Source organism: Streptomyces sp. TRM70350, assembly GCF_019219825.1.
Classification (GTDB): domain Bacteria; phylum Actinomycetota; class Actinomycetes; order Streptomycetales; family Streptomycetaceae; genus Streptomyces.
The window spans coordinates 1-57,671 of record NZ_JAHUXH010000028.1 but is presented as its reverse complement, the minus strand read 5'-3'; the positions used below and the strand labels follow the sequence as shown (position 1 = coordinate 57,671).

The 57,671-nt window shown below is 71.5% G+C and carries 36 protein-coding genes (1 of these 36 running past the window's edge); 21 read left to right on the top strand and 15 right to left on the bottom strand.

The genetic code is table 11. The annotated features are described in order from the left end of the window. The 4 genes from KWI83_RS30125 to KWI83_RS30110 all read left to right on the top strand — a co-directional run. Positions 1-235, top strand: the 3' end of a protein-coding gene (locus tag KWI83_RS30125; RefSeq protein ID WP_256363004.1) for a BTAD domain-containing putative transcriptional regulator. It extends 1,973 nt beyond the left edge of the window; 235 of the gene's 2,208 nt are visible here — the last part of the coding sequence; its start codon lies off the left edge, out of view; the stop codon is at positions 233-235. Between the two features lie 163 nt (positions 236-398). Beyond that, positions 399-1,988 carry an aspartate aminotransferase family protein gene (locus KWI83_RS30120; protein ID WP_218517541.1) on the top strand — a complete coding sequence of 530 codons (1,590 nt, stop codon included), beginning with the start codon at positions 399-401 and terminating at the stop codon, positions 1,986-1,988. 215 nt (positions 1,989-2,203) lie between these two features. Further along, positions 2,204-15,931, top strand: a complete 13,728-nt coding sequence (locus KWI83_RS30115; RefSeq protein WP_218517540.1) for a type I polyketide synthase — start codon at positions 2,204-2,206, stop codon at positions 15,929-15,931. Between the two features lie 95 nt (positions 15,932-16,026). Then, positions 16,027-16,647: a TetR/AcrR family transcriptional regulator gene (locus tag KWI83_RS30110; RefSeq protein ID WP_374106407.1), complete on the top strand. Its 621-nt coding sequence runs from the start codon at positions 16,027-16,029 to the stop codon at positions 16,645-16,647. 41 nt (positions 16,648-16,688) lie between these two features. Here KWI83_RS30110 and KWI83_RS30105 read toward each other — a convergent pair whose 3' ends face one another. Beyond that, a complete protein-coding gene (locus KWI83_RS30105; protein ID WP_218517538.1) occupies positions 16,689-17,063 on the bottom strand; it encodes a helix-turn-helix domain-containing protein in 375 nt (124 codons plus the stop codon). Positions 17,064-17,187: 124 nt separating this feature from the next. Between KWI83_RS30105 and KWI83_RS30100 the strand changes: the two genes are divergently transcribed. Next, a complete protein-coding gene (locus KWI83_RS30100; protein WP_218517537.1) occupies positions 17,188-18,075 on the top strand; it encodes an NAD(P)-dependent oxidoreductase in 888 nt (295 codons plus the stop codon). A gap of 7 nt (positions 18,076-18,082) precedes the next feature. Here the strand turns inward: KWI83_RS30100 and KWI83_RS30095 are convergent, their stop codons facing one another. From KWI83_RS30095 to KWI83_RS30060, 8 genes are all read right to left on the bottom strand, one after another. Continuing rightward, entirely contained in the window at positions 18,083-19,039 is a 957-nt protein-coding gene (locus KWI83_RS30095) for a Gfo/Idh/MocA family oxidoreductase (RefSeq protein ID WP_308122262.1), read from the bottom strand. Beyond that, positions 19,036-20,412: an NDP-hexose 2,3-dehydratase family protein gene (locus tag KWI83_RS30090; RefSeq protein WP_218517536.1), complete on the bottom strand. Its 1,377-nt coding sequence runs from the start codon at positions 20,410-20,412 to the stop codon at positions 19,036-19,038. The genes KWI83_RS30095 and KWI83_RS30090 overlap by 4 nt, the downstream gene beginning before the upstream one ends. Further along, the gene (gene rfbH / locus KWI83_RS30085; RefSeq protein ID WP_218517535.1) at positions 20,409-21,713 is read right to left on the bottom strand and encodes a lipopolysaccharide biosynthesis protein RfbH; all 1,305 of its coding nucleotides are present in this window, start codon (positions 21,711-21,713) and stop codon (positions 20,409-20,411) included. Before rfbH ends, KWI83_RS30090 begins: the two co-directional genes overlap by 4 nt. After that, on the bottom strand, positions 21,706-22,701 hold the full coding sequence (rfbB, locus tag KWI83_RS30080) for a dTDP-glucose 4,6-dehydratase (RefSeq protein WP_218517534.1): 996 nt from the start codon (positions 22,699-22,701) through the stop codon (positions 21,706-21,708). Before rfbB ends, rfbH begins: the two co-directional genes overlap by 8 nt. Next, complete coding sequence (locus KWI83_RS30075) at positions 22,698-23,765, bottom strand: glucose-1-phosphate thymidylyltransferase (protein ID WP_218517533.1); 1,068 nt, start codon at positions 23,763-23,765, stop codon at positions 22,698-22,700. The genes rfbB and KWI83_RS30075 overlap by 4 nt, the downstream gene beginning before the upstream one ends. Next, entirely contained in the window at positions 23,762-24,376 is a 615-nt protein-coding gene (locus KWI83_RS30070) for a dTDP-4-dehydrorhamnose 3,5-epimerase family protein (protein ID WP_218517532.1), read from the bottom strand. The genes KWI83_RS30075 and KWI83_RS30070 overlap by 4 nt, the downstream gene beginning before the upstream one ends. Positions 24,377-24,405: 29 nt before the next feature. Beyond that, the gene (locus KWI83_RS30065) at positions 24,406-25,557 is read right to left on the bottom strand and encodes a DegT/DnrJ/EryC1/StrS aminotransferase family protein (RefSeq protein WP_218517531.1); all 1,152 of its coding nucleotides are present in this window, start codon (positions 25,555-25,557) and stop codon (positions 24,406-24,408) included. A gap of 352 nt (positions 25,558-25,909) precedes the next feature. Continuing rightward, positions 25,910-27,337, bottom strand: coding sequence for an NAD(P)/FAD-dependent oxidoreductase (locus KWI83_RS30060; protein WP_218517530.1), 1,428 nt, complete (start codon positions 27,335-27,337; stop codon positions 25,910-25,912). Positions 27,338-27,617: 280 nt separating this feature from the next. Here KWI83_RS30060 and KWI83_RS30055 point away from each other — a divergent pair, with 280 nt between their 5' ends. The 3 genes from KWI83_RS30055 to KWI83_RS30045 all read left to right on the top strand — a co-directional run bounded on the left by KWI83_RS30055 (position 27,618) and on the right by KWI83_RS30045 (position 30,525). Then, positions 27,618-28,958, top strand: coding sequence for a nucleotide disphospho-sugar-binding domain-containing protein (locus KWI83_RS30055; protein WP_218517529.1), 1,341 nt, complete (start codon positions 27,618-27,620; stop codon positions 28,956-28,958). Between the two features lie 2 nt (positions 28,959-28,960). Continuing rightward, complete coding sequence (locus tag KWI83_RS30050; protein ID WP_218517585.1) at positions 28,961-29,542, top strand: GNAT family N-acetyltransferase; 582 nt, start codon at positions 28,961-28,963, stop codon at positions 29,540-29,542. A gap of 107 nt (positions 29,543-29,649) precedes the next feature. Further along, a complete protein-coding gene (locus tag KWI83_RS30045) occupies positions 29,650-30,525 on the top strand; it encodes an NAD(P)-dependent oxidoreductase (RefSeq protein WP_218517528.1) in 876 nt (291 codons plus the stop codon). Positions 30,526-30,761: 236 nt separating this feature from the next. On the opposite strand, the gene KWI83_RS30040 is transcribed toward KWI83_RS30045, so the two are convergent. From KWI83_RS30040 to KWI83_RS30020, 5 genes are all read right to left on the bottom strand, one after another. Next, complete coding sequence (locus KWI83_RS30040) at positions 30,762-30,992, bottom strand: ferredoxin (protein ID WP_218517527.1); 231 nt, start codon at positions 30,990-30,992, stop codon at positions 30,762-30,764. A gap of 25 nt (positions 30,993-31,017) precedes the next feature. Next, positions 31,018-32,235 carry a cytochrome P450 gene (locus KWI83_RS30035; protein ID WP_218517526.1) on the bottom strand — a complete coding sequence of 406 codons (1,218 nt, stop codon included), beginning with the start codon at positions 32,233-32,235 and terminating at the stop codon, positions 31,018-31,020. 31 nt (positions 32,236-32,266) lie between these two features. Further along, entirely contained in the window at positions 32,267-33,442 is a 1,176-nt protein-coding gene (locus tag KWI83_RS30030) for an acyl-CoA dehydrogenase family protein (RefSeq protein ID WP_218517525.1), read from the bottom strand. A gap of 196 nt (positions 33,443-33,638) precedes the next feature. Continuing rightward, complete coding sequence (locus KWI83_RS30025) at positions 33,639-34,055, bottom strand: nuclear transport factor 2 family protein (RefSeq protein WP_218517524.1); 417 nt, start codon at positions 34,053-34,055, stop codon at positions 33,639-33,641. A 158-nt stretch (positions 34,056-34,213) separates the two neighbouring features. Then, the gene (locus tag KWI83_RS30020; RefSeq protein WP_218517523.1) at positions 34,214-34,591 is read right to left on the bottom strand and encodes a nuclear transport factor 2 family protein; all 378 of its coding nucleotides are present in this window, start codon (positions 34,589-34,591) and stop codon (positions 34,214-34,216) included. Positions 34,592-34,797: 206 nt separating this feature from the next. Here KWI83_RS30020 and KWI83_RS30015 point away from each other — a divergent pair, with 206 nt between their 5' ends. From KWI83_RS30015 to KWI83_RS29995, 5 genes are all read left to right on the top strand, one after another. After that, positions 34,798-40,308 (top strand): type I polyketide synthase, encoded by a 5,511-nt coding sequence (locus KWI83_RS30015; protein ID WP_374106409.1) that lies wholly within the window; start codon positions 34,798-34,800, stop codon positions 40,306-40,308. A 73-nt stretch (positions 40,309-40,381) separates the two neighbouring features. Continuing rightward, on the top strand, positions 40,382-46,978 hold the full coding sequence (locus KWI83_RS30010; RefSeq protein ID WP_374106408.1) for a thioester reductase domain-containing protein: 6,597 nt from the start codon (positions 40,382-40,384) through the stop codon (positions 46,976-46,978). Between the two features lie 96 nt (positions 46,979-47,074). After that, on the top strand, positions 47,075-47,608 hold the full coding sequence (locus KWI83_RS30005) for a flavin reductase family protein (protein ID WP_218517520.1): 534 nt from the start codon (positions 47,075-47,077) through the stop codon (positions 47,606-47,608). A gap of 16 nt (positions 47,609-47,624) precedes the next feature. Continuing rightward, positions 47,625-48,125: a hypothetical protein gene (locus KWI83_RS30000; protein WP_218517519.1), complete on the top strand. Its 501-nt coding sequence runs from the start codon at positions 47,625-47,627 to the stop codon at positions 48,123-48,125. Between the two features lie 43 nt (positions 48,126-48,168). Further along, complete coding sequence (locus tag KWI83_RS29995; RefSeq protein ID WP_218517518.1) at positions 48,169-48,933, top strand: glucose 1-dehydrogenase; 765 nt, start codon at positions 48,169-48,171, stop codon at positions 48,931-48,933. Between the two features lie 164 nt (positions 48,934-49,097). Here the strand turns inward: KWI83_RS29995 and KWI83_RS29990 are convergent, their stop codons facing one another. Then, positions 49,098-50,018, bottom strand: coding sequence for a ScbA/BarX family gamma-butyrolactone biosynthesis protein (locus tag KWI83_RS29990; protein WP_218517517.1), 921 nt, complete (start codon positions 50,016-50,018; stop codon positions 49,098-49,100). Positions 50,019-50,170: 152 nt separating this feature from the next. On the opposite strand from KWI83_RS29990, the gene KWI83_RS29985 reads away from it, so the two are divergent. From KWI83_RS29985 to KWI83_RS29955, 8 genes are all read left to right on the top strand, one after another. Then, positions 50,171-50,878, top strand: coding sequence for a ScbR family autoregulator-binding transcription factor (locus KWI83_RS29985; protein ID WP_218517516.1), 708 nt, complete (start codon positions 50,171-50,173; stop codon positions 50,876-50,878). Between the two features lie 295 nt (positions 50,879-51,173). Then, positions 51,174-52,343 carry a transposase gene (locus tag KWI83_RS29980; protein WP_256363002.1) on the top strand — a complete coding sequence of 390 codons (1,170 nt, stop codon included), beginning with the start codon at positions 51,174-51,176 and terminating at the stop codon, positions 52,341-52,343. Between the two features lie 148 nt (positions 52,344-52,491). Next, positions 52,492-53,394: an AfsR/SARP family transcriptional regulator gene (locus tag KWI83_RS29975; protein WP_218517515.1), complete on the top strand. Its 903-nt coding sequence runs from the start codon at positions 52,492-52,494 to the stop codon at positions 53,392-53,394. Positions 53,395-53,835: 441 nt separating this feature from the next. Next, a complete protein-coding gene (locus tag KWI83_RS39145) occupies positions 53,836-54,732 on the top strand; it encodes a hypothetical protein (RefSeq protein WP_256363001.1) in 897 nt (298 codons plus the stop codon). Beyond that, positions 54,732-55,376: a helix-turn-helix domain-containing protein gene (locus KWI83_RS39140; RefSeq protein WP_256363000.1), complete on the top strand. Its 645-nt coding sequence runs from the start codon at positions 54,732-54,734 to the stop codon at positions 55,374-55,376. The genes KWI83_RS39145 and KWI83_RS39140 overlap by 1 nt, the downstream gene beginning before the upstream one ends. A 38-nt stretch (positions 55,377-55,414) precedes the next feature. Continuing rightward, positions 55,415-55,945 carry a helix-turn-helix domain-containing protein gene (locus KWI83_RS29965; protein ID WP_308122259.1) on the top strand — a complete coding sequence of 177 codons (531 nt, stop codon included), beginning with the start codon at positions 55,415-55,417 and terminating at the stop codon, positions 55,943-55,945. Positions 55,946-56,036: 91 nt separating this feature from the next. Continuing rightward, a complete protein-coding gene (locus tag KWI83_RS29960; protein WP_218517513.1) occupies positions 56,037-56,756 on the top strand; it encodes a ParA family protein in 720 nt (239 codons plus the stop codon). Beyond that, on the top strand, positions 56,753-57,568 hold the full coding sequence (locus tag KWI83_RS29955) for a hypothetical protein (protein WP_218517512.1): 816 nt from the start codon (positions 56,753-56,755) through the stop codon (positions 57,566-57,568). The genes KWI83_RS29960 and KWI83_RS29955 overlap by 4 nt, the downstream gene beginning before the upstream one ends. Positions 57,569-57,671: the final 103 nt, after the last annotated feature.

The window sequence follows — 57,671 nt, the reverse complement described above, 5'->3', positions numbered from 1 at the left end:
CGAGGACGACGTGCTCGACGCCGTGGAGGAGCTCGCCGAGTCGACAAGGCCCGTGCCACTGTTCGTGGTCACGACCGCCGGACCCGAGCTCCTGCTGCGGCGTCCGGGCTGGTCCGGAGGCAAGAGCCATGCCACCACCGTCACACTGGACGGCTCGGAAACCCCCACCGAGCGCCTGGTCGAACTCCTGTTGGCATCCGCGCGCGACGAACTGTCGCACAGCGTCCGCGGATAGTCGGGGGCCGAGCCGGGAAGCCGCTGCCCGGCTCGGCCCGCTCACTGCCCTGGTGCCACCTCCGGGTAATCGGGCATCCACACCCACGCTTCCGCAGAATTACTTTGTCGTGACCGACCGCTGGGACAGGCAGGAACAGGATGGCCCGGTGACTAGGAGCAGCATGAATTCTCAGACGACTGCGGCCGAGCTCGCCGAACCCAATCTGCGCAAGCTCCTTTCGACGGCCGGCCTGGACGTGGAATACACCCGGGCCCAGGGGAACATCATCTATCGCCGAGGACAGGACGGCGGCGAGATACCGGTGCTCGACTACGCCGGCGGTTACGGGTCACTGATCTTTGGACACAACCACCCCGACATCGTGGCGTACGCGCGTGAACTCCTGGATGAGCAGACAGCCGTGCACGCGCAGTTCTCCTCCCACCCCTACGCCAATCGGCTGGCCGCCGAACTGAACCGGATCATGCACAGGGAACTCGGCACCGACGAGCCCTACTACGCGACCTTCGCGAACAGCGGCGCGGAGGCCGTCGAAGCCGCGGTCAAGCACGCCGAGATGGACCGCGTGATGCGGCTGTCGGAGGTGCTGGCGGAGATCGAGGCGAGTGTCGAGAGCGTCCGGACCGCGGTCAAGCTCGGCCTGGCGACCGTACCGGACGACGTCTACGAACGTGTGGCGCTGCCGCGTGCCGGCTCGGACGAGGAGGGCCTGGAGCTCGTCATCGCCGAGATCACCCGCCGGAACGCGGCGCAGAGCGGGAAGGCGCCGGTGTTCGTGGCGCTGGAGGCGGGCTTTCACGGAAAGCTGGTCGGCAGTGTGCAACTGACCCACAACGAGGCCTACCGCAGCCCGTTCTCCGCGCTCGGCGCGCGGACCAGGTTCGTGCCCAGGGACCGTCCGGACGTCCTGGAGGAGCTGCTCGCGGACGAGCGGGGCACTCTGCTGCGGCTCGCGCACGAGGACGGTCGAGTGCGCGTCGTGGCCCAGGACCACTACCCCTTCTGCGCCTTCCTGCTGGAGCCGATCCAGGGCGAGGGCGGCATCCATGTGCTGACCGCCGAGTTCGCCCGTGAGATCCAGGAGTTCAGCCGGGCGTCGGGCTGTCCTCTCGTCATCGACGAGATCCAGAGCGGTACGGGCCGAACCGGCGCGTTGCTGGCCGGCTCGGCCATCGGGCTGCGCGGCGACTACTACGTCCTCGCCAAGTCCCTGGGCGGTGGCATCGCGAAGATGTCGGTGATGCTGGTGCGCCAGGGCAGGTACCGGGCGGACTTCGAACTCGTGCACAGCTCGACCTTCGCCAAGGACAGCTTCTCCTGCCACATCGCCCTCAAGGTGCTGGAACTCCTGGAAGCCGACGGCGGGCGGGCCTACCGCCAGGCGGCGGAGCGGGGCGCCGCCCTGCGGGCGATGCTCGAACGGGTGTGCTCCGCCTTTCCCGACGTCGCCAAGGAAGTGCGGGGCCGAGGGCTGATGCTCGGGCTGGAGTTCCACGACCAGTCGGACGCCGAGGACCAGGTGTTCCGGGAGGCCGCGCGGTCCCACATGTTCGGTTACGTGATCGCCGGACACCTCCTGCACGGCCACCACATCCGCACGTTCCCCACCGCGAGCGCCGTGAACACCCTTCGTTTCGAGCCCTCCCTGCTGCTGACGAACGAGGAGATCGACCGCCTGGAGCGCGCTCTGACCGACGTGTGCACCATCCTGCGCGAGCACGGAGCACACCGGTTGGCCATCCCCGCCTGAGCGTACGTCGTCCGGTCCGCGCCGTGCGGACCGGACGACGGCCTCTTCTCTTTTTGCCGCGCCGAATTCCCTCCGACTCCGCGTGATTACGGCGCAGCAAGCCGATTACTGCGGCGATTACTGCCGCGTGGCCCGACATTGGAGGCCCTGCCGCCCCGCCGCGGTACGGGTTCATTGGCTCGGAGTAATCCAGTTATGAAAGGTCGCCGAAGTCCATGACGAGTGAGCGCACTCAGGCAGAAGTCGACGGTCGTATCCAGCGGGACGAGCCGGTGGCCGTCGTCGGTATCTCTTGCCGGCTTCCCGGGGCCGACGGACCCACGGCCTTCTGGAGACTGCTGAGCGACGGCGCCTGCGCCATCGCCGACGTGCCGCCCGGCCGGTGGGACGACCACGCGCCCGCGGCGGTCCGCCGCGGCGGATTCCTCGACGCCGTCGGCGACTTCGACGCCGCGTTCTTCTCCGTCTCGCCACGCGAGGCCGCGTCCATGGATCCCCAGCAGCGCCTCGTCCTGGAGCTGGCCTGGGAGGCGCTGGAGGACGCCGGCATCGTCCCGGCGTCGCTCCGGGGCAGCCGGACCGCCGTGTTCGTGGGCACCCTGCGCGACGACTACACCAGCCTGCTGTACCAGCACGGTACCGAGGCGCTCACCCAGCACACCATGACCGGTGTGAACCGCGGTGTGATCGCCAACCGCGTCTCGCACCTGCTGGGGCTGCGCGGCCCGAGCCTGACCGTGGACTCCGCCCAGTCCTCCTCGCTGGTCGCCGTTCACCTGGCCTGCGAGAGCCTGCGCCGCGGCGAGTCCACCGCGGCCATCGCCGCCGGTGTGAACCTCAACCTCCTCGCGGAGCACACCGTCACGGAGGAGCGGTTCGGCGCCCTGTCCCCCGACGGCGTGACCTACACCTTCGACGCCCGTGCCAACGGCTTCGTCCCCGGCGAAGGGGCCGGTGTCGTCGTCCTGAAGCCGCTGCGACAGGCGCACGCCGACGGGGACCGGATCTACGGCGTCATCCGTGGCAGCGCGGTGAACAACGACGGCGCCACCGACGGCCTGACCGTGCCCAGCGGGGAGGCGCAGCAGCAGGTGCTGCGGGCCGCCCGCGAGCGGGCGGGCCTGCGCCCCGAGGAGGTGCAGTACGTCGAACTGCACGGCACGGGCACGCCCGTGGGCGATCCCATCGAGGCCGCCGCGCTCGGCGACGCCCTCGGCACCAAGCGCCCGGGGGCCGAGCCGCTGCGCGTCGGATCGGTCAAGACCAACATCGGTCACCTGGAGGGCGCGGCGGGCATCGCCGGGTTGATCAAGGTGCTGCTCAGCCTGCACCACCGGCAGCTGCCGCCGAGCCTGAACTTCGCCGTGCCCCATCCCCGCATCCCGCTCGACGAGCTGGGGCTGTCCGTGCAGCGCGAGCTGACGCCATGGCCCCGCGCGGACCGGCCGCTGGTGGCGGGCGTCAGCTCGTTCGGCATGGGCGGCACCAACTGCCATGTCGTGGTCACCGAGGGCTCGCGGCCCGCCGACACCGCCCAGGAGCTCCCCGCGCCCGCGCAGGCCGTCCTGCCGTGGGTCGTCACCGGCACCGGGCAGGACGCCCTGCGGGCCCAGGCGCAGCGCCTGCACGCCCACGCGGCGGACGCGGACGCGCTGTCGCCGGTCGACGTCGGGTGGTCCCTGGCCACGACCCGCACGGTGTTCCGCCACCGCGCCGTCGTCCTGGGCACCGACGCGCCGGGACTCGTGGAGGGGGTCGGGGCACTGGCGGCCGGCCGCACCGCGCCCGGCGTGGTGACGGGCGTGGCCGGTCCCGGCAGGACGGCGTTCCTGTTCACCGGGCAGGGCGCCCAACGCGTCGGCATGGGACGGGAACTGTACGCGGCCTACCCGGCGTACGCCGCCGCGTTCGACACCGTCGCCGCCTCACTGGACCCCCACCTGGAGCGGCCCCTGGCGGAGATCATCCGCACCGGGCAGGGCCTGGACGAGACCGCGTACACCCAGCCCGCCCTGTTCGCGGTCGAGGTGGCGACGTACCGGCTGCTGGAGTCGTTCGGGCTGCGCCCCGACTTCGTCACCGGTCACTCCATCGGCGAACTGGCCGCCGCCCATGTGGCCGGGGTGCTGGACCTGAACGACGCGGCCGCGCTGGTGGCGGCCAGGGCCCGGCTGATGCAGTCCGCTCCCGCGGGCGGTGTGATGGTCGCCGTGCAGGCGGCCGAGGAGGAGGTCACGGCCGCGCTGGAAGGGCGCGCTCACGAAGTGGCCGTCGCCGCCGTCAACGCGCCGGGCGCCACGGTGATCTCCGGCGACCCCGACGCGGTCGACGCGGTCGTGGAGGAACTCGCGCGGCGGGGCCGCAGGACCCGGCGGCTGACCGTCAGCCACGCCTTCCACTCCCCGCACATGGACGGGATCCTCGACGAGTTCCGGGACGCCGCGGGCCGGCCGGCCTACCACGCGCCCGAGGTGCCCGTCGTCTCGACGCTGACCGGTCGCGTGGCCGCCGGCGACGAGCTGCGCACCGCCGGCTACTGGGCCGACCAGCTGCGCGGGACGGTCCGCTTCGCCGACGCGGTGCGGACGCTCACCGACCACGGCGTGACGACGTTCATCGAGGTGGGACCCGACAGCGTCCTCACCCCGCCGGCCCTGGAGACGGCGCAGGCACCGGGAGCGCGACAGGAGGCCGCCGCGGAGGTGTCCGCGGTGTCCGCGCTGCGCCGCGACCGCCCCGAGCCGCAGGCGGTGCTGACCGCTGTGGCCACGGCGTTCGTGCGGGGCGCCGAGGTGGACTGGGCCGCCGCCTACGCGGGCTCCGGCGCGCGGCGGGTCGCGCTGCCCACCTACGCCTTCCAGCGCAGGCGGTACTGGCTGGAGGGCCCGGTGCGCGCGCCCCGGCCCATGTCCCCGTCGCTCCCGCCGGACCCGGCGGACGTCACCGGCGGGCCGTCCTACGGCGACGGCGACGAGGCCGCCGCCGATCCGCGCGGCGAGCTCGGAGCCCGCCTGGCCGGGCTCTCCGCCCCGGCACGGCGGCGGCTGGTCACCGAACTGGTCGACGAGCACATCAGGGCCGTCCTCGCGTACGCCGGCGACGAGCGCGTCGATCCGCACCTGCCGTTCCGGGAGCTGGGCTTCAGCTCTCTGATGACCACGGAGCTGCGGACCTCCCTGGCCTCCGCCACGGGGCTGGCCCTGCCCACCGGGCTGCTGTTCGACCACCCCACGCCGCAGGCGCTGGCCGAGTTCATCGAGGCCGCGGTGCTGGGCGGTGCCGCGGCAGAGGAGGAGGGCGCCGCCCGGGCCGCCGAGGAAGGTGAGCCGATCGCCATCATCGGCATGGCCTGCCGCTACCCCGGCGGGGTCGCCACTGCCGAGGACCTCTGGCGGCTGGTGCGGGAGGAAGTCGACGCCGTGTCGGCCTTTCCCGACGACCGCGGCTGGGACGAGGGTCTGTACGACCCGGATCCCGCCCAGCAGGGCAAGAGCTCGGTGCGCCGGGGTGGATTCCTGCACGACGCGGGCGATTTCGACGCGGCGTTCTTCGGGATCTCGCCGCGTGAGGCGCTCGGCATGGACCCGCAGCAGCGGTTGCTGCTGGAGACCGCGTGGGAGGCCGTCGAGCGGGCCGGGCTGCGCCCCGACACGCTGCGCGGCAGCCGCACCGGCGTCTTCGTGGGCGCCACGTCGCTGGAGTACGGCCCGCGCCTGCAGGACGCGCCGCCGAGCGTGCAGGGCAACATGCTGACCGGCAGCACGGCCAGTGTCATGTCGGGCCGCATCGCCTACCAGCTGGGGCTGGTCGGGCCCGCCGTCACCGCCGACACGGCCTGCTCGTCCTCGCTGGTCGCGCTGCATCTGGCGATACGTTCCCTGCGTTCCGGGGAGACCAGCCTCGCACTGGCCGGCGGTGCGGCCGTGATGTCCTCGCCGGGCATGTTCGTGGAGTTCTCCCGGCAACGGGGCCTGGCGTCCGACGGGCGTTGCAAGTCGTTCGCCGCGGCGGCCGACGGCACCGGCTGGGGCGAGGGCGTGGGCATGCTGGTGGTCGAGCGGCTGTCGGACGCCCGCAGGAACGGCCACCGGGTGCTGGCGGTCGTCCGCGGCTCCGCCGTCAACCAGGACGGCGCCAGCAACGGCCTGACCGCGCCGAGCGGCCTCGCCCAGCAGCGCGTCATCCGCCAGGCCCTGGCCGACGCCCGGCTGACGACCGCGGACGTGGACGCGGTGGAGGCACACGGGACCGGCACCACACTCGGCGACCCGATCGAGGCCGAGGCGCTGCTCGCCACCTACGGCAGCGGCCGGCAGGGACGTGAGCCGGTGTACCTGGGCTCGCTGAAGTCGAACATCGGCCACGCCCAGGCTGCGGCCGGTGTCGGTGGTGTGATCAAGATGGTGCAGGCGATGCGCCACGGCGTGCTGCCCAGGACCCTGCATGTCGACGAGCCGACACCGCACGTGGACTGGTCCGCGGGTGCGGTGGAGTTGCTGACCTCGGCCCGGCCGTGGCCCGGCGACGGAACGGTCCGCCGCGCCGCCGTCTCCTCGTTCGGCATCAGCGGCACCAACGCCCATGTCGTCCTCGAGTACGACCCCGCCACGGAGGCGGAGCAGGACGGCGTCCCCCCGGCACCGGCCGCGTCGGCCATCCCGGCGCCCTGGTTGCTGTACGCCCGCGACGAGCCGGCTCTGCGCGCCCAGGCGGGCAAGCTGCGCGCGCACCTGGACGAGGGCGCCGACCCGGCGTCGGTCGGCTGGTCCCTGGCCGCCACCCGTACGGCGTTCGAGGCCCGGGCGGCCATCGTCGGGGGCAGCCTCGCGGAGCGGCTCGACGCGCTCGGCGCGCTGGCCGAGGGCACCGGCGCCGGACGTCCGAACGTGGTCGTGGGCACCGCCGCAGCGGGCCGCACCGCGTTCCTCTTCACCGGTCAGGGCGCGCAGCGCCTGGGCATGGGGCGGGAACTGTACGCGGCGCACCCGGTGTTCGCCGCGGCGCTCGACGAGGTGTTCGCCGCGTTCGACGGCCGGCTGGAGCGTCCGCTGCGCGATGTGCTGTTCGCGGAGGAGGGCAGCGCGGACGCGGCGCTGCTGGACGAGACGAGCTACACCCAGCCCGCGCTGTTCGCGGTGGAGGTGGCGCTGTTCCGGCTGCTGACGCATCACGGTGTGACGCCGGACGTGCTGGCCGGCCATTCCGTCGGCGAGCTGGCCGCGGCTCATGCCGCAGGAGTGCTCTCCCTCCGGGACGCCGCGGTCCTGGTGGCCGCACGCGCCCGCCTGATGCAGGCGGCTCCCCCCGGCGGTGCCATGGTCGCCGTCCAGGCCACCGAGGAAGAGATACTGGCCTCGCTGGCAGGCCGGGAACGGGAGATGAGCATCGCCGCGGTCAACGGCCCCCGCTCGGTGGTCGTCTCCGGTGATGCCGCCGCGGTCGAGGAGGTCGCCGCCGCCTGGCGGGCACGAGGGCGCAGGACGACCGCGCTCAAGGTGAGCCACGCCTTCCACTCACCCCACATGGACGCCGTCCTCGACGAGTTCCACGAGGTGGCCGCCGGGCTGGAGTTCCACCCGCCCCGGATACCGGTCGTCTCGACGGTGACCGGTGAGCCGGCCACGGCCGAGCAGCTCATGTCGCCCGGCTACTGGAGCGGACAGATCCGGGCGACCGTCCACTTCCTGAACGCCGCCCGGGAGCTTCTGCGCCAGGGCGTCACGGTCTTCGTCGAAACCGGCCCCGACGCCGTGCTGACCGCGTTGGCGCAGAGCGCCGCCGGGGACGCCGCGGTCACCGCCGTACCGCTGCTGCGCCCGGGCCACCCCGAAGCCCTCGGTGTGGCCCTGGGCCTCGCGCGTGCGCACGTCGCCGGTGCCCCGCTGGACGGGACGACCTTCTTCCCCGGCGCGGCCCGGGCCGACCTGCCCACGTACGCCTTCCAGCGGGAGCGGTTCTGGCTCGCCCCGCAGCCGTCCGCCGACGCCCGCAGCCTGGGCCTGGACCCGGCCGGACATCCGCTGCTGAGCACGTCCCTGGAGCCGGCGGAGCGCGAGGACGCCGTCCTGACCGGCCGTATCTCCCTGTCGGGCCAGCCCTGGCTGGCGGACCACGCCATCGCCGGCACCGTGCTGCTGCCCGCCACCGCGTTCCTCGAACTCGCCGTCGCCGCGGGCGACCATCTGGGGGCGCCGCATGTGGAGGACCTCACCCTGGAGGCGCCCTTGCCGCTGGGCCGGGTCGAGGCCACGCGCGTGCAGGTGAGCGTCGGCGCCCCGGACTCCGAGGGCCGCCGCGCCTTCACCGTGCACGCCGGCCCGGACACCCGCGAGGCAGCCGCGCGGCAGTGGACCCGGCACGCCTCCGGCGTGCTGAGCGGCCGGCAGCCCGAAACCGGCGAGGGACTGGCCCAGTGGCCGCCCGCCGACGCCGTGCCGGAACCGCTCGACGGCGTCTACGACCGCCTCGCCGCGCTCGGTTACGGCTACGGTCCGGCCTTCCAGGGGCTGACAGCGGTCTGGCGCGGCGAGCGGGACGTCTACGCCGAGGTGCGGCTGCCCGGGAACCAGGCCGACGGGGCCGACCGCTTCACCGTGCACCCCGCGCTGCTGGACGCCGTGCTGCACCCGCTGGTGCTGGACGCCGCGTCCGACGGCGACCCCGGCCGCATCCGGCTGCCCTTCGCCTGGTCCGGTGTCGCGCTGCACGCCGCCGGTGCCACGACACTGCGGGCGCGGATCCGCCCGCAGGGCACCGACACCGTCAGCCTGCTGCTCGCCGACGCCACCGGCGCGCCCGTCGCCGAGGTGGACTCCCTCACGCTGCGACCCGTCGCCACGGACCGGCTGACCGCGGCGCCGCGCGCCGTCGCCGGTTCGATGTACGCGGTCCACTGGCCGGTCGTCGAGGTGCCGGCCGACCGGCCGCGGCCGGCGTGGGCGACGGCCGGCGAAGGCCTCGCCGGGGTGGAGCCCGCCGAGGTCGTCGTCGCACGGGTGCCGGGCGGCGCGGGGCACGAGGCCGTACGGCGCACGCTGGGCCTGGTGCAGGAGTTCCTGGCCGACGAGCGGTTCGCCGAGACCCGGCTGGCCGTGGTGACGTCCGGGGCGGTGGGCGTCCTGCCCGGCGAGGACGTCACCGATCTCGCCGCGGCTCCCGTGTGGGGGCTGGTCCGCTCGGCGCAGTCCGAGCACCCGGACCGTCTGCTGCTGGTCGACCTCGACCCGGCCGGCACCGGCCCGGCCGAGGAACTGGCCGCCGCCCTCGCCTGCGGCGAGCCGCAGACCGCCGTCCGGGGCGGACAGGTCAGGGCGCCCCGGCTGACCCCGGCCACCGCCGACGGGACTCCCCGCCGCCTGGGCGGTGACGGCACGGTTCTGGTCACGGGCGGCACCGGCGGCCTCGGCGCCCTGTTCGCCCGGCATCTGGTCGCCGAGCACGGGGTGCGCCATCTGCTGCTCACCAGCCGTCGCGGCCCGGACGCGCCCGGCGCGCGGGAACTCGCCGCGGAACTGGGTGCGTCGGGCGCCTCCGTACGGATCGAGGCCACAGACGTCGCCGACCGGGCGGCGCTCGCCGCGCTGCTGGCGTCCATCCCGCCGGAGCGTCCCCTGACCGCCGTGGTGCACACCGCGGGCGTCCTGGACGACGCCACCGCCCTGTCCCTCACCCCCGAGCAGCTGGAGCACGTCCTGGCGCCGAAGGCGGACGCCGCCCGGCACCTGCACGAACTGACCGAAGGCCTGGACCTGACGGCCTTCGTGCTCTTCTCCTCGATCTCCGGGCTCACCGGCACCGCGGGACAGGCCAACTACGCGGCCGCCAACGCCTACCTGGACGCGCTGGCGCAGCACCGCCGCGCCCACGGCCTGCCCGCGACCTCGCTCGCCTGGGGCCTGTGGGACGCCCGGCACGGCATGGGCGCCACCCTCACCGAGGCCGAACGCGCCCGCTGGGAACGGGCCGGACTGCCGCCGCTCGCCCCGGAGGCGGGCCTGGCCCTCTTCGACGCCGCCCTGTCCACCGACACGCCGCTGCTCGCCCCGGTGACCCTGCGGCCGGACCGCCTCGCCGCGGGCGATCCGCCCGCCCTCTTCCGCGACCTGCTGCCCGCCCGGGCCCGCCGCACCGCGCGGACCGGCCCGGACGGGCCGGCGGGGTCGGACTGGGCGGGCCGGATGGCCGCACTGCCCGAGGACGAGCGGGAGGACGCGGTCCTCGACCTGGTCCGCGCCACGGTCGCCGCCGTCCTCGGCCACGCCGAGGCGTCCGCGGTCGCCCCCGACCGGGCCTTCAACGACCTCGGGTTCGACTCGATGGCCGGGGTCGAGCTGCGCAACCGGCTCGGCCGGGCCACCGGGCTCCGGCTGCCGACCACCCTGGTCTTCGACCATCCGGCGCCACGTGCCGTGGCCGCGTTCCTGCTCACCCGTGCCGTGGCGGCCGAGACCCCGGCGGCCGCCGGGCCGGCCCGGATCGCGGGCCCGTCCGACGAGCCGATCGCGATCGTGGGGATGGCCTGCCGTTTCCCGGGCGGGGTGTCGTCGCCGGAGGATCTGTGGCGGCTGGTCGCCGACGGGGTGGACGCGGTCAGCGAGTTCCCGGTCAACCGCGGCTGGAACCTCGACGGCCTGTACGACCCGGACCCGGAACGGCCGGGGACGAGCTACACCCGGCACGGCGGCTTCCTGCACGAAGCGGACCTGTTCGACCCCGAGTTCTTCGGCATGTCGCCCCGGGAGGCGACGGCCACCGACCCGCAGCAGCGGCTGCTGCTGGAGACCGCCTGGGAGGCGTTCGAGAGCGCCGGCATCGACCCGGCCACGGTGCGCGGCAGCGCCACGGGGGTCTTCACCGGAGCGATGTACGACGACTACGCGGCCCGCGTGGCCGCCGCGCCCGGCGAGTTCGAGGGCTTCCTGCTCGCGGGCAACCTCTCCAGCGTGCTCTCCGGCCGGGTGGCGTACACCTACGGCCTGCAGGGCCCGGCGGTGACGGTGGACACCGCGTGCTCGTCGTCCCTGGTGGCACTGCACCTGGCGGCGAACGCGCTGCGCGGCGGGGAATGCGATCTGGCGCTGGCCGGCGGGGTGACGGTGATGGCCCAGCCGACGACGTTCGTGGAGTTCTCGCGGCAGCGGGGCCTGTCCGCCGACGGCCGCTGCAAGGCGTTCGCGGCGTCGGCCGACGGCACCGGCTGGTCGGAGGGCGTCGGACTGCTGCTGGTGGAACGGCTCTCCGACGCCCGGCGCCGCGGGCACCGGGTCCTGGCCGTGGTCCGGGGCACGGCGATCAACCAGGACGGCGCCAGCAACGGGTTGACGGCACCGAACGGCCCCTCGCAGGAGCGGGTCATCCGCCAGGCCCTGGCGAGCGCCCGGCTCGGCGCCGCGGACGTGGACGTGGTGGAGGCGCACGGCACCGGCACCACGCTGGGCGACCCGATCGAGGCCCAGGCGCTGCTGAACACCTACGGGCAGGAACACACGTCCGAACGGCCGCTGTGGCTGGGGTCGTTGAAGTCGAACATCGGGCACGCCCAGGCCGCGGCCGGTGTCGGCGGCATCATCAAGATGGTGCAGGCGATGCGGCACGGTGTGCTGCCCAGGACGCTGCACGTCGACGAGCCGTCGCGGCACATCGACTGGGACTCGGGCGCGGTGGCGCTGCTCACCGAGGCCCGGCCCTGGCCGGACACCGGCCGGCCGCGCCGCGCGGGCATCTCGTCGTTCGGCATCAGCGGAACCAACGCGCACGTGGTCATCGAGCATGTGCCGGAGCCGGCCGGGGAGCGGGGCGCGTCCCGTGAACTCGACGCGCCCGGGCAGCACACCGCGGCCGCAGCCCAGGCGGTGCCGTGGATCGTCTCGGGCCGTACCGAGGACGCGGTGCGCCGCCAGGCCGCGCGCCTGTACGCCCATGTGACCGAGCACCCCGAGCTGGCACCCGCGGACGTCGGCTACTCCCTGGCCACCGAGCGCGCAGTGCTCGATCACGGCGCGGCCGTCGTCGCCTCCGGGCGGGACGCGCTCCTGGACGGACTCGGGGCGCTGGCGGACGGCGGCTCCTCCCCCGCCGTCGTGCTGGGCCGGCGGGCCCAGCCCGGCCGTACCGCCTTCCTGTTCACCGGGCAGGGCAGCCAGCGGCTCGGCATGGGACGGGAGCTGTACGCCGCCTCGCCGGTGTTCGCCCGTGCCCTGGACGACGTGTGCCACGCGCTCGACCGGTCCCTGTCCCGGCCGCTCAAGGACGTGCTCTTCGCGGCGGAGGGGTCGGCCGAGGGTGCGCTGCTGGACCAGACCGTCTTCACCCAGGCCGCGCTGTTCGCGGTGGAGGTGGCGCTGTTCCGGTGGTTCGAGCACCACGGCGTGACGCCCGACGTCCTGCTCGGCCACTCCGTCGGCGAGGTCGCCGCCGCGCACGTGGCGGGCGTCCTGGACCTGGCGGACGCGGCGGTGCTGGTCGCCGAACGCGGCCGACTGATGCAGTCCGCGCCGGCGGGCGGCGCGATGGCCGCGGTCGAGGCGAGCGAGGAGGAGGTGCGGCAGTCGCTCGACGCCCGCGACGACGACGTACTCGCCGTCGCCGCGGTCAACGGGCCGCGGTCCGTGGTGGTCTCCGGGGACGCGCCCGCGGTGGACGCGTTCACACGGGCCTGGCGGGAGCGCGGGGCCCGCGTCACCCGGCTGACGGTCAGTCACGCCTTCCACTCCCCCCACATGGACCCGGTACTGGCGGAGTTCCGGGCCGTCGCCGAAGGACTCGACTTCCGCGCGCCGCGCATCCCGATCGTCTCCAACGTCACCGGCGACCTGGCCACGGACGAGGAGCTGACGTCGCCCGACTACTGGGTGCGGCACATCCGTCAGGCCGTCCGCTTCCACGACGGCGTGCGCTGCCTGGAGGACCAGGGGGTGACGCGCTTCGTCGAGCTGGGGCCGGACCGCACCCTGACCGCGCTGGTTCGAAGCTCGCTCACCGAGGAGGCCGGCGCGCTGATCTGCGCTCTTCGCCGGAACCGGCCGGAGCCCGAGACCGCCGTGGCGGCGCTGGCCGCGCTGCGGATGGCGGGCGCCCGGCTCGACTGGGCCGCCGCCCTTCCCGGCGCCCGCAGGGTACCGCTGCCCACGTACGCCTTCGCGCGGCAACGCTACTGGCTGGACGCTCCGTCCGCGGACGCCGACGCCGCCGGGCTCGGCCTGGAGGCGGTGGAGCACCCGCTGATCGGCGCGGCCGTGGGCGTGGCGGGCCGGGACGAGTTCCTGTTCACGGGCCGGCTCTCGGTCCGCACCCAGCCGTGGCTCGCCGACCACGCCGTCGCCGGTGTCGTCCTGGTGCCCGCGACCGGGCTGCTGGAGCTGGCGGCCCGGGCGGGTGAACAGCTCGGCGCCGGGCTGGTCGAGGACCTGACCCTCGCCGCGCCCCTGGCGCTGCCCGAACACGGCGGCGTCCAGCTGCAGCTGACGGTCGGCGAGGCCGACAGCACCGGACGGCGGCCGCTGGAGATCCACGCGCGGACCGCCGGGGACGGCGCCTGGACGGTGCACGCCCACGGCGTCCTCGCCGCTGCGGACGGCGGGTTGGCGCCCGTGGACCCGGGCCTGGTGGTGTGGCCTCCGGCGGGGGCGCGGGAGATCCCGCTGGAGGGGGTGTACGAGCGGCTGGCCGGGCAGGGCTATGCGTACGGCCCGGTGTTCCGGGGGCTGCGCCGGGTCTGGCGGGGCAAGGCCGAGGGCGAGGTGTTCGCCGAGGTGGCGCTGCCCGACGGGCCGCGTGCGCAGGCGGGGCGGTACCTGCTGCATCCCGCGCTGCTCGATGCCGCGCTGCATCCGCTGCTGCCCGAGGTGGCGGAGCAGTCCGGGCCGGCGCGGCTGCCGTTCGCCTGGTCGGGGGTGCGGGCGCACGCCGTCGGGGCGTCGGCCCTGCGGGTGCGGCTGACCCTGGCCGACACCGGGGCCGACACGCTGGAGGCGTCGCTGACGGTGGCGGACGGTGCGGGCGTGCCGGTGGCGTCGGTGGAGTCCCTGGCGCTGCGGCCGTGGTCGAGGGACGCACTGCGGGCGGCGGACGCCGGGCGGGACGGGCTCTTCCCGGTGGTGTGGTCGCCGGTGCCGCCCGGGGACTTCGTGGACACGTCCGGGTGGGCGGCCCTCGGGCCGTCGCCGGTCGCCTCGGTGACGTCGTACGCGAGCCTGGAGGAGGTGGCGAGGGCCGGCGCGGACACCGTGCTGTGGTCCCTCGCCGGCGCAGGTGCCGCCGGCGTGCCGAGCGGGGAGGGCATCGCCGGTCTCGCGCGGGTCGAGCTGTCCCGGGTGCTGGAGCGGGTGCAGGCCTTCCTCGCCGACACGCGACTGGCCGACGCGCGGCTGGTGCTGGTCACCCGGGGTGCCGTGGCCACGGACCCGGACGAGGACGTCCCGGACCTCGTGCACGCCGGGGTGTGGGGCCTGATCCGGGCCGCGCAGACGGAGAACCCCGGCCGGGTCGTCCTGGTCGACCTCGACGCCGACGAGGCGGACGGGCTGCCGACCGCCGTCGCGACCGGCGAGGAGCAACTGGCCCTGCGCGACGGCACGCCGCTGGTACCGCGCCTGGCCCGGGCCCGCTTCGAGGAGCCGCACGCCGCGCCGCGCTGGGACGAGGGGACCGTGCTGGTCACGGGCGCGACCGGCACGCTGGGCGGTGTGCTGGCCCGGCATCTGGTCGCCGAGCACGGCGCGCGGCGCCTGCTGCTGCTCAGCCGCCGGGGCGAGGCCGCCCCGGGCGCCGCCGAGCTGGCGGCCGACCTGCGGCGGTCGGGGGCCGAGGTCACGTTCGCGGCCTGCGACGCGGCCGACCGCGAGGCGCTGGCCGGTGTGCTGGCGCGGGTGCCGGACGAGTTCCCGGTGACCGCCGTGGTGCACACCGCCGGAGTGCTGGACGACACCGTGTTCGCCGAGCTGACCGCGGACCGCCTGGACGCGGTGGTGCGGGCCAAGATCGACGCGGCGTGGAACCTGCACGAGCTGACCCGCGAGCTGCCGCTGTCGGCGTTCGTGCTGTACTCGTCGGTCGCCGGGCTGATCGGCACCGCGGGCCAGGCCAACTACGCGGCCGGCAACTCCTTCCTGGACGCGCTGGCGCACCATCGCCGTGCGCAGGGCCTGCCTGCGACGTCGCTGGCGTGGGGCCTGTGGGAGGAGCGGAGCACGATCAGCGGCCGGCTGAGCGAGACGGACCTGCGCCGCCTGGCCCGGCTGGGGCTGCGGCCGCTGCGTTCCGAGGAGGGGATGAGGCTGTTCGACGCGGCGCTCACCGTCGGGCAGCCGGTGCTGGCCGTGACCGGCCTGGACCGCTCGGCGCCGCGCCGCGGGTCCGCCCAGGTGCCGTCCGTCCTGCGCGACCTCGTGGCGGTCCCGCCGAGCCGCCGGACGCCCGCCGCGGCGGAGGACCGCGGGGCGTCGCCGGCGGGGCAACTGGCGGCCCTGGGTGCGGCCGAGCGCCTGACGGCCCTGGTGGAGCTGGTACGCGGCCAGACCGCGGCCGTGCTCGGACACCCCGACCCGGGTGCCGTCGACGGGGAGCGGGCCTTCCAGGACCTGGGGTTCGACTCCCTGACCGCGGTCGAGCTGCGCAACCAGCTCGGCCGGGTCACTGGACTGCGACTGCCCGGAAGCCTCGTCTTCGACTACCCCAACCCCACCGCGCTCGCCCACCACTTGGCGGAGCTGATCGAGGCCGAGCAGGGCCCGGCGGCCGATCCGGTGCTCGCCGGCCTGGACCGGGTACGGGACGGCGTCCAGGCCCTGACGGACACCGGGACGCGCGACGAGGTCGCGGGGCGGCTGCGGGAGTTGCTGCGCCTGCTGGAGGGCCCGAGCACGGGCGAGCGGGCCGCGGCGGAGACGGATCTGGAGTCGGCGAGCGACGAGGAGTTGTTCGCGTTGCTCGACGAGCTGGAGTGACGGCGTGACCGTGGGGCGGTCCGTCCGGTCTCGGACGGACCGCCCCTGCTCCGGCAAAGCTCTGGAATGAACGCTCTATCTGGTAATCTCGCCGTGTGAAGAAGACGCCGTCAAAGGATACGAAGCAGTCGCCGGACGCCTCCGAGCAGACGCTCGGCACCCGCGAGCGCATCGTGCAAGCGGCGTCTCGACTCATGCAGCGGCAAGGTTACGACGGCACGGGTCTCAAGCAGATCGCGCAGGAGGCCGAGGCCACCATGGGCTCGGTGTACCACTTCTTCCCCGGCGGGAAGCAGGAGCTGGCTCTGGCCGCGATCGACCACGGAGACCGGGAGTTCGCCGCGGGGCTGCACGCCGCCCTGGACGGCGACGGCGATCCCGGCGAGGTCATCGCCGCGTTCACCGCCGACCTCGCCGAGCGCCTCAGCGCCTCGGACTGGATCGACGGATGCCCCATCACGACCACCGCGCTGGGCACGGCCGGCCGCCTGCCGGACATCCAGTCGGCCGCGGCCGGGGCCTTCGCACGGTGGCGCGAGCTGGTCGCGGACCGGCTGCGCGCGTCGGGGATCGACGAGAAGACGGCCGAGGACCTGGCCCACACGGTGATCAGCACCCTGGAGGGAGCGGAGCTGGCGGCACAGGTGTCCAGGAGCAAGGAGCCGCTGCAGATCGCCGGCAGGCACCTGGCCCTGCTCATCTCCGCTCACCGCTAGGGCCTGTCCGCTCCGCTCACCGCTGGGCCCTGTCGTCCGGATCAGCCCGCCTTCGCGTCGTCGTCGAAGGAAACCGGGTCCGCCCCGATCCGCCGTATGCGTTCGGTGCCCCACGCCGCCAACGGGGCCAGGGCCGCGTTCAGCGAGACGCCCTGCCCGGTCAGGGAGTACTCGACCTTCGGCGGCACCTGGCGGTAGACCTCACGATGTACGAGGCCGTCCTCTTCCATCTCCCGCAGATGCTGGATCAGCATCTTCTCGCTGACCCCGGGCAGACCTCGCCGGAGCTCCGCGAACCGTCGGGTTCCGTGCTCGTGCAGCTCCCACAGGATCAGCGACTTCCACTTGCCGGCGACCACGTCCATCGCCGCGTCGATGCCGCAGAAGTAGGGACCACGTCGCGCTGACGCCGCCAACTGACACCCCCTGAGCCGTACTTACCGCCAGGTAAGTACCCCACTAATTAGTCGGTACTGGTGAACCCTAACGGCAGCCGAGAGGATCGAGGCGAAGCGTCGCTCAACACGAGGGGAACCGGACATGGCCACTCCCGACAGCGTCCACGAGAACGTCCACGTCAGCGTCCTCGGGCTGGGGGCGACGGGGAGCGCTCTCGCCGGCCTCCTGGTACAGGCCGGTCACCCGACGACGGTCTGGAACCGCTCCCCCGGCAAGGCGGCCGCCCTCGTCGCGCAGGGCGCGAGGTCCGCCCCCACGGCCGCCGACGCGGTCCGGTCCGGCCGGCTGGTGATCGCCTGCCTGCTGGACCACGCGTCGGTCCACGAGGTGCTGGACCCGCTCGCCGGTGAGCTGGCCGGACGAGCCCTGGTGAACCTCACCACGACGTCACCCGATCAGGCGCGGGAGCTGGCCGCCTGGGCGGAGCGGGCCGGATGCGCGTATCTGGACGGCGGCGTCATGGCCGTACCGGACATGATCGGCCACCCCGGGTCCTCGCTCCTGTACAGCGGGTCGGCTGAGGTCTTCCGGCAGTACGAGCCCCTGCTCGAACTGTGGGGAACCAGTGCCTACTTCGGCGAGGACCCGGGGCTGGCGTCCCTGTACGACCTCGCCCTCCTGGCGGGGATGTACGTGATGTTCGCCGGATTCCTGCACGGCGCCGCCATGGTCGCGCCGGCCGGTGTGACGGCCGGTGAGTTCGCCGCCCTGGCCACTCCCTGGATGGCCGCCATGACCAACTCCTTCGAGCAGTTCGCCACCGTCGTCGACGGCGGTGACTACACCGTCGGCGGGCAGCAGAGCCTTGAGTTCTCCGACCTCGGTGACATCCTGGCCGCCAGCTCCGCCCAGGGCATCGGCACCGAGGTGGTCGCCATGGTCCAGCGGCTCGTCCAGCGGCAGATCGACGCGGGCCACGGAGCGGAGGGCTTCGCCCGCATCATCGAGAGCATCAGGCAACCGGTCTGAGCGCCGGTCAGCGGCGGGCCGCCAGCTCGTCCAGGAGCTCCGCCTGACGCAGCCCGTCCGCACTGGGCGCCGCGCCGCCGCGTACGGCCGCGGCGAAGGCCGTGACGGCGTTCGCCACCTGGTCTTCGGGGGTGAGCCTGATCTCCTCCACCTCGCCGCCACGCTCGATCCGAAGCACGGGGGTGTGGTCCGCGGGCGGCGTGAAGGCGCGCTCCACGACGAGTCGGCCCTCGCTGCCCCAGAACTCGTAGACGTTGCGGTACCCGTGGTCCAGGCCGAAGGACAGGTGGACGGCGACACCGTCGGGCCCGGACAGCAGTGCGCTGCCGGCGGTGTCCACCTCGTCGCCCGGCCCCCGGCCGGACACGGCCCCCACGACGCGCAGTGGGTGACCGAGCATCAGCAGCGCAGCGCGGACGGGATAGACACCGGTGTCCCACAGGGCGCCGCCGCCCAGCTCGGCCTGGTAGCGGATGTCGGACCGTGGCCTGCGGGGGACGGCGAAGGCCGCCTGGAACTGATGCAGCCGGCCGACCGCGCCCGACCGCACCAGCTGCCTCGCCCTGGCGTGCTGGGAGTGGTGCAGGAACAGCACGTTCTCCATCAGGGCGAGCCCGCGGGACCGCGCCAGATCGTGCAGCTCGGCCGTCTCGTTGCGCCCGAGGGCCAGGGGCTTCTCCGCGAGGACGTGCTTGTCGGCGAGGAGCGCGGCCCGCGTCCACTCGGCGTGCAGGGCGGCGGGCAGCGCCACGTAGACGGCCTCGGTCTCGTCGTCCTCCAGGGCGGCGGCGTAACCGTGCAGCGGGCGGCAGCCGTACGCGTGGGCCAGCGATCGGGCCTTCGCCCCGTCACGGCTGGCCACGGCGGTCACCGTGGTGCGGGGACAGGCCGCGAACGCCGGCAGCATACGGCGTCTGGCGATGTCCGCGGCCCCCATCACGGCGATGCGGACGGGCTCCGTCACAGCGTCACCGCGCCGGTGTTGAGGGCGGCCAGCAGCGTACGGGCCTGCACGTTGACGTAGTGGCCGTGCTGCACCAGGGAGGCGAGCTGGCCGGGCGTGACCCAGGCGTAGCCGGCCGGCGGGACGTCCGGGTCGTCGGCCGGCTCCGTCTCCACGAACAGATAGCGGCTCTCCGCGTTCAGGAAGCGCCCGCCCTCCTCCGAGTGCACGGCCTCGTAGCGGATGCGGGAGGTGTCCGCGGACAGCACGGCATCGAGGAAGGGGGGACGGTCGCCGTTCGCGTGGTTGCCGGGTGTGCACTGCACGGTCGGTGCCAGTTCGATCGTGTCGAGGAAGCCGCCCTCCAGCTTGGCGTGGACCAGCAGATGGGGAACGTCGTCGAACCGCCGCGTCAGGAATGCCGTTACCCCGAGCCCGCACGGCTCGAACAGGGGCTGGCTCCAGCCGCGTACCTCCCGGTTGTCGGCCTCCACCGAGACGGCCACGACCCGGAAGTAGCGTCCCTTCACGTGCTCGATCGCGGTGTCGCCGCGCACCCAGTCCGCGACGTTCGCGAGCGGTATCCGCTCGATCCGCACCTCGTGGCCGGAGCGCTCAGCGGTGATCCAGGAACGCACCTGGATGTCGGAGCGCAGCGCGCCCGCCTCTTCGTAGCGGGTGGGAGCACAGGCCAGGACCGTGCGGGCATCCATGTTGACCAGGTTGTCGCGCCGCAGGAGTTCGCCGATCTGCCCGAGCGTCAGCCAGCAGAAGTCCTCGTCGAGCGGGACGTCCTCGTCCGTCTCGACGATCATGTTGCGGTTGGACTTGCGGAAGAACCAGGAGCCGTGCTCCGACTGCAGCACATCGGCCAGCACCCGGGCGCGGCCGGGCTGGACGAAGTAGTCGATGTACTTGACGTCGGCACCGCGGTGGACCTTGGTGTAGTTGCTGCGGGTGGCCTGGACCGTGGGGGACAGCTGGAGCAGATTGGCGTTCCCCGGCTCCATCTTCGCCTGCATGAGGCAGTGCAGCACTCCGTCGAACTCCCGCACCAGGATTCCGAGGATGCCGACTTCGGGTTGGTTGATGATCGGCTGCTGCCAGTGGGGGGTGGGTCCCGTCGGGGTGCTCACGGACAGGCCTTCGACGGTGAAGAACCTGCCGCTGCGGTGGGCCAGGTCTCCGGTTCCGTGCCGGAACGACCAGCCGTCGAGGTCCGCGAACGGGATGCGGTCCACCCGGAACCGGTGGGCCTCACGGCGCCGTCGCAGCCAGTCGGCGAAGTCGGCCGTGCTCAGCTGGGCCCCTGCGTCCCTGGCCCGCACGGAGCGGGCGAACCGCTCGGGGAGCCCGGCGTCCCGGCGCGGCCGCAGGGCGCTCGTCGGGCTCACCTGCGGCCTCCCACGAAGTCCTGCACGGTGGCGATCACATAGTCGAGCATCTCGTCGGTCAGGCCCGGATACACCCCGATCCAGAAGGTCTGCTCGGTGATGACGTCCGAGTTGGCCAGGTCGCCCACGACCCGGTGCGGACGGTCCAGATAGGCGGGGTGACGGGTGAGGTTGCCCGCGAACAGACGACGGGTGCCGATCTTCCGCTCCTCCAGGTGACCGACCAGTTCCGCGCGGCTGAACGGCGCCTCGGCGTCCACGGTGATCACGAATCCGAACCAGCTGGGATCGCTGCCGGCGGTGGGCTCGGGAAGCAGCAGATGGGGCACGCCGTCCAGGCCCTCGCGCAGCCGCCGCCAGTTGCGCTTGCGCGCCTCGATGAATCCGTCGAGCTTGTCCAGCTGGGTCAGACCGAGGGCGGCCTGGAGATCGGTCGCCTTCAGGTTGTAACCGACGTGGGAGAAGATGTACTTGTGGTCGTAGCCCTCGGGGAGGGTGCCCATCTGGTACTGGAAGCGCTTGAGGCACGTGTTGTTCTTGCCCGGCTCGCACCAGCAGTCCCGCCCCCAGTCGCGCAGCGACTCCACGATCCGGGCGATCTTGAGATCCGAGGTCAGCACACAACCGCCCTCCCCCATGGTGAGGTGGTGGGCGGGGTAGAAGCTGACGGTGGTGATGTCGCCGAACGTGCCGGTGAGCTGTCCCTGGTAGGTGGAGCCCACTCCGTCGCAGTTGTCCTCGACGAAGAAGAGCCCGTGCTGTTGGGCGAGTTGGGCGATCTCCGCGGCCTCGAACGGGTTGCCGAGAGCATGGGCGATCATGATCGCGCGGGTCTTCGGGCCGATGGCCTCGGCCACCCGGTCCGCGGTGGTGTTGTACGTCCCCAGCTCCACGTCGACGAAGACGGGGACCATGCCGTTCTGCACGATCGGGTTGACCGTGGTGGGAAAGCCCGCCGCCACGGTGATCACCTCGTCGCCGGGCCGCAGGCGGCGGTCCTCGAGCAGGTGCGAGGTGTAGGCGGACAGCGCCAGCAGGTTGGCGGAGGAGCCGGAGTTGGTCAGGTGCGCCTTGCGGCGGCGCAGCCGGCGGGCGAAGGCCGACTCGAATCTGCGCGAACTCGGTCCCGCCGCGATCCGCAGATCCAGGGCCGCCTCGACCAGGGCCGCCCGGTCGTCGGCGTCCAGGACGGCGCCTGAGGGCCAGATCTCGGTGACGCCGGGAAGGAATCCCTTGTCCGCCTCCAGATCCAGGTGGTACTTGCGGACCTCGTCCAGGATCAGGGACTTGTGCTCACTCATCTGTCGCTCCTTCGGCACGCGCCTGCTCCTTGGACGCCTTCCACCAGTGCACGTTGTCCCGGTACCAGGCGACGGTGTCGGCCAGTCCCTCTTCGAAGTCGATCCGGGGGGCGTATCCCAGTTCCTCGCGGATCTTGGTCTCGTCCAGCGAGTAGCGCAGATCGTGGCCCTTGCGATCCGCGACATGGCGGATGGCGGAGTGGTCCGCTCCGCACAGCTTCAGCAGCCGCTCCGTGACGGCCAGGTTGGTCTGCTCGTTGCCGCCGCCCACGTTGTAGATCTCACCGGCCCGGCCGCGGGTCAGCACGAGCTGGATCGCTCGGGAGTGGTCGTCCACGTGCAGCCATTCCCGGACGTTGGAGCCGTCCCCGTACAGCGGGACCTGCCTGCCCTCCAGCAGGTTGGTGATGAAGAGCGGGATGAGCTTCTCCGGGTGCTGGTACGGGCCGAAGTTGTTCGAGCAGCGGGTGATCGACAGGTTCAGTCCGTGGGTACGCCAGTACGCGCGGGCGATCAGATCGCTCGCCGCCTTGGACGCGGCGTAGGGCGAGTTGGGGAGCAGGGGCCACTCCTCGGTCCAGGACCCCGTCTCGATGGAGCCGTACACCTCGTCGGTGGAGACGTGCACCACGCGCGCCACCTCCGCGGCCAGACAGGCGTCCAGGAGGATCTGCGTCCCGAGGACATTGGTCCGGACGAAGGCGTCCGCCGACGCCAGAGAACGGTCCACATGGGACTCGGCGGCGAAGTGCACCACCGCGTCGTGGCCGGGCAGCAGGTCCTGCAGCAGGGCGCGGTCGCAGACGTCCCCCTGGACGAGGTCCAGACGCGGATGGCCCACCGGGATGTTGTCGCGGTTGCCGGCATAGGTCAGCTTGTCCAGCACGGTGACGCGGGCCTGCTCGTACCCCGGATAGCCGCCGGCCAGCATGGTCCTGACGTAGTGCGATCCGATGAAACCGGCCCCGCCGGTGACCAGGACCCTCACGCCGCCACCTCCACGCGGGTGTGGTCGCCGACCACGAGACGATGGTGTGCCTGCGCGTGATCGCTGGGACCGACCCGGGCCGAGCGGCCGATGAGCGAGCCGTGCAGGCCGGGCACCTGGGTGATCGACGCGCCGGTCATGACGATGGAGTCCGCCAGCTGGGTGGCGCGCAGGACACAGTCGCCGGCTATGGACACGTCCGGTCCGATCCGGCTGTCCTCCACGACGCTGCCGGCGCCGATGACCACCGGACCGACGATGCGGGAGCGCACCACCCGGGCGCCCGCCTCGACGACGACCGGGCCGATGATCTCGCTGGTGGCGTCCACCTCGCCGTCGATCCGGGCGGTCAGCTCACCCAGCAGGCGGCGGTTGCACTCCAGCACGTCGTCGGCCTGGCCGGTGTCCTTCCAGTAGCCGTCGTACTCCCCGGCCCGGACGTCGAAGCCGTGGCCGACCAGCCACTGGATCGCGTCGGTGATCTCCAGCTCACCGCGCGCGCTGGGTTCGATGGCCGCGACGGCCCGGTGGATGGCGGCGGTGAAGAAGTACACGCCGATGAGCGCGAGATCGCTGCGGGGCTGCTGGGGCTTCTCCGCGAGCGCCACCACGGAGCCGTCGGGGGCCAGTTCTGCCACCCCGAAGGCCCGGGGGTCGGGCACTTTGGAGACCACGACCTGGGCGTCCGGGCCCCGCGTCCGGAACTGCTCGGCGATCGCCGAGATGCCGCGCGGCAGCATGTTGTCACCGAGGTACATGACGAAGTCGTCGCCACCGAGGAAAGGGCGGGCCAGCGCGACGCAGTGGGCCAGGCCCAGCGGCCGTTCCTGGTGGATGTAGGTGATGCGGGCGCCGAAGCGCGAGCCGTCGCCGAGGACTTCGGCTATCTGGGGCGCCCAGTCGCCGACGATCACGGCGATCTCGGTCACGCCGAGGTCGACGATGTTCTCCAGGGCGTATTCCAGGACGGGCTTGTTGACGATCGGGATGAGTTGTTTGGGCATCGAATAGCTGAAGGGGCGCAGGCGCGTGCCCGCCCCGCCCGACAGCACCAGAGCCTTCATGACAGTGCCTTCCTTGCGGCAGTGGTGTGTGTGCCCCTGGTCGCTTCCTGCCACGTGGCCAGAATTCCCGCGGATCGCGCTTCGCGGACGCCGGGTGCTGTCGCGTCCTTGCGGGACATCAGCGGCGGCTCGGTGAAACCCCACGGCAAGGCGAGATCGGTGTCCAAAGGATCGATGTCGATCTGAGTGCCGGGCACATACTCGCTGGACAGGACATAGCAGATGCAGGTGTCGTCGGTGAGGGTGAGAAATCCGTGGCCGACGCCTTCGGGAACGTAGACGGAACGGCCCGACCCCGCTTCGAGAACATTGACCTCGTACGCGCCGAAGGCGGGCGAGCCGACCCGCAGATCCACGACGATGTCCCGCAGTGCGCCGCGGACGCAGGTGACGTATTTCGCCTGCCCCGGCGGGATGGCCACACCGTGGATTCCGCGGAGCGTATTGCCACGCGACGCGGAGTAGTTGACCTGCCGGGGCACGAAGGGACGGCCCAGGACCTCTTCCAGGAGATCGACGCGCAGGCCTTCGAAGAAACTGCCCCGCTCATCGGTGTGCTGGTCGGGGGTGACGACGAACGCCCCGGGGACCGCGGTTTCGGCGATACGCACGGACAGGGTCCTCTCCTCTTCGCCTCCGGTCAGGCCCGCGCCTGGGCCGTGCGGTGCTCGACGGCCTTGCGGAACTCGTCGGCGACCGTGCGGACCTCCGCGTCATCGAGGCCCTGGTGCAGCGGGAGCAGCAGGGTGGAGTCGGAGGCCGTGTCGGTGCCGGGGAGCACCACGCCGCCACCGCCGTACGCGGGCACCTTGTGCAGCGGCGGATAGCGGAAGGTGGTGTAGATGCCCTTCTCCAGGAGGTCCGCCGCCACGTGGTCGCGGATCGCCGGGTCCAGCTGGACCCAGTAGAAGTAGTGGGAGCTGGTGTGACCGGCCGGCAGCGCGGGCGGCAGCCGGACTCCCTCGACATCGGCGAGCAGCCGGTCGTACTGCTCGGCGATCGCCCGGCGGCGCTCGACGAACTCGGGCAGCCTGCGCAGCTGCACGCCGCCGATGGCGGCCGTGAGGTCGTTGCCGATGATCCGGCGGCCGAAGTCCCGTACGTTCAGCTCCCACCACCGGGCGGAGACCCGGGCGGCGGAGAAGCCGCTGGACTGTTCGAGACCGTGGTAGGCGAGCCGGCGTGCCGTGCGGGCCAGTTCCGCGTCCCGTACGTACAGCATGCCGCCGTCGCCCGTGACGAGGACCTTCATGGAGTCGAAGCTCCACATGGCCACGTCGCCGAAGGTGCCGCACTTCCTGCCGTTCACACCCGAGGCGACGGCGCAGGCCGCGTCCTCGATCAGCTGGACGCCCCGTGCGCGGCACAGGTCGGCGATGCCGGCGATGTCACCCGGGTAGCCGCCGTAGTGCAGCAGGAGGACGGCCTTCGTCCGTGGGGTGAGGGCCCGTTCGACATGCTCGACGGTGGGGTTGAGCGTGTGCGGGTCGACGTCGCAGAAGACCGGGCGCGCACCGGAGGCGGCCACGGCGTTGCCGGCGGCGACGAAGCTCACGGAGGGGAGCACCACGTCGTCACCGGCGCGCAGGCCGAGTAGTTCGGTGCTCAGGAACAGCCCCGCGGTGGCCGAGTTGATGAAGATCGTGTGCTCTGCGGGCACGCCCAGGTGCTCGGCGAAACGGGCCTCGAACTTCTTTGTCCGGGGACCGTGGCCGAGCCAATTGCTCTCGAACACCTCTGAGATCGCGCTGAGTTCCTCCGCTCCCAGACTGGGCTGGAAGACATTGATCATCGTGATGCTCCGATCGGGATATCCGGGGTGGGCCAGCGCGGGGCAATGACGGTACGACGAAAAATCAGGGCCCCGGGGACGAGCACGACGTATTTCCGGTCGCGCCCCGGGGGCCACCGGGACCGCACCGAGGAACCTACCGGCCCCGCCGAAAGAGCCAGTAACGCGGTGGTAATCATTCATCCCCGGGCCCGACAATCCAGAAAACGACCTTTCCTCGTGTCGGAGGCGGTGTCCTGTCGAATCAAATCGGGGCCGCCGGCAGGACGCCGGGGGGCGGCCGAAGGGTCCGGGAGAACACTTCCGGACCCTTCGGCTCCCCTTTCCGAGGCGCGGCCGTCCGGGCGGCTTGTCAGCCGAGAAGCGCGGTGACCTGGCGGGCCGCGAGCAGTCCCGACTCGATCGCGCCGTCGATGAAGGCGCCGTGCCAGCCGCTGGCGATGTCGCCGCCGGCGAAGACGACGCGCCGGTGCGGCTGCTGAACGGCGGGCAGTTGCCGCAGCAGCTGGCCGGGCCGGCGCATTCCCCACGCACCCTGCGCGTAGGGGTCGCGGCCCCAGTCCTTCGCGCGGTAGTCCACCAGCTGCGCCTTGGGCAGGAACGCCCGCAGGGCGGCCTGGACCTGCGCTCGGTCGGACACGTTCAGGGAGGGCCCGCTGAAGCCGATCACCAGCCGGCTGCCGTCGGGGAGCTGCTGCTGCGGCACGAGCTGCAGCAGGGGCGCGCGCTCGTCGCCCTGCGCGTAGACGGCGTCGGTGTCGCCGCGGACCTGCATCCATATCTTGGTCCCGTGCGGAACGCCGATCCCTTCCCTCGTGGCGTCCGCGTGCGCCTGCGGGAGCCCCGGCTCGAAGGTGATCGTCTTCCACATGTTGGTGGGGATCGCCACCACGACGACCGGCGCGGAGTAGCGCCTGCCGCCGGCCACCTCGACGGTGACCATCCGCGACTGCTGAACGACCCTGGTGACCGGGGAGTTGAACAGCACCGGGGCCTTCGCCTCGCCGAGCATCGCCTTCAGCAGCGCGGTCATGCCCTGGGCGGGCTTGAGGCTCGTGGTCAGCTCCGGGCGGCCCGCGGCCAGCCGCTCCCACTGGGCCATGCTCGTGAGTGCGCCGCGGGTGCTCGGTCCGCCCGAGTAGAGAACGGCGCTTCCGTTGAGCCACTTGTAGCGGACGGGGTCGAGGTCGAGCTGGCCGATCCGGTCGGCCATGGACAGCTTGTCCACCTCCGCGAGCAGGTCACTGCGGTACAGCGGCTCCGTGGGGCGCTCGAAGTACCGCTCCGACCCGTCGTACAGGCGCACGTTGAGGGCACTCAGCTCGGCCCCGGCGGCCACCGGGTCGACCTCCTCGAACCCGCTCGCCGCCGGCATGACCATGCGCGTGGCCGCCACGTCCTGGACCGTGGTGAGGCCGTAGCGCTTGAACTCGTTCAGCACGTGGTGGTGCTCGGGCCCGAGCCAGCCTCCGCCGATCTCGACGCGCTGGCCGGCGAAGGTGCCCGTCCAGACGCGGCCGCCGATCCGGTCCCGGGCCTCCAGGACCACCGTTCGCAGCCCGGCGGCACTCAGTTCCCGGGCCACGGTGCCGCCCGCATAGCCCGCTCCGACGACGATCGCGTCCACCGGGGCTTCGTCGGCGTACGCGGACCTCGATCCGGCGGCCGCCAGTGGCACACCCAGTGCCATGGCCCCGGCGGCCTTCAGCAGGGACCTCCTGCCCGGACCGCGACCGCGCACGGGCCGCGCGTCGCTGTGTGCAGTGCGCTCGGAACTCATGTGTGACACTCCTCGAAAGCGGGAAGGACGGTTCTGATGAGCCGGCGCGATCAGCGGCCCGGCGAATTCTTTTCCTATCTGCCACGCCGTAATTTTCGGGTAATCACCCGGTCTCGGCGAAAGCCGGAAAAGACCGATTGCACGGAATCGGAGATTCGCATTACTCCGCGGTTACCGGCCAGTGCGGAGCGCCCTGTTAACTTCAGCGCACACCCGTGTCTCTCATATGCCGTTCGTTCGGCATGAATTCAAGGTCTAGGGGCAGCAGCTGATGCGCGTCATGTTCACCATCTGGCCGGGCACGGCCCACCTTTACCCGCTCACTCCACTCGCCTGGGCGCTGCAGAGCGCCGGGCACGAGGTATGCGTGGCCGCGCATCCCAGCATGGCCGAGGGCATCGCGTCCGTCGGTCTCACGCCCGTCCTGCTCGGCGACGAGGGGCTGATGCCCGTGCCGTGGGACGGGGAGAACGCCAAGGACCGCGATGTCGAGGGCGAACTCGACCGGCTCACCGAAGCCCTGGACCTGGCTCCCGAGGACCGCTACCCGTGGGAGAGCCTGCGCACGTTCCTCTTCCCGGTGATGTGGGACTTCCATCCCATCGGCGACTTCCCCTCGGACAGCTACCCGTGGGTGGAACGGCTGGTGGACGCCGCCCGTGACTGGCGGCCCGACCTGGTCCTCTGGGACCCCTGCTGGCCCTCGTCGTCCGTGGCCGCCCGGGCCAGCGGGGCGGCGCACGCCCGCCTGCTGTGGGGGCTCGACTACTGGGGCTGGACCGTGGACCGGTTCGCCGACCGCCGGCGTGTGCTCGGATCGGCCCTCGGCACCAATCCGATGGAGGACTCGGTGCGGGCCATCGCCGACCGCTACGGCTTCGAGGTCGACGAGGAACTGCTGCTCGGCCAGTGGACGGTGGACCCGACCCCTTCGGGCATGCGCCTGAAGACGCGCACCCGCACCCTGCCGATGCAGTGGATTCCCTACACGGGCGCGGCCCCGATTCCGTCGTGGCTGCAGGCCCGCCCCGCCCGGCCCAGGGTGGCCGTTTCGCTCGGCATGTCGATGCGCGCCTTCTTCGAGGAGAGCAGGCCCAGGGTCGAATCCCTGCTGGAGACGGTGGCCGACATGGACGTCGACGTGGTCGCCACGCTCAACAAGGAGCAGCTGCGGGACATCCCGGTCCCGGACAACGTCCGCACCGTCGACTACCTGCCCCTCACCCAGCTGCTGCCCTCGAGTTCGGTCTTCATCCACCACGGCGGTACGGGTTCCTTCAACGCCGCGGCGGCCCTGGGCGTGCCGCAGCTGATCACCTCCGACGTCAACGACTTCACGACGATCGACGACGAGGGGAACAAGAAGACCTTCACCACGCAGCACATGGACGTGCCGCCCACCTCCGCCTACCTGGTCGAAAGCGGTGCCGGCCTGACCCTGAACCACCAGGAGCTGAGCCGGGCGGAGATGCGCGAGCGGCTCGAACGGGTCCTGCACGATCCGGCCTTCCGGCGGGGCGCGGCCGCGATGAGGGAGGACATCGTCGCGGCACCGACTCCGACGGAGATCATTCCGATCCTGGAACGGCTCACCGCCGTCCACAAGCCGGAAGCCAGGTGACCGTGTTAGGTCTCCCCCTCGGCGACGGCGCCGAGCTGCGCCCCCTCGAACCGTGGCAGGCGCAGGAGTTCGCCGCGCACACCGCGCGCATCCGCGACCGTCTCTCTCCCTGGCTTCCCTGGGCCGACACGGTCAGGGACACCGAGTCGGCCCGGCGGTGGCTGCAGGAGTTCGCCGACAGCCAGGCCAACGACGGCCCGCGCGTGTACGGCATCCTCCTGCGCGGCGAACTCGTGGGCGGCACGCTCTTCCGGCTTTTCGACCCGGCGATCGGCCTGTGCGAGCTGGGCGTGTGGCTGGCTCCCGAGGCCGAGGGGCGCGGCCTGGCGACCCGGGCGGCAGCCGCACTGGCCGACTGGGCGGTCACCGTCCGCGGCATGACCCGGGTCCAGTGGCTGGTCGACTCGAACAACGCGCGCAGCATCGCCGTCGCCAAGCGGCTCGGCATGTCGTACGAGGGAACCATGCGCCGCGCCATGGTGCTGACCGACGGTCAGCGCAATGACCTGCAGGTGTGGTCGGTCCTCGCCGACGAGTGGAAGGCTCGCCGGGAGGCCCGACAGACGTGGGTCCGAACTAGTTAGAGCGTTCCACTCAGTCCTGTGCTAGGTTCTGAGCACGGGCTAAATGGAGCGCTCGTTTTAGTCCTCGTTGAGTCATCCTCGCCGCAGACCCCGGAGGTCCATCTCTCATGACCGGCAAGCAGTCCGTCACCGTCATCGGACTCGGCCCCATGGGCCAGGCCATGGTGAACGCCTTCCTCGACAAGGGCCACCAGGTCACCGTCTGGAACCGCACCGCGTCCCGAGCCGACGCGCTGGTCGCGCGCGGTGCCGTACTGGCCAGCAGCCCCGAGGAGGCCGTCAAGGCCAACGAACTGATCATCCTGAGCCTGACCGACTACGAGGCCATGTACGCCGTGCTGGAGACGGCTCAGGAAGCGCTGGCCGGCCGGGTCCTCGTCAACCTCAGCTCGGACACCCCCGGCAAGACCCGGGACGGTGCCCGCTGGGTGACCGAGCGCGGCGGCATCCACATCACCGGTGGCGTCACCGTCCCGCCGTCGGGCATCGGCGACCCGGAGTCCTCGACGTACTACAGCGGGCCGCGTGAGCACTTCGAGCAGCACAAGGCCACCCTGGAGGCACTGACCAGCACCGACTACCGGGGCGAGGACCCGGGCCTGGCCGCGCTGGTGTACCAGATCGGCATGGCCATGTTCTGGACGTCCATGCTGGGCTACTGGCAGGCCGTCGCCATCGGCGACGCCAACGGCCTCAAGGCCTCGGACGTGCTGCCCAGCGCGGAGGAGACCATGACGGCCATGCCCGGCTTCCTCTCCTTCTACGCGCAGCGCATCGACGCCGGGAACCACGAGGGCGACGTCGACCGCCTCGCCATGGGTCTGGCCAGTGTCGAGCACGTGCTGCACACCATCGAGGACGCGGGCGTCGACACCACGCTCCAGGCCGCGGTCGTCGAGCTCTTCCGACGGGGCGTCGAGGCCGGCCACGCGGCCGACAGCTTCTCCAGCCTGGTGGAGCTGATGAAGAAGAAGGCCGCCTGAGGCCAGTCGGAGAACTCCGGGCGGCCGGTACCGCCCGGGCCCGACGTCGCAGATCCCAGGACCGGGCCCGCCCGCCGCACACGGGCGGGCCCGGTCCTGCCCTGTGCTCGTGCCGCCCGGCAACGCCCCGCACCCCGCGGCGAAAACCCCTGAAACGGGTGCCGCATGAGAAAGCGTCCGCCCGGGGAGCCATGGCGGCTCTCCGAGCGGACGCTCCGTCGGCGGCGGGGCCGCGGTCAGACGCCGCTGTCGGCCTGGGAACCGGCCGAGGCCAGCCGGATGGCCTCGGTGGGGCAGACGTCGAGCACACTGCTCGCCGCTTCGATGTCCTCCGGCTCCACCAGCTCGGTCCTCAGCGCCACGGAGTACCCTTCGGCACTCACTCTGAACAGCTGCGGATGCATGGCCTCGCAGGTGCCGGCCCCGGTGCAGGCCGCCGTGTCAATGGACAGGATCTTCTTGCTCACGGGCCTCCTCACTCCTCTCGACGGCTCACAGGGCAACAGGGAGCGACGGCAGACTGCGCAGCAGCCAGTTCTCCTCGAAGCGGATCTCCTCGCGGGGAACGGACAGCCTCAGGTTCGGGAAACGCCTGATCAGGGCGGGGACGGCAACGGAGGTCTCCAGGCGGGCCAGGGCCGCTCCCATGCAGTTGTGCAGGCCGTGTCCCAGCGCCAGATGGCGCGGACCCTCCCGGGTGATGTCCAGCCGCCGGGGATCCCGGTACTTCTCCGGGTCGTGGTTGGCCGACTGCAGACCGGCGACGACAGGGGTGCCGACGGGGACGGGAACCCCGCCCAGCTCCAGGTCTTCCTTGGCCAGCCGGAACAGGCCCACGCAGAACGCGCCGTCGTAGCGCAGGAACTCCTCGACCGCCGTGGCGGTGTGCTCGGGGTGTTCCGCCAGCAGCCGGTGCTGGTCCGGGTGGTCGAGCAGGCCGAGGACGGCGGAACCGATCAGGTTCCTGGTGGTGTCGATCCCCGCCATGATCATCAGAGCGACCATGGAGACGAGTTCGTCCTCGGTCAGCCGGTCCTCACCGTCCCGCGCCTGGATGAAGACGGACGTCAGGTCGTCGCCCGGGTTGCGCCGCTTCTCGACGATCAGCTCACGGCCGTAGATGACGATCTCCTCGAACGCGGCCGCCACTTCGGCCTCGTTGTCGGGGTTCGACGGGTCCGCGTGGAAGGCCCGCTCGATGGCGTGCAGCATGTCCTGGAACCGCGCCAGCGGGAACCCGAGGATCTCGCCCGTGACATCGGCGGGAATCTTGCTCGCGTAGTCCATCACGTCGGGGTTCTCGGACTGTCCGAGGCGGTCCAGCGCCTCGTTCACGATGCGCTCCACCGGCTCCTTCCAGGCAGCCGCGCGGCGCGGAGTGAACGCGCCCATGGCGAGCTTGCGGACCCGGGTGTGATCGGGCGGGTCGAGCACCGTGAGAATGCGTCCGATGAGGGTGCCGGCGCCGAATATCATGCCCGACTTCTTGAACTCCTCACTCCCCCACGCGACCCCGTCGTTGCTGAAACGCTGGTCGCTCAGCAGCGCCTTGACGTCGTCGTACCGGGACACGAACACCATCGGTACGTCACCGACGGGGAAGCGGAAGCGGTGGATGGGATCGTGGACGCGCAGCCAGTCGTACACCGTGTACGGGTCCTGGTAATAGGCGGAGTCGAACAGCACAGGGGCCTGCTGTGCCGTGGTCATGGCGGTCCTCCGAAGCATCGGATGAAATCGGTCAGATGTAGTCGGTGCCGGGCTCCAGGCCGAGCAGGACGCGGCCGTGCGCCTCCAGGGAGCTGACCGGCGTGAGCAGTCCGTGCAGGGCCAGCGCCTCGATGTCGCGGAAGGCCCGCTGGAAGGGATTGCTGCGCAGGATGGTGGACGCCGAACTGATGTTGTAAAGCGTCTCCACCGCTTCCTTGGTCGCCTGCACCACGTAGCCGACCTGGCCGCGGACGGTCGCCTTCTCCAGCACCGTCATCTTCTCGCCGAGGTCCGCGCGGTCCTGCATCACCCGCAGCCAGTCCCGGGAAAGCGCCTCACAGGACGCGATCCTGTTCGCCGCGTGGGCGACCTGGATCTGCGTGTGCGGGTGTTCGCGCTGCTCGGTCCAGTTCGTGTACGTGATGCCCTTGCCGGGCAGCCGCTCGACGAACAGTTCCAGCGCTGCCCTGGCGATGCCCAGGTAGACCGGCGCGCATGTCGCCAGCACATAGCTGGTGAGGTTGTAGTTGCGGCCCTTCACGTCGGCGTTCCAGCGATCGCGGGTGGAGGCGTCGAACACCGCGCCGTCCACCACGCGATGGGCGGGCACGAAGACGTCCTTCACCGTCGAGGTCGCGCTGCCCGTGCCGCCGGCGCCGAACACGTCCCAGTCGTCGGCGACCGTGACGTCCTCGATCGGCACCAGGGCGAACAGCTCCTCCTGCCGCCCGTCGGGGTGCTCGACGAGCGCCGCGTGCACATTCCACTGCGCCCCGCGCACGCCCGTGTTGAACCGCCAGGTGCCGTTGAGGAGGTAGCCGCCCTCGGTGGGGACGAGCGTGCCCGAGGGGGTGAACCCGCCGGAGATCCGGACGGAGCCGTTCGCGAAGACCTCCTCCTGGGCCCGGTCCGGGTACAGCGTGGCGATCCAGGCCGTGGACACCCACACCATGGAGACCCAGCCCGTCGAGCCGCAGCCCCGGGCGATCTCGGCGAGAATCGCCGCCTGCTGCTCCACCGGCAGGTCGAGGCCGCCGAAGCGTTCGGGCACCGCGGTGCGGAATACTCCTGCCTTCTCGAGAATGTCGATGTTCTCGTCGACGATCCACCGTTCGTTCTCGGTGTCCCCGGCATTCTTGCGGAGCGCGGGCACCGCGTTCCTGACCGCCTCAAGAACATCGATGGCACGAGTATCGAGCTGAGCCATTCTTCCTCCGACGTAGTATCTGCTGGACCGTGCGCGAGGATTCGGCGGTCCAGTGATCGTGTGCCACAGTAAGTACGCCGCTCAATTCACCGCCCACTTGTCGGCAATGAAGTGTTCATCGGCCGGAAAAACACCGGTCCCCCCGCGCCGGTCCGGAGTCGGGTCGGCGCGCGGGGACGTTGCCCGGAAGCCGCCTCTATTCCGGCAGCAGCCCCCCGGTCACCGGCCGGTCGATGGCCATCAGCCAGCGGCCGTCCTCGCCGCGGCGCAGGACATCCGTGCAGTTGCCCTCCAGGTGCATGGGCTTGCCGTCGGCGTCCGTGCCGTCGATGGTGAAGCGGACCCCGATCAGGGCCACGTCACCGGCCACGTAGGAATGCGTGACCTCCGCCTGGAGCACGGGCTTCGACGCGAGGAACTCCTTGAAGAACGCCAGCCGGGCGGCGCCGGTCAGCGGCTCGCCCGAGAAGTTGGAGATCGAGTCCTCGCGGTACAGCTTGTCGAACAGCTCGCCGTCGCCCGAGTTGAACACCTGAAGAAAGATCTCGTTCTGCAGGTCGGTGTCGTCGGTGAGATCCGGATTGTCGAAATCGATGTCGACGGTAATGGCCATGGAAGGAAGACCCCCAGGTTCTGACAGCAGAGGCAGCAGAGGCTGAATGCAGAAGCTCGATGCAGAGGCTCGATGCGGTGAGCGAGAGGCGCCGAGCGAGAGGCGCCGAGCGTGAGGCGGTGTCCGCCGGCGTCGGCCGCGCGGCCGGTCGGTCCGGCTCACTGACCGCCGTACGGATCGTCGACGGCGTAGCGCCAGTTGCCGTCCGCGCCCAGGCGCAGGACGTCGGCGCCGACGCCGGACAGCCGCTCCGGCCTGCCGTCGGCGTCCGTGGTGTCGATGGTCCAGTCGACGATCAGCAGGGCGGTGTCGCCGGCGACGAAGGACTGCCGCGGAACGGCCGTCATCTTCGGGCCGCGGGCGAGGAATTCCCTGACCGCCTCGATCCGGGCCTGCCCCGTGAGGGGGACGCCCGGCTCCCAGACCGCGACGGCGTCCTCGGTGTACATCGCGTTGACCGCGTCCAGGTTCCCCGCGTTGAACGCCTCCACGTACAGCGCCGTGTGTTTCTCCACGTCATTCGTGAGCTGCGCCATGAGAACGACTACCCCTTTCCCGCCCGGAAAACCGTTGTGGAATATTCTGACGGACCTTCCGCAGAGTAATGGGGCGTCAGCAACCGGCCGCTCATCGGGAAGTAACATCACGGCCATCGACCCGAAGGAAGTCGATCGATTACCAGGACATTCCCGGGTTTCCCTATCTTTCACTTTCATTCGGACTTCACACTGGGGAGCTGAGAATCATGGCGGGCGAGGAGAAACTCCGCGACTACCTCAAGCGAGCCATCGCCGATGCCCGTGACGCACGCAGTCAGCTGCGCGAGATCGAGGACAGGCAGCGTGAGCCGATCGCGATCGTCGGGATGGCCTGTCGCTTCCCGGGGGGCGTGGCCTCGCCGGAGGACCTGTGGCGGCTGGTGGCCGACGGCGTGGACGCGGTGACTCCGTTCCCCGACAACCGGGGCTGGGACCTCGAACGGCTCTACGACCCCGATCCGGAGCGGGCGGGGACCAGTTACGGCCGCGAGGGCGGCTTCCTGCACGACGCCGACCTCTTCGACGCGGCGTTCTTCGGGATGTCACCGCGTGAGGCCCTGACCACCGACCCGCAGCAGCGACTGCTCCTGCAGACGGCGTGGGAGGCGTTCGAACGCGCCGGCGTCGACCCCAGGTCGCTGCGCGGCAGCCGCACCGGGGTGTTCACGGGTGTGATGTACAACGACTACGGCTCACGTCCGGGCCTGCCTCCGGAGAACGCCGAGGGCTATCTCTTCAGCGGCAGCGCGGGCAGCATCGCCTCGGGCCGGCTGTCCTACACGTACGGCCTGGAGGGCCCCGCCGTCACGGTCGACACGGCGTGCTCGTCCTCGCTGGTCGCACTGCACCTGGCGGCCGGTGCGCTGCGCAGGGGGGAGTGCGAACTGGCGCTGGCCGGCGGTGCGACCGTCATGTCGACGCCGGTGGCGTTCGTGGAGTTCTCGCGGCTGCGGGGGCTGGCGCCGGACGGCCGGGTGAAGTCGTTCGCCGCGGCGGCGGACGGCACCGCCTGGTCCGAGGGCGTGGGACTGCTGCTGCTGGAACGGCTGTCCGACGCCCGCCGCAACAACCACCGCGTCCTCGCCGTCGTCCGCGGCTCCGCCGTCAACCAGGACGGCGCCAGCAACGGACTCACCGCACCCAACGGCCCCTCCCAGGAACGCGTCATACGCCAGGCACTCGCCGACGCCGGCCTCACCGAAGCCGACATCGACGCCGTCGAAGCGCACGGCACCGGCACCCGCCTCGGCGACCCCATCGAAGCCCAAGCCCTGCTCGCCACCTACGGCCGACGACGCCCCAAGGACCGCCCCCTCCACCTCGGCTCCCTCAAGTCCAACATCGGACACGCGCAGGCCGCGGCCGGTGTGGGCGGAGTCATCAAGATGGTGGAGGCGATGCGGCGCGGGGTCCTGCCCCGGTCCCTGCACATCGACGCGCCCACCCCGATGGTCGACTGGGCCTCAGGAGCCGTGGAACTCCTCACCCACCAGCGCGACTGGCCGGAGACCGGTCATGCCCGCCGTGCCGGTGTCTCGTCCTTCGGATTCGGCGGGACGAACGCGCATGTGATCCTGGAGCAGGCGCCCGAGGAGACCGAGCCCCCGGCCACAACGGGAACCCACACCCCGACCGTCCTGCCCTGGCTGCTGTCCGCCAAGTCCGAACCGGCCCTGCGCGCCCAGGCCCAGCGCCTGCTCACCCACCTCCAGGACCACCCCGAGCAGTCCCCCCTGGACATCGCCCACTCCCTCGCCACCACCCGCACCACCCACGACCACCGCGCCGTCATCACCGGCAACGACACCACCCAACTCCGCGAAGGACTCGCAGTCTTGGCGCAGGGGCGGAACGGGGCGGACGTCGTCTCCGGCACCGTCCGCCCGGGAAGCACTGCCTTCCTGTTCACGGGGCAGGGCGCGCAGCGCATCAACATGGGACGCGAGCTCTACGACGCCTTCCCCGCCTACGCCGCCGCCTTCGACGAGGTCACCGCAGCCCTCGACCCCCACCTACCCGTGCCCCTCACCGAAATCATCACCACCGGACACCACCTCCACGACACCACCAACACCCAACCCGCCCTCTTCGCCGTCGAAGTCGCCCTCCACCACCTCCTCACCACCTGGGGCATCCACCCCGACTACCTCACCGGCCACTCCATCGGCGAAATCACCGCAGCCCACCTCGCCGGCGTCCTCACCCTCCACGACGCCGCCACCCTCGTCACCACCCGAGCCCGACTCATGCAAACCGCCCCACCCGGCGGCACCATGATCGCCATCCAAGCCACCGAAAACGACATCACACCCCACCTCACCCCCCACCTCACCATCGCCGCCCACAACGCCCCCCACTCACTCGTCATCGCCGGCGACACCACAGCAGCACACCAACTCGCACAGAAAATGCGCGAACAAGGCCACAAAACCACGGAACTCGCCGTCAGCCACGCCTTCCACTCCCCCCACATGGACCCCGTCCTCGACGCATTCCACCGCGTCGCCCAAACCCTCACCTACCACGAACCACACATCCCCGTCGTGTCCAGCGTCACCGGGGAGCTCGTCCGTCCGGGGCAGTGGTCCTCGCCCGAGTACTGGGTGCGCCAGATCCGTGAGCCGGTGCGTTTCCTGGACGCCGTTCGCACGCTGGAGGACGCGGGGGTCACCACCTTCCTGGAGGTGGGCCCCGACAGCGTCTGCGCGCCGATGGCCGCCGACGGCCTGCGCGAGGCGAACGGCAAGGTGACCCTTTCGACCCTGCGCAAGGGTCGTCCCGAAGTGGGGACCCTGCTGACCGCGGTCGCGAACCTCCACATCGGAGGTACGGAGGTGGACTGGCCGGCGTACTTCACGGAGACGTCCGCGCGCACCGTCGAGCTGCCCACGTACGCCTTCCAGCACCAGCGCTACTGGCTGGAGCCGGTGAGCGGCACGGCGCACGGGACGGCGGGCGGCGGCCATCCGCTGCTGGGGTCCTCCATCGGCCTCGCCGACTCCTCCGAGGCGGTCTTCACCAGCCGACTCTCGCTGCGCACCCATCCCTCGCTCGCGCGGCACACCGTGCGGGGGGTGCCCGTGCTGTCGGCGCCGGCGCTGGTGGAGATGGCGGTCCGCGCCGGTGACGAGATCGGCTGCGCCGCCCTGGCCGACCTGCGGCTGGAGGCTCCGCTGGCGCTGCCCGCGGAGGGTGCCGTGCGGATCCAGGTCAGGGCGGGCGCGTACGCCGAGGACGGGCGGCGCGCGGTGGCGGTGTACGCCCGCCCCGACACGGCCGCCGACGCTCCCTGGACCCTCCACGCGCACGGTCACTACCTGAGCGACGACTCCCCGGCAGGCCCCGCGGGCGACGGACCGGCCGGCGCCACGACCGCCGGTGCCGACGTGACAGTCCCGGAGGACCTGGCGGCGGAGGCCGCGCGGTACGCCCTTCATCCCGCTCTGTTCGAGGACGTCCTCGCCGACCGCTCCACCGTGGCACTGGACGGCAGTGTGGCCGTGCCCGGCACATGGCGCGGGGTGCGGGTCCACGCCACCGGCGCCACCGCCGTGCACGCGCGCATCACCGAGCTGGACGAGCGGACGATCGCGCTGCGGCTCACCGACGCACAGGGGCAGTTGGTCGCCACGGTCGACTCGATCGAGTTCCGCGACATTCCCGCCGACCGGTTCCGCGCGGCACCGGGCGAGGGCGCCGACGGACTCTTCGCCGTCGAATGGCGTCCGGCGGCCCCGGCGACCGGTGCGCGAGGCGTGCGCTGGGGAGTGCTGCGTACGGCGGGTTCCGGGCTGCCCGCTCCGTTCGGCGACGATGTCCTCAAGGAGTTCGACGACGTCCTCGAGGAGTACGAGGAGTACGAGGAGTACGCGGACGTGGCCGCTGCCGCCTCCTCGGCCGGCCGGGTCGACGCGGTGGTGCTGCCCTGGCCGTCCCACGCCTCCCCGCTCGGCGGTACGACGCGGGCGCTGCACGTCCTGCGCGCGTGGCTGGCCGACGAACGGCTGGCCGGGACTCCGCTGGTCGTGCTGACCCGGGGTGCGGTGGCGGCGCTCGACGCGGACGTGCCGGACCCCGCGAGCGCGGCCCTGTGGGGCCTGGTGCGGTCCGTGCAGTCGGAGACACCGGACCGGGTCGTCCTCGTGGACGCCGAACGGGAGGCCCCCGCCGAGTCGCTGTCGGCGGTCCTGGCCACCGGCGAGCCGCAGGCCGCCCTGCGCGGCCGCGAGGTGCTGCTGCCCCGGCTGCGGCGCGTCCCGGCCGCCACCGGGCCTCTGGACACGCCGTCCTGGGACCCGGCGGGCACCGTACTGATCACCGGCGGGACCGGAACCCTGGGCAGCCTGGTCGCCCGGCATCTGGCGGGGGACCACGGCGTCCGGCACCTGCTCCTCGCCAGTCGGAGCGGGGAACAGGCCCAAGGAGCCGCGGAGTTGGCGGCCGATCTGAAAGAGCTCGGGGCCGAGGTCACGATCGCCGCCTGCGATGTCACCGACCGTGCCGCGCTCGCCGAGCTGCTGGCGGACATCCCCGCCGATCACCCGCTGACCGGAGTCGTGCACACGGCGGGCGTCCTCGACAACAGCCTGTTCGAGGCGATGACACCGGACCGGCTGCGGACGGTGCTGGGCCCGAAGGCCGAGGGTGCCTGGCACCTGCACGAGTTGACGCGGGACGCGGACCTGGCCGCGTTCGTCCTGTTCTCCTCCACCGTGGGAGTGTTCGGCGGCCCCGGGCAGTCCAACTACGCGGCGGCCGGCGCCTACCTGGACGGGCTCGCCCACTACCGGCGGGCGCAGGGCCTCCCGGCCGTCTCCCTCGCCTGGGGCATGTGGGAATCGGACGGGCCCGACACCCACCCGGACGGGACCGACACCCACCCGGCCGGGACCGACAGCCACCCGGCCGGGACCGACGCCCACTCGGCCGGTATCAACTCCCGGCTGGCCGGTATCAACGCGCAGCTGACCCAGAAGGACCTTGAGCGGTTCGTGCGCAGCGGGTTCAGGCCCATGACCCGGGCGGAGGGGCTGGCGCTGTTCGACCGGGCGCTCGCCGCGGGCGTCGCGGCGCCCGTGGCCACCCCGCTGAGCCTCGCCGACCTGGGGAGCGGGTCCCAGGTCCCGCCGCTGCTGCGGACGTTGACGGAGGGCGGCGGTCCGGCGCGGCGCGCGGCGAGCCCCGCGGCGGTCTCCTCCGCGTCGGCCGCAGACCGGCTCGCCGGGGCGTCGGCGGCGGAGCGCGAGGAGTGGGCGCTGTCGCTGGTGCGCACCGAGGTGGCCGCGGTCCTCGGGCACGCCTCCCCGGACGCGGTGGCGGCCGACCACTCGTTCCAGGAGCTGGGCTTCGACTCGATGACCGCGGTGGAGCTGCGCAATCGGCTCAACGCGGCAGCCGGAGCCCGGCTGCCCGCGACGATGGTCTTCGACCATCCCACCCCCACCGCGCTCGCCGCCGCGCTGCTGGAGCACGTGGCGCCGCGGGACGGCGCCGGCCGGGGCGTCCTGGCCGAACTGGACAGGCTGGAAGCACTGCTGGACACCGCACCGGAGCCGGAAGCCGAACGCGCCGAGGTCGCCGCACGGCTGCAGGCGCTCGTGGCGAAGCTGACGCCGGCGCAGGGGGCCTCCGAAACCGCTGAGGGCCTGGAGACCGCGTCGGCGGACGAACTCTTCCGTTTCATCGACTCTCAGCTCGGCCGATCCGCCGGCTGACGGTGCCGGCCAACCGTGTGCCTCAAGGAGAAATCGATCCCGTATGTCCAATGAAGACAAGCTCGTCGAGTACCTGAGGCGGGTCACCGCCGATCTCCACAAGGCCCAGCAGCGGCTCGCCGAACTGGAGTCGGGCGCCGGCGAACCCGTGGCGATCGTCGGGATGGCCTGTCGCTTCCCGGGGGGCGTGGCCTCGCCGGAGGACCTGTGGCGGCTGGTGGCCGACGGCGGGGACGGGATCACCGCGTTTCCGACGGACCGCGGCTGGGACCTCGACGGGCTCTATGCCCCGGACCCGAACACGCCGGGCACCTCCTACACGCGCGAGGGCGGCTTCCTGCACGACGCGCCCCTCTTCGACGCGGGGTTCTTCGGCATCTCCCCGCGCGAGGCCCAGGCGATGGACCCCCAGCAGCGGCTGCTGCTGGAGACCGCCTGGGAGACCTTCGAACACGCCAGGATCGATCCCGCCGGTCTGCGGGGCAGCCGTACCGGTGTCTTCGCGGGCGTGGTCGAGCAGAGCTATCTGGGGCTGGAAGGGCCCGAGGAGTTCGAGGGGTACCTGCTGACCAGCAAGCTCAGCAGTGTGGCGTCCGGCCGTATCGCCTACACCTTCGGCCTGGAGGGGCCGGCGATCTCCGTCGACACGGCGTGTTCGTCCTCGTTGGTCGCCCTGCATCTGGCGATGCGGTCACTGCGGTCGGGCGAATCCACGCTCGCGCTGGCCGGCGGGGTGACGGTGACGGCGACGCCGAGCGGGTTCGTCGACTTCTCCCGGCAGAGCGGGCTGGCGCCGGACGGCCGGGTGAAGTCGTTCGCCGCGGCGGCGGACGGCACCGCCTGGTCCGAGGGCGTGGGACTGCTGCTGCTGGAACGGCTGTCCGACGCCCGCCGCAACAACCACCGCGTCCTCGCCGTCGTCCGCGGCTCCGCCGTCAACCAGGACGGCGCCAGCAACGGACTCACCGCACCCAACGGCCCCTCCCAGGAACGCGTCATACGCCAGGCACTCGCCGACGCCGGCCTCACCGAAGCCGACATCGACGCCGTCGAAGCCCACGGCACCGGCACCCGCCTCGGCGACCCCATCGAAGCCCAAGCCCTGCTCGCCACCTACGGCCGACGACGCCCCAAGGACCGCCCCCTCCACCTCGGCTCCCTCAAGTCCAACATCGGACACACCGTCGCCGCCGCCGGTGTGGGCGGAGTCATCAAGATGGTGGAGGCGATGCGGCGCGGGGTCCTGCCCCGGTCCCTGCACATCGACGCGCCCACCCCGATGGTCGACTGGGCCTCAGGAGCCGTGGAACTCCTCACCCACCAGCGCGACTGGCCGTCCGGGCAAGCGCCTCGCCGCGCGGCGGTGTCCGCGTTCGGCGTGAGCGGGACAAACGCGCATGTGATCCTGGAGCAGGCGCCGGAGGAGTCCGAGCCCCCGGCCACAACGGGAACCCACACCCCGACCGTCCTGCCCTGGCTGCTGTCCGCCAAGTCCGAACCGGCCCTGCGCGCCCAGGCCCAGCGCCTGCTCACCCACCTCCAGGACCACCCCGACCAGTCCCCCCTGGACATCGCCCACTCCCTCGCCACCACCCGCACCACCCACGACCACCGCGCCGTCATCACCGGCAACGGCACCACCCAACTCCGCGAAGGACTCGCAGTCTTGGCGCAGGGGCGGAACGGGGCGGACGTCGTCTCCGGCACCGTCCGCCCGGGAAGCACTGCCTTCCTCTTCACGGGGCAGGGCGCGCAGCGCATCAACATGGGACGCGAGCTCTACGACGCCTTCCCCGCCTACGCCGCCGCCTTCGACGAGGTCACCGCAGCCCTCGACCCCCACCTACCCGTGCCCCTCACCGAAATCATCACCACCGGACACCACCTCCACGACACCACCAACACCCAACCCGCCCTCTTCGCCGTCGAAGTCGCCCTCCACCACCTCCTCACCACCTGGGGCATCCACCCCGACTACCTCACCGGCCACTCCATCGGCGAAATCACCGCAGCCCACCTCGCCGGCGTCCTCACCCTCCACGACGCCGCCACCCTCGTCACCACCCGAGCCCGACTCATGCAAACCGCCCCACCCGGCGGCACCATGATCGCCATCCAAGCCACCGAAAACGACATCACACCCCACCTCACCCCCCACCTCACCATCGCCGCCCACAACGCCCCCCACTCACTCGTCATCGCCGGCGACACCACAGCAGCACACCAACTCGCACAGAAAATGCGCGAACAAGGCCACAAAACCACGGAACTCGCCGTCAGCCACGCCTTCCACTCCCCCCACATGGACCCCGTCCTCGACGCATTCCACCGCGTCGCCCAAACCCTCACCTACCACGAACCACACATCCCCGTCGTGTCCACACTGACCGGTCGTATCGCCACGGGCGACGAGTTGCGCACCGCGGGCTACTGGACCGACCAGCTGCGCGGCACCGTCCGTTTCGCCGACAGTGTGCGGACCCTCGCCGAGCAGGGCGTGACGGCGTTCGTCGAGGTCGGCCCCGACCAGGTCCTGGCCGCCCTGGCCCGGGAGACGGTCGACAGCCCCGACGTGCTGACCGTGGCGGCGCTGCGCCGCGACCGGCCCGAGGCGGAGACCGTGGTGGAGGCTCTTGGCCGGTTGCACCGGCACGGGGTGGCGGTGGACTGGCCGACGTTCTTCTCCGGCACCGGGGCCCGGCAGGTCGATCTTCCCTCCTACGCCTTCCAGCGCGAGCGTTACTGGGTCGAGTCCTCGGGCGACGGCGGTGACCCGGCCAGTCTCGGGCTGTCCTCGGGGGATCATCCGCTGCTGGGCGCGGCGGTCGGCGTGGCGGGCTCGGACGAGACGCTGTTCACCAGCCGGATCTCGCTGCGCACCCATGCCTGGCTGGCCGACCATGTGATCGCCGGCTCTGCCGTGCTGCCCTCGGCGGCTCTGGTGGAGTTGGCCGTCCGCGCCGGTGACGAGGTGGGCTGCACCGATCTGGACGAGCTGGTGACGCCCGTCCCGCTGGTGGTTCCCGAGCGGGGCGGTGTCCAGCTCCAGGTCGCGGTGGGCGCGCCGGACGCGTCGGGGCGCCGTACCGTCACCGTCCACGCGCGTCCGGACGACGGCGATCTGCCGTGGACCCGGTATGCGTACGGGTGGTTGAGCGTGCGGGCGCCGGGGCGCCCTGCCCGTCTCGACCAGTGGCCACCGGCCGACGCGGACCCGGTCGACCCGGCGGACGTCTACGCGCTGCTCATGGAGGCGGGGGTCCGGTACGGCCCCGTGTTCCGGGCGCTGACCCGTGCCTGGCGGCGCGGTGACGACGTTTTCGCCGAGCTCGGCCTGGACGAGGCCGCGCGGGGCGACGCAGCGGAGCACCTGCTGCATCCGGCCCTGCTCGACGCCGCCCTGCACGCGGCGCTGCCCGGGGCGGCCCGGCACGGGTCCGGGTCGGTGGCGGTGTGGCGTGGCGTACGGCTGTACGCACGGGGTGCCTCGGCGCTGCGGGCCCGGCTGACCCTCGGCGACGACGGCACCCTGGCGGTCCGCCTGGCCGACCGGGCGGGACTGCCCGTCGCCACGGTCGACGCCGTGACGATGCGGACGCTGGACGCGGGCGAGGTCTCCGATGCCATCACGCGGGCCGGGGACAGCCTGTTCCGGGTCGACTGGGCACCGCTGCTGAGCACGCCCGTGGAGCCGGTGCGGTGGGCGGCGCTGGAGCACGCCGCACCCGGGGCCCGGACGTTCGCGACGGTCGACGAAGTGGCAGCGGCCGTCGCCTCGGGGGCGCCGGTCGAGGCGGTGTTGTTGCGGGGTGCGTCACCCGCCAACGGCGTCCTCGACACGACAGCCGCCGCAGGCCCCGGCAGCGGCGACCTCGGCGCGACAGCGGAGGATGCGCCACCCCACAACGGCCACCTCGACACAACAGCGGATGCGTCACCCGGCAACGGCCACCTGGACACGACAGCAGGTGCGCCACCCCACAACGGCCACCTCCACACGACAGCCACCGCAGGCCCCGGCAGCGGCGACCTCGGCGCGGCGGCGCACGAGGCCGCACGGCGGGTGCTGCGCCTGGTGCAGCGATGGCTCGCGGACGACCGGCTGGCCGACACGCCGCTCGTGGTGGTCACGCGGGGCGCCATGGCCGTGCACGCGAACGAGTCCGTCGATCCGGGTGCGGCGGCGGTGTGGGGGCTGGTGCGTTCGGCCCAGTCGGAGGCGCCGGGCAGGATCGTGCTCGTGGACACCGACGCCGAGCCCGGCGAGACGGTCCGCGACCAGGTACTCGGCTGCGGCGAGCCGCAACTGGCCGTGCGCGACGGCCGGTTCCTCGTCCCCCGGCTGCGGCGCCCGGCCGAGGAGGCCGACGCGGCGGGGCAAGCGCGGTGGGAGGGCGGCGGAACCGTGCTCATCACCGGTGGCACCGGGTCTCTGGGGGCTCTGGTCGCCCGGCATCTGGTGCACAAGCACGGCGTCCGGCACCTGCTCCTGGCCAGCCGACGGGGCGAGCAGGCGGAGGGCGCGGCGGAACTCGCCGCGGAGCTGAAGGAGTTCGGTGCCGACGTCACGGTCGCCGCGTGTGATGTCGCCGACCGCGAGGAGCTGGCCGCGCTCCTGGCACGGGTACCGGCGGCGCATCCGCTGACCGCCGTCGTGCACACGGCCGGCGTCCTGGACGACGGCGTCATCGGCGCGCAGAGCCCCGAGCGGCTGGCCGCCGTCTTCCGTCCGAAGGCGGAGGCGGCCTGGCATCTGCACGATCTGACCCGCGACGCGGACCTGTCGGCGTTCGTCCTGTTCTCCTCCATCGCGGGTGTTGTGGGCGGTCCCGGCCAGTCCACGTACGCGGCCGCCAACTCCTTCCTGGACGGTCTGGCGCAGCACCGCAGGGCCCTCGGGCTCGCCGCCACCTCGCTCGCCTGGGGCCTGTGGTCGCAGGACGGCGGCATGTCGGGCGGGCTCAGCCAGACGGACCTGAACCGCATCGCCCGCAGCGGCTTCCGCCCCGTCACGGCCGAGACCGGCCCGGCCCTGCTGGACCGCGCCGTCGGACTCGGCTCGCCGACCCTGGTCGCGACTCCCGTGGACGTCACCGCCCTGCGGGACCTGGACGAGGTCCCGGCCCTGCTGCGCGGCCTGGTGCGTACGCCGCCGCGCCGCACGGTGCGCGACACCGGCACCGCCGCGGAACCGCTCGTGGAGCGGCTGGCCGCGCTGCCCGAGGTGGAGCGCCGGAAACTGGTGGCCGAGGAGGTCCTGGCCGAGGTCGCGGGCGTGCTCGGCCACGCGGACGCCGCGGCCGTCGCGCCGGACCAGCCCTTCCTCAAGCTGGGCTTCGACTCGCTGACGGCCGTGGAACTGCGCAACCGGCTCACCGCACGGGCCGGTGTCCGCCTGCCCGCCACGGTGGTGTTCGACCATCCGACACCGGCCGCCCTGGCCGGCCACCTGTCCGAACTGCTCGGCGGACGGACGCAGGGCCCGGCGGCCAAGACGGACGTCCCGGACTTCGCCGCTGAGGTGCGGCTGGCCGAGGACATCCGGCCCGCGGCCGATGTGGTGTCCGTGGCCGACGACCCCCGGCACGTGCTGCTGACCGGCGCCAGCGGTTTCCTCGGCGCCTTCCTGATGCGCGATCTGATGCGCACGACACGGGCGACGGTGCACTGCCTGGTGCGGGGTGAGGACGAGGCCGGGGCGCACGCCCGGCTGCGGGAGAACCTGGAACGCTACGGCGTCTGGGACGAGGTGGACGCCGACCGTCTCTCGGTGGTCGTGGGCGATCTGGCGCAGCCGCGGCTCGGGCTGGCCGAGGACGCCTTCGACCATCTGGCGAGGACGGTCGACGCCGTCTACCACAACGGCGCCCGGGTGCACTGGCTGCACCCGTACGCGACGCTCAAGGCGGCCAACGTCCTCGGCACGGAGGAGATCCTGAGGCTGGCGGCGCGCCACCGCACGGTGCCGGTGCACTACGTGTCGACCGTCGGCGTCTTCGACGGCACGGCGGCCAGGGGCGTACCGCTGCGGGTGACCGACCCGACCGGTCCCGCCGAGCGGCTGCCCAGCGGCTATCTGCAGAGCAAGTGGGTCGCCGAGCGGATCATCGGGATCGCCCGTGACCGGGGCCTGCCGGTGTCCGTCTACCGAGTGGACGTCATCTCGGGCGACCAGCGCAACGGCGCCTGCCAGACCAGCGATTTCGTGTGGCTGAGCATCAAGGGCCTACTGCAGGCGGGTGGGGTCCCGGCCGATGTCGGGGGTCGTTTCCACCTGCTTCCCGTGGACTACGTCAGCGCGGCCATCCTCCGCATCGCGAGCCGCCCCTCGGCCGCGGGCGGCACCTTCCATCTCTTCAACCCGAGTTCCATCAGCCTGCGGGAGTGCATTCGCCATCTGCGGTCGTTCGGATACTCGCTGACCGAGCTGGACTGGAACACCTGGCGGGCCCGCGTGCATGACGACCCGGCCAACGCCATGGCGCCGCTGCTGCACGCCTTCGAGATGATGACGGCCGACACCGACGCGTTCTATCCGCCCATGGACACAACGGAGACCGAGGCAGCGCTGGACGGCAGTGGCATCGTTTGCCCGCCGTTGACCCGAGAACTCTTCGAGAAGTACGTACGGTTCTTCGTCGAGACGGGGCACTTCCCCGCGGCAGGCTGACAGCAAGGGGCACGACGTCGACGGTTACCCAGTGATGAGCGGCCCGAGGATTCAAGAGCCTAGTTTTCCTGACAAGTCTCCCCCGAAGGGGTCGGTATGAGTTCTGTATCCACGCACGAAACCGTCAGCCGAGTCCCGATGACGACATCTTCTCTGCGCGAGACGTTGTCCCGTTTCGCGACCGGAGTCATCGTGCTGAGTGTCGGCGGCGACAACATTCACGGAATGACGGCGAACGCCTTCAGTTCGGTCTCCCTCGAACCGCCCAAAGTGCTGTGCTGCGTGTCCCACAGCGCGGTGATGCACAAGTCGATCATCTCTGCGCAGCATTTCGGCATATCCGTTCTGGGTGCCGAACAGGAGCACCTGGCACGGCACTTCGCGGACAAGAACAGGCCACTGGGCCATGAGCAGTTCTCCGGGTTCGACTGGACGCCGGGCCCGGTCACGCGGTCACCTCTGATGAAGGGGGCGCTCGCCTGGCTCGAATGCGAGCTCGCCGAGTACCACGACTCCGGCGACCACTCGATCTTCATCGGCGATGTCGTCAATGCCTCCAGTTCCGCCGGCACGGCCGGACTTCTGTTCTTCAACGGCGAGTTCCAGCCGATCTCATCGATCACCGAGTGAGGCGATCACCATGGCCATGGTGTTCGATGTGGACGAAGGGGCCGGGTCCTGGGAGGACGTGGTCGGCCGCCGGTTCGTTGAAGCGCTGAACGAGGGCCTGGTGAGGGAAGCCGCACGGCGCCGCGGGTCGGCGCAGCGCCCCGATGGCCCGACCAGGAGTTCGGGCCCCTTCGAGGCCGCGGTGCTGGCCTCGTTCGACGCGGCTCTGAACACCGCGCTCGCCGCGGACGAACGCGATGACACCGCCCTCAGGGCCGCCCTGGGGCGGCGGGCTCGGCAGATCCTGTCGGGGGCCGCGTCCGCGGGACACCTGTCGGAAGACGTCCTCGGCCCCGCTGGTGAGAGCCCGCTCTCCCCGGAGCGGGACATCCTGGTCGTCACCCTCCTCATGGAGTGTGTGATGCTCGCGGCATTGGAGAGCCGGCCGTCCTCGGCCGCCGCCGGTCAGGCAGCCGGGCTCGTCCAGGCCCTGAGCCGTTCGGTACGGGCGTCGCGCACCCTCACGAGATCGGCGTGACACGGCTGCTTTTGACATCCGCCACCCCTGGGAGACTGCCGAGATGCAAAATGATCTTCTCTTCGGAAAAGTCGTGCTCATTACGGGAGCGAGCAGCGGGATCGGTGCTGCAGCGGCACGGGTGTTCTGTCAGGAAGGAGCATCCGTCGTCCTGGCCGCCCGCCGGGAGGAACACCTGACCGCGCTGGTCGACGAGCTGAGGGACAAGGGAGCGGTGGCGACTCATGTCGTCGCCGACGTCTCCAGGCCCGAGGACGCCGCCCGGGCGGTGCGGCTGGCGGTGGACACGTACGGACGATTGGACTGCGCGTTCAACAACGCGGGCATCGGAGGGGACCGCACTCCCCTGCATCTGATGCCGGACGACGTCTACGACAGCATCATGGACACCAATGTCCGAGGCGTTTTCAACTGTCTGCGGCCGGAGATAGCGGCCATGCTGGACAACGGCGGCGGCACGATCGTCAACAACAGCAGCGTGGGCGGGTTGGTGGCCATACCGGCCGCCGCACCCTACATCGCCTCCAAGCATGCGGTGGTCGGCCTCACGCGGGCCGCTGCCGACGAGTACGCCAAGCAGAACATTCGCGTGAACGCCATCGCCCCGGGATCCACGCGCACCGAGATCACCGCCGACTGGTTCCAGCGGAATCCCGGTTTGGAGCACATGGTCAACTCCCTGACGCCCCAGGGGCGTACGGCGGAGCCGGAGGAGGTCGCGGCCGCGGCGGCATGGCTGCTCAGCGACCGCTGCCCCTTTCTCACCGGCATCGTGATGCCGGTGGACGGCGGTTTCGTCAACCAGTGAGACGGTGGCCGGCTGCCGCGTCGCCGACGACGAGGGCGGCGACCAGCGGCTGCATCGGCCCGCGCGGTGGGCCATCAGCGGGTGCCGGACAGGAATGGCCGCCTGTCCGGCACCCGCCGGGCTCTGCCCGCGACGGAACAGAACGGTCAAGGTGACGGGGCAACCTACGGCGCCACGCCCTCGAAGTCCACCGAAAAGGCGTGTTCGCCATCCTGCGTACCGACGACACGGGCCGCGAGCCGGCGAGGGTCCGTCGTCGGGACCCTCGCCGCTTCTATCCAGCACGGCTGGTCGAACTCGACGTAGCGTGCGAAGGTGGTGCCGACTCGGGTGGGCAGGAAGGAAGTCGGAGCCAGCATGGCCCGCGCCGCCTGGTCGGCGGCTTCCATGAGGACCAGCCCGGGCACGTGATCGACCGGGTGGTCGAAGAGGAGCCGGTGGCTCACGTCGGTGCGCAACTGCCAGCGATGCGGCAGCGCGGTGGGAGCCAGCGCCACGTCCGCCTCGGCGTCCCGGGCCACGAGCTCGGGAGCTACGGGGGCGGGCAGAGGCCAGTTGCCCCAGTCGACTGTGAGGTGCTCACCACGTAATCGCCCGTAGGCCCGCGGCGAGATCCAGCCGAATTCGGAGTCCGCCCGGACCACCGGGGAGCCGTCCTGCAGAAGGTTGATACCCATGCGCAGTGAGCCGGTGGATCGTTTCCCCTCGGTGCGGCGGACGACCACCTCGACGTCCAGCGCCACCGCCCTTCGAGCCGGCGGCCGGAAGCCCGGGCTGATCACGATGTCGAGCCTGTGCAGCACAGTGTGGTGCTCCAGCGGCACATTGCACTCGGCATGGGCGACCACCAGGCCGCTCTGCCGGATGGTCTGGGTCAGTATGCGCGGGTCGTAGGGTAAATGTGCCGGTCCGGAAGGCCATTTGACCCGCAGCGCGAACCGATGGTCGTCGATCCGCCACCAGTCGGTGACCAGAACGGATTCGGGGTTCCTCAGATGGGTGTAGGCGCCGAGCAACAGTGGTGTCAAAGAGGCGTCTGCATCCGGTCGGTCGACGGTATACGGCCTGACGGTTCGTTCGGGCAAGGCCCTCCCCCTTGGTCCGAGCCGAGGCGCTCCTAGTCTGAAACGCCATTAAAGTACCGGCTATCCGTCCGGTTTCAGGGGGCGGTTCTATGTGAGTTAAAGCACAGGCAAAGTACTTCAAGTCTTTGCCAAGACATCCCATGGAGGCGAGAGTGGCCAGACAGGAGCGCGCCATCCGCACGCGCAGAATGATCCTTGAGGCGGCCGCCCAGATGTTCAACGATCTGGGGTACGAGGCAACCACCATCGGCGAGCTCATCGATCGCGTCCAAGTCACCCGAGGCGGCCTGTACTTCCACTTCACCTCCAAGGAACAGCTGGCGCGCGCCGTCCTGGCCGAAGCCGTCACCTTCGAAGGCCTGACTCCGCAGGCCCTGAAGCTGCAGGAGTGGGCCGACCTGGCGCTGCTGCTGGCCCACCGCGTCCCCAGGGAGCCTTTGCTGAGGGCCTCGATAAGCCTGGCCGTCGACCCCAAGGCGCGCGTCATGTTCGGCACGCGCTGGCCCGACTGGGTCTCCGTGGGAACCGACCTTCTGGAAAAGGCCAAGCAGCGCGGCGAGCTGCTCTGCCACGTCGAACCGGCGGTGACCGCGCGGGTCTTCGTCGGGGCGTGGACCGGTGTGGCGCTGGTCAGCGAGACGCTGTCCGACCACGATCTGTCCGAGGAGATCTCCCAACTGCTCGCTCTGGTGCTCCCCAACACCGCCATCCCCGGAGTGCTGGCGAAGCTGGACACCTCGCCCTGCCGGGCGGGCCGCCTTCTGCAGCAGGTCCGCGCCGTGCCGGAGTGCGGCCGGACGCACCGCACCGACGAGATGTTCGGTCCGTCCGCCGCGGACACCGGCGCGGCCTCGCACTGACAGCCCGGACTGCCGGGAAGGCGAGCCCTGAAACCGTTTCGTCGACCGGTTTCCCGCCCCAACCGGCACGACGAAGGCCCCGCCGACGCCGTCGCGGCGTCACCCCGGCGGCCTCCCCCGCACCCTCGCATGCCCGGCCCGAACACCGGGGTCCCCAACCTGGTGATCCGGAAATCTGTTGCGCGAGGAAACAGGACGGCTAGCTTCTTTCGTTGGATCAGACCGGGGGTGTGGTGTGCCCGCGCACCTCGCCCGATCCACGCGCCACTGTTGACACAAGGGGGACCCAGTGAGCTTGAGCCTGTCCAAACACGCCCGCGAAACGGAGAGGTCGGCCTACCAGTCCCTGCTGGGGGAGCTCAGCCCCCGACTGTTCGACTCGTTTGCGCGCACCGGCCACCGGACGAAGGCGGAGTCCTACGTCCGCGGCCTGCTCGCCGGACCGGGGCGCAAGACGCTGCGCAGCATCGCCGACCAGTTCGGGGGGGCCGCGGCACCGCAGAGAGTGCACCACTTCATCAGCGAGTCACCGTGGGAATGGATGCCGGTACGGCGCGCCCTGGCGGGCTATGTGCAGCAGGTCATGGCGCCGGAGGCCTGGGTCTTCCGGCCCACCGTGATTCCCAAGGGGGGCGAGCACTCGATCGGAGTCGATCAGCACTACCTGCCGCACCTGGGGCAGACGGTCAACGGCCAGCAGGCCGTGGGGGGATGGCTGGCCTCCCGCCGCTGTGCCGTACCGGTCGACTGGCGCCTGCTGCTGTCCGGCCGCTGGCTGCGGGACCCGCTGCGCGAACGCGTCGGCATACCCGACGCGGTCACGGCCGAGACCCTCGAAGAGTGCGTACGCGAAATGGTGAACGCCTTGGTCGGCCCCAGCGGCGGCTGGCGCGGTCCCGTCGTCGTGGACGCCGAGGGCGTGGACGCCATGAGCCTGGCCCGGCACTTCTCCTCAGCCGATCTGATGTTCCTCGTCCGCATCCATCCGGAGGAGCACCTGCGACTGGACCGTACCGAGTTGCCCAAGTTCGGTGACCATGAACGCGGCGCCGCCGAGCTGGCAGCCTCGTTCAGCCGCATGCGTCAGCAGGTGCACACGGAGGACGGCCCCACGACAGCCGTCGCCATACCCGTCGTCGCCCCGCTGCCCGCCTCGCGCGTCGACGGCATGACGCTGGTCGGGGAGTGGTCCGGCGCCCACCCTCGGCCCCAGCGACTGTGGTTGACCAGCGCCCACACGAAGTCGCTGCCGAAAGTGCTGCGGCTTTCCCGGCTGCCGGATGTCGTCGAGCGCGACTTCACAGACATCTCCGACCATGTCGGGATGCGTGACTTCGTCGGCCGCTCCTTCCCCGGCTGGCATCGGCACGTCACCCTGGCCTCCATCGCCCATCTGGTGGCCGCCCTGGTGAAGCACGCCGGGACGACCGTGGCCGGTGAGACGGCCTGGGACGGCGAGGCATGAGCAGAAAACAACTTACCGTCCGGTAATTGACACTCTCCTTCTCAGCCATGCCGAACAGCAGCGCCACCGCGCTTAACGTGTGAGCCACACACCAAGCACCCAAGCACCGAGACGAAGCGCCGTCGGCGCCGGAACAGGAGCGTGCACAGTGCAGTTCAACCTCATTGGTCCCTTCGAGATAACAACCGATGACGGCCGGACTCTCGCTCCCCAGGCTCCGAAGATCTGTCAGATGCTCGCCGTCCTGGCGTTCCAGGCTCGTGAAGCGGTGGCGGTGGACACGCTGGTGAGGGAGCTCTGGGGGGAGACACCGCCGAGGAGCGCGACCAAGATCCTGCAGACGCACGTTTATCACGCCCGCCGCATGCTCGCGCGAGCCCAGGAGGGCTCCTCCAAGAGGCGACCGCTGCTCACCCAGGCCCCCGGCTACCGCCTCGACCTCGCCGACGACGACATCGACGTCTCCTGTTTCGAGCGTTCCGTCCGGCAGGCCCAGTGGGAGCTCGCCGAGGGTTCACCCGAGCAAGCGGCGGAGCACCTCGCACGGGCGCAGCTGTTGTGGCGGGGCCCGGTGCTGAGCAACGTCCCGGCCGGCGGCGTGCTCGCCGGCCGCATCGCCCACATGGAGGAGCTGAGAATCCGTTCCCTTGAGTTACGGGTGGAGACCGAGGCCCGGCTGGGCCGTCACCGGGAGTTCATCCCGGAACTGCGAACCCTGGTCAACGATCACCCGCTGCATGAGTGGTTCCACGGCCAGCTGATCTCGGCCCTGCACCGGGCCGGCCGCCGTGGTGAAGCGCTACAGGCCTACCAGAACCTCTACTCCATCCTCGGACGAGAGCTCGGTCTGGAACCCTCGACGGAGCTCCAGCGGCTGCAGGCCGAGATCCTGAACGCGAGCACCGGCGACACGCCCCTGGAGTTGCGTCGCCGTACGAGCACCCGCAGCCGGCAGCACCTGCAGTCCCCCTACCGCGGACACCTGCCGCAGCAGGCGGACGCCCGCGACCGGCCCGAGCGCGAATGGGACGGTCTGCACCCGGTGGCCTGAACGGGACGACCTGCCCGCACTGCCGCACAGCGATGCCGAGAACGGACAGACGAGTCGGGCTGTACGCCGGGTTCTCCAGAAGCACCCTTCTGACCTGCGGCTTTGTGGGGCGAACCGGCTGTGACCTGCTAGGACGGGTTGCAGAGGCGATCGGAGGCAGTCAGAGGAAATCGCTCTGATTCGACCCCGGATCGACCCGGGTCGCTCAGAGGCAACCAGAGGCAACCCCTCTGATCCTGCCGCCTGAGCGGCCCGGGAGTCCGGAGTCGGACAGGCCGACGACTCCGACTTCTTCACGGTCTCCCCGGTCGAGCCGCGATGGGGATGCCTGCCTCCGCCGGAGCCAGGCACACGAAAGCCTCCAGGACGGCCATCCTGGAGGCTCTTCGCTGGCACCGATCGGAGGTCGGTTCCGGACGCCACCCGTGGTTTTAGCGGGCCTTGGTGGCGTCCCTGTCTTTCGCGAGACGACCTGACGTGCCCCAGCAAACCCATCACGCAGATTCATCCCGACGACCAGTTGACCCGAGCCGACGGCTGGGCCTTCACAGGCTGCCGCCGGCCGCGGCTGATCTCGTCCTGCTCGGTGACCTGACCGGCCGCTACGCGGCGGGTAGTTACAGCAAGCTCGCTTCCGACGGCCGCACCATAGCCCTACGCGGGGAGCGTCAAGGCGCGGCCGAACACGGGCACCGGATCACGGCGGCCATCGCCTGCCATGTCGCCCGTGCCGGCGGAACCGTCGACGACCTGACCCGGCTGCTGCTGCACCCCGATCACGAGGGTGGTCGGCACGCCCGTCACATCGCGCTGCGCTTCGGGCAGGCCCGTGCCCTGGATTACATCCAGCGAGTGTGGACCAGCGCCTCAACCGCGGTCAGCAGCACGGCCGCTCTGGAGTCGCGCCAGCACGCGCATGAGGTGCTCGCGGCGCTGCGCGACCGGATCGAGACGACGCCTTGGCCCGGCGAGCGGGGGCGCACTGCGCTGCGGGTGCTGCGGGCGCATCTGACCTTCGCCGAGATCGCCGGTGGGCCCCTGCACCATGCGAGTGAGCGGCAGACCGCGGAGGAAGCGGGTATCTCCCGGACGACGCTCCGGGCCGTGTACGAGACCGTGCTCAAGCCCGGCGGCTGGCTGCGGCGCCTGAACGTCGGCCATGGCCGGGAGGGCTCCACCTGGTACATCAGCGACGGCAGTATCAGCCGTCACGACGTCCTTGCTGCGCTGTCTCGTTTCTGGACCACTCAGTACCCCCCGACCCGGCACTTGAGGAGTGGCACACCCCTGAGACAGACACGGGGGCCGACATCGACTCCACCGTCATCGGCCGCCTGATGGGCCACGACGCCTTCTCCCACCACGGCCTCGGCAGCTCCGCCCTGATGATCATCGGCGCCCTGCACGCCCGCCCATCCCAGACCATCGGGGAGCTGGTCCGCTCGGCGTCGGTCTCCCGGCCCACCGCCTACCGCGCCCTGCGCTGCCTGGCCGACCACGGCCTGGTCCACCACCACGGCGAGACCTGGTCCCTCGCGCCCGGCGCGCTGGAAGGCTTCGGGGCCGCCCCGCCGCTTGCTGCTCCCGACCCGTCCGCCCAGCTCGCACACGGCTGGGACACCGTGGCCCATCAGTACGGCACGACGGGTGTCGCGGCCCGTCGCAAGGCACGGCATGCCGCGGAGCGCGCGGCGTACCGGGAGCTGCTGGACAGGTTCGCGGAGCACCGCAGCAAGGCCCTGGTGCTCGTCCGTGATGGTCGCAAGGTCCTGGTGCCCCCTCCCCACCCCGATGAGGTACCGCCCTCGTGGTGTGCCCCGGGCGGACGCGTAGTGGACCCGGTCACGGGTCGCCTGGCGCCCGACTGGCATGTGGCCAGCGACGGCCGGTTGATCCTCATCACGCCTGCTGACCAGCGCAGTTATGACGAGCTGGCAGCCGCCCATGCCGAAGCCCTCAGCGAATGGGAGACCGCTGCATGACCTCACCACCCTCTGCCGCCCCCGGAGCGGAAAAGGCGGTGACGCCTGAAGCTCTGCGTGAGCAGTACGAGTCCGGTGCCACCGTGCAGGAAATCGCCGCCGCCAGCGGCCTGTCATACGGCACCGTCCTCAACCGGCTGCGCAGTGCCGGAACCGTGATGCGGACCTCGTGGCAGACCCGCCGAATGCGCCAGGACCCACACGCACGCCAACGGCTCGCCACACAGCTCCGCGCGCTCTACGAGCAGCACGGCGCCACGCTCGCCGAGCTGGCCGCGGCGGCGTCCGTGACGAAACGCGCCGCCCGGCGCCTGCTGATCGAGGCCGGCGGCACTCCGCGCACGGCGCAGGAGACCCTCCGGATGCGCGCTGCAGCGCGGGCGGCCGAGCGGCAGCGTCTCGCAGTGTCGCTGCGGGAGTGTTACGAGGCCGGCGCCACGGTTCCGGAACTGGCGGTCGACTGCGGCTACTCCGAGGCAACCGTCTACCGGCTCCTGCACCAGGCAGGCACCCGGATGCGGCCCCAGCGAGACCGCGAACGGTCCCTCGGCGTACGGAGGCGGCCGTGAGCGCCCCCACGCGACGAGCGCCGCCGATCACCGGCCCACGCACGCAGGGCACCAGCCAACGCATCTACGAACTGCTGGAGACCAATCACACATGAACAAGAAGACCCGACCCAACACCCTGGCGGCAGCAACAGCTGGCGCCTGGGACGCCTTCGTCATCGTCATCGTCATTGGCATGCTCAAGGGCGGCACCGGCAAGACCACCTCCGCCTGGTTCATCGCCCTCTACCACGCCGTCGTCCTCGGACTGCCGACACTGCTGCTGGACGCCGATGCCACCAGCCAGTCCGCCTACGACTGGTTCAAGGTCGCCCAGTCCGAGGGCTTCGAGATCCCGGACAACCTGGTGGTCGAGCGGTACCCGTTCGACGACATCGCCGAGTACATCCGCGCCAAGCGCACCGAGTTCGGCGCGATCGTGGTCGACGCCGGCGGCGGCAGCGCCCGCATCTTCTATGAGGCGGTCACCGAGGCGAACCGGCTGATCGTGCCGGTCGCCCCCACCAAGATCGAGCGCCGCAAGCTCGTGGCCACCTTCGACGAGGCCGAACGCGCCGCCGCACGCAATGAGCGCGACGTCACCGCCCACGTGGTGCTGGTCAAGGCCGACGACCGCACCAGCCTGCCCCGCACCGCCAAAGACCAGCTGCTCCACCCCGCCGTGGGAGAAGGCATCGGCCCCGACCGCGACGAGCCGTTCCCGCTCGCCGAGACCACCATCCACTCCTGGGTGCACTACATGGAGGCCTTCGGCGAGATCCCCACCGAACTGAGCGAGTACGCCGAACTGATGAAGGAGCTCACAGCATGAGCGAGCGCATGAAACCACCCACCCGCCGCACCGGCCGCACCCTGGGCGGGGCCAAGAAGGGGACCCCGCCTCCCCCTCCCCCGGTCGCCGAGCTCACCGCCGAGCAGTACGCCGCCGAACAGACCACCGCCCAGGGCGAAGGGCATTCCGCTGCCGACGAGCCGCAGGCTCAGCCCGCTCCTTCCGCCGCTCGCCTCCAGGCATCGGCGTGGGGCCGGACCGAGGCGGCTGCCGCAGTGGCGCAGTCTTCCTCCGCCCAGCCGACCGTCGAGATCGCACCGAGCAGCCCAGAGGCAGCGACGGAGTCCTTTGTGGAGACGATGGAGCGGCAGGTGGCGCATGTGGCCCCGGCTGCCAAACCTGCAGCACCTTCGCCCCAGCCCACGCAGCCGGCCGATCCGGTTGCGCAGCACGGGTCGTCTCAGGTCACATCCGCGGCTGCTAATGCGGCTCAGGCGATCGAGGTGGCGCTTCGCCCGGCAGTTCCTCCTGTGTCAGGTGGCACGGCGTTCCCAGTGAGGACCCATGGCCTGGGATCTCACCAGGAACAGGACGCTCGATCGCAAGAGACGCCTAGCGACGGGACCCCGTGGGCCCGAGGGCCCGGCCGGCCCAAGGACATTCCCGAGACCGCCGTCGTTCTCAACCAGCGCATCATCATGCGCGAGAGCCTCGACTCGGCGGTCCCCGCCGCGCTGAGGCTCAAGAAGCGGATCAAGCGCTTCGCGTTGGACAACGAACTCGATCGCCTGCCCCTCGGCGACATCGTCTCCGTCGCGCTGGACGAGTGGCTCACCGCCCGCGGCTTCTGAATCCCACCGATGTGCATAAGAGGCGGCCGCCTCCATGCCAGGGCGCGCCGCCTCTCGTGTCGACTATTCCAATAGCCCGCTAGGCGGATAGCTATCCGCCTAG

Coding starts and splice junctions, on each gene's coding strand:
- KWI83_RS30120 (WP_218517541.1), top strand. CDS start 399: ATGAATTCTCAGACGACTGCGGCCGAGCTCGCCGAACCCAATCTGCGC.
- KWI83_RS30115 (WP_218517540.1), top strand. CDS start 2,204: ATGACGAGTGAGCGCACTCAGGCAGAAGTCGACGGTCGTATCCAGCGG.
- KWI83_RS30100 (WP_218517537.1), top strand. CDS start 17,188: ATGGCCACTCCCGACAGCGTCCACGAGAACGTCCACGTCAGCGTCCTC.
- rfbH (WP_218517535.1), bottom strand. CDS start 21,713: ATGAGTGAGCACAAGTCCCTGATCCTGGACGAGGTCCGCAAGTACCAC.
- KWI83_RS30075 (WP_218517533.1), bottom strand. CDS start 23,765: ATGAAGGCTCTGGTGCTGTCGGGCGGGGCGGGCACGCGCCTGCGCCCC.
- KWI83_RS30065 (WP_218517531.1), bottom strand. CDS start 25,557: ATGATCAATGTCTTCCAGCCCAGTCTGGGAGCGGAGGAACTCAGCGCG.
- KWI83_RS30060 (WP_218517530.1), bottom strand. CDS start 27,337: ATGAGTTCCGAGCGCACTGCACACAGCGACGCGCGGCCCGTGCGCGGT.
- KWI83_RS30055 (WP_218517529.1), top strand. CDS start 27,618: ATGTTCACCATCTGGCCGGGCACGGCCCACCTTTACCCGCTCACTCCA.
- KWI83_RS30045 (WP_218517528.1), top strand. CDS start 29,650: ATGACCGGCAAGCAGTCCGTCACCGTCATCGGACTCGGCCCCATGGGC.
- KWI83_RS30035 (WP_218517526.1), bottom strand. CDS start 32,235: ATGACCACGGCACAGCAGGCCCCTGTGCTGTTCGACTCCGCCTATTAC.
- KWI83_RS30030 (WP_218517525.1), bottom strand. CDS start 33,442: ATGGCTCAGCTCGATACTCGTGCCATCGATGTTCTTGAGGCGGTCAGG.
- KWI83_RS30025 (WP_218517524.1), bottom strand. CDS start 34,055: ATGGCCATTACCGTCGACATCGATTTCGACAATCCGGATCTCACCGAC.
- KWI83_RS30020 (WP_218517523.1), bottom strand. CDS start 34,591: ATGGCGCAGCTCACGAATGACGTGGAGAAACACACGGCGCTGTACGTG.
- KWI83_RS30005 (WP_218517520.1), top strand. CDS start 47,075: ATGAGTTCTGTATCCACGCACGAAACCGTCAGCCGAGTCCCGATGACG.
- KWI83_RS30000 (WP_218517519.1), top strand. CDS start 47,625: ATGGTGTTCGATGTGGACGAAGGGGCCGGGTCCTGGGAGGACGTGGTC.
- KWI83_RS29995 (WP_218517518.1), top strand. CDS start 48,169: ATGCAAAATGATCTTCTCTTCGGAAAAGTCGTGCTCATTACGGGAGCG.
- KWI83_RS39140 (WP_256363000.1), top strand. CDS start 54,732: ATGGGCCACGACGCCTTCTCCCACCACGGCCTCGGCAGCTCCGCCCTG.
- KWI83_RS29960 (WP_218517513.1), top strand. CDS start 56,037: ATGAACAAGAAGACCCGACCCAACACCCTGGCGGCAGCAACAGCTGGC.
- KWI83_RS29955 (WP_218517512.1), top strand. CDS start 56,753: ATGAGCGAGCGCATGAAACCACCCACCCGCCGCACCGGCCGCACCCTG.